Genomic DNA, 57671 nt, shown 5'->3' with positions numbered 1-57671 from the left:
TTTATAATTGCTGGAGAAAGTGCTCTTGCTCCATTTTCATTTGAAAATGAAGCTGGTGAGCTGACAGGGATCAATATTGATTTAATGGAGGAAATAGCAAAATATAATGGCGTAGATTTCAAATATATTTCGATGGGGATGCAAGAAGCGGAAAAAGCCTTAAGTAATGGAACAATTGATGCAATTGTTGGAAGCACCTATAATACCGAAAAAGATAACCAACTTGATTTCACTCAATCCTATTTTACAATGTCCCAATCAATAATCATTCCTAGTAAAAGGAAACAGGATATTCATACGTTAACGGATTTACGTGATTCACATGTTGTCCTTGACTATAACACTCCAGTAATCAGTACATTTCTCAATATGAGGAATACAAATTTAACGACCGTTTCGAATCAATACTCGGGTATTTTAACATTATTGAACAACCGTGCAGATGTATTCATCGGAAACAAATGGACTGCAGGCTTCTATTTGAAAAAGTTCCGCCAAGAAAAGAATTACATCATTCTCGATGAAGTCATTGAACCCGCGGATTATACGATAGCAGTGAAAAAAGGGAATCAATCGCTTCTTTTCATGATGGACAATACACTCACAGAACTTAAAGCAAACCGAAATATCAACGGGATAATCGATAAATGGGTCATGCCACAGTCCAATCAAAAAATTGCCAGGCTGGAGCAATTCATATTCTGGTTGATCATAATCTTAACTGCGGTAGCACTTATCCTTCTAATCATTTACATATGGAATCAGAAGCTAAAAAAATCCGTTCATAACCAGACGTTGAAATTACATTTATTAAATAAGGATTTAGAGAAACAACGGCAAAACATCGCAAATGGTAAAGCGTTCAAAGATCAAATCTTAAACAATATCAATACTGGAATCATAACATTCGATCTCGATTTCATGATTACCAGCTGCAATGCAAAGGCTTCGGACATTCTCAACATTTCCAAGGAAATGATTCTGAATCTTATGAATCATTCGCAATTAATGAAGAATTTCGAAGCTTTCAATCAAGAACAGAATGAGGATAATCGTACGGGTACTTTTCGGATCTTGGTATTTAATGAGGAAAATGAACAGAAGGTGATTTCCTATTCGATGCATAAGATGTTCAATTCTGAAGAAATGCAAACCGGATACTTACTTTCCATGAATGATGAGACTGAAAAGAAAACATTGGAGAAAAAATTGGTCACACAAGAAAAGCTGCACGCTCTTGGACAACTAGTTGCAGGTGTCGCACATGAAATCAGGAATCCTTTAACATCTATCAAAACATTCATAGATTTACTTCCGAGTAAATATGATAACTCCCAATTCCGACAAGTGCTAATGGAACACTTGCCTACTGAAGTAAACCGACTGAATGCGATCGTTACCGATTTAATTGAATATGCACGTCCGCGCCCGCCAAATATAACGAATTGCTACGCACATGAACTTATATCATTACTTGCTTTTCATAAGGTGACAATGGAAAAGAAACAAATAAATTTCGAGCAGACGATTGATGATGACCTTATATTTTATATAGATTTACAACAAATTCACCAGGTTCTTTTAAACTTGGTGTTAAATTCGATTCATGCTGTTGAAGAAACCGAGGAAAAGAACATTAAAATCACAATTGATAAAGAGAACGAAAAGACAGGGCGGATTACCATATCCGATACGGGGAAAGGGATGAAACAGGAGGAACTGAACCATATTTTCGAACCTTTTTTCACAAATAAAGAAAAGGGAGTCGGTTTGGGGCTTACGTTATCTTATAGGCTAGTTAAGGAAAATAACGGAGATATCCATGTGAAAAGTTATCCTAATTCAGGAACGAAATTCATCATTTTACTACCTTTATATATCGAATAGAAGCTTGGAAGGAGGAAGAGTAATATGAAAATGCATGTATTGGTGATCGATGATGAACCTGCTATTTGCACCGCTCTTAGCTTTGCCTTGGAAGATTCTTATCAAGTCGTTACAACAACGGACCCGGATGAAGGTCTTCGAAAGATCGACAATCAGCCTTTTGATATTGTTTTACTTGATCTTAGAATAGGAAATAAAAGTGGACTTGATGTCCTACAGAAAATCAAACAAATAGCACCTAACGTGACAATCATCATGATGACTGCCTATTCATCCATAGAAACTTCCATCGAGGCCATAAAAAAAGGGGCCTACTACTATATTGAAAAGCCAATTAATATAGAAGAACTTTCTTTGCTCTTGATGAGGGCAGCCGAATTCAAACAGATGTCCAATCAATTGGAGACTTTACATGAAGAATTAGAGATTCAAAAGAGATTTGGTAATTTTCTTGGTAACAGCAAGGCGATGCAGCGTATTTTTTCAATGATCGAAAGAGTGAAAGATATTGATTCAAGTGTTCTTATCACGGGTGAAAGTGGAACTGGAAAAGAGCTGGTAGCCCGAAACATCCATACACTAGGAAGAAGGAAAAACAACCCCATGCAGATTGTCAATTGTGCAGCAATTCCTGAGATGCTGCTGGAATCTGAATTGTTCGGTTACGAGAAGGGAGCATTTTCCGGTGCAACTCAGAGGAAGGAAGGGAAATTCGTTGCTGCTAATGGAGGCATCCTTTTTCTGGATGAGATTAGTGAAATGCCACTTCCTCTTCAAGCCAAATTATTACGGGTATTACAGGAACGGGAAGTGACGCCTCTGGGATCCAATACAAAAATCTCACTGGATGTCCGTATTATAAGTGCAGCCAATAAAAACCTGGAACAAATGGTGATGGAAGGGGAATTTAGGGAGGATTTGTATTTCAGGCTAAATGTCATTCCCATCTCCATGCCGCCTTTAAGAGATAGAAAAGAAGATTTACCGATCCTTATGGATTATTTTATAAAAAAGCACGCTAGGGATATGAATCGTGAAGATAAGACGTTCTCGGCAACCGCACGTCGAATTTTACTGGATTATCATTACCCTGGGAATGTCCGTGAGCTTGGTAACATTATAGAATATGCTGTTGCCCTATCAAACTCGAAAAGCATGGAGGATACCGATTTGCCGCAATATGTTCAAGAACAGAAGTTCATTCTCCAGCCGGATGGCAATGACGATGATTTTAACAGTTTCAGGATTCCTATTGGCATATCCATGAAAGAAATAGAGGGAAAAGTTATAACGGCCACTCTTCAATACTGTAAAAATCATCGGCAAAAAACAGCTCAAATTCTAAAAATTTCAGAAAGAAGCCTTCGGGATAAAATTAAGCTCATTTCAAAAGAAGAATAAAAGACTTATAGTGGGAACCGGCATTTTTTTCTGGGTAACCGGCAAAAATTGCCGGTTTAAACGGGTATTCCAAACAATAAATCGGCAGGATTTGCGTTTTAAAGCAGAAAATCGACTTGGCATGATATTTGCATCTAAGTACATTAAGAAAGGAGGGCTACGATGAAAAATGGAGCACTCTTTATAAAAGTCGCTTTGTTATTTTGTTTCATGACAGGATGTTCTTTTATGAATGAGCAGCAGGAAATATCCAAACCTGCTACTACCTTGATTCAGAGTCAATTAACTTCTGAAGGACAGGATTTAAATAATAGGCTGCTAATCATTGCAACCGGAGATATGACAGGTGTTTATTTTTCATTAGGAAAAAGATTGTCAAACATGTATGAAAAATATAATGGAGCTGTTTCAGGAACCCAGGTAACCCATGCTTCTATCGAAAATACTGAATTGGTTAGCCGCCATCGGGCAGAAATTGGTTTTACCACAGTGGATGTACTTGATTTGCCTGAAACGGATAAATCCAAGTTAAGAGCTTTAACGGCCCTATATTCCAATTATGTTCAAATTGTTACTACTAAACAAAATGATATTGATTCCTTAGAAGATTTAGTTGGTAAACGCATTAGTGTGGGTACGACAGGAAGCGGTACAAGGCTTATTGCAGAACGGATACTGTTAGAATCTGATTTGCCGACCGATCAATTGAATTTATCCTATCTTTCTTTTTCTCAATCAGCAGAAGCATTACGAAATGGTACCATTGATGCAGCTTTCTTTTCTTCGGGACTTCCGAATAATGAAATCGCTTTCATATCCAATCAGACGGAGCTGACTTTCATACCAATACCGGGGGAGGTCATTGAACGTCTTCAAAAACAATATGGAGTTTATACTCATAATGAAATTCCCAGAGATACATACAAGGGAATGAAAAAAAATGTCCAAACGATATCAATTAAAAATGTCCTGGTAACCTACAAGGAAATGTCTGACCCGCATGCTTACAATCTTGTGAAAACATTATATGAACATCTGCCTGAACTGCAGCAAACACATCCGGCGGCTTCTGATATTTCAATAGAGGAAGCAACCAAACAAGTTCCAATGGATTTTCATTCAGGGGCCATGAATTATTTTACTGAACAAGGAATGATTGAAAATCAATGAAAAACGGGAGGTAATGACTTTGAAAAAACTAATATGTCTTTTATCGATAATCGCATTGATCGCACTTGCGGGGTGTGGTAATCCTACTCCGCAAAAGCCGGGGGAATCTGTTCAAACGAGTACAGGTGAAAAAGGGGAGAAGAAAATAACGATAGCCGGTAATGGCGGGGTCATCGAAAGCGCCATCCGAGATGTGATCGCTCCAAAGTTCAAAGAAGAAACGGGAATCACTGTTAATTATATTTCCGGTTTATCAGGTGAAATCCTTTCTAAAGTGGAATTACAGAAGAACGCTCCGCAAATAGATGTTGCCCTTTTTGTACCGGTTGATGTAATACGCGCTAAGGAGAAGGAACTGATCGTACCAATTGATGAGTCCAATGTTCCCAATATGAAATCGGTGGATCCCCGATTCATTCCGATTGAAAATGCTGCCGCGCCAGCATTCGGCTTAGTCATTGCACCAGCTTATAATACGGAAACCTTTAAAAAGAAAGGGTTAAAATCAATCGAATCATGGAATGATCTTGTCTCCCCGGATTACGAGGGTAAAACGGCATTTTCAGATATTACGAATGACTGGGGTTTCAATACCCTTAATGGTCTGGCGATTGCAAACGGCGGCAGCACGGAAGACATGGAACCAGGTCTTGAAAAGGCAAAAGATCTTGCAGGATACTCCAATACATTTTATAAAAACTCAACGCAAATGATGCCAGCTATCCAACAGGGAGCTGCTGACGTAACGGTCATGGGTAGTTATTCCATAGGTGAACTAGCCGTTTCAGGAATTCCTATTAAGATGGCGGTGCCTAAAGAAGGTGTGCCGCTTCAAGCTTTCAGCGCTGGTCTAGTGAAGAATACGCCTAATAGCAAAGAAGCCCTAGAATTCATCAACTATGTAGTCAGTGAAGAAGCACAAGCACTAATTTCCGAAAAAGGATTTTATCCGACGGTGGAAGGCATGAAAATCCCAGAGAAATATGAAGAGTCAATCGGCCTTAAAGCAAGTGATAAAACATTCAAACCTGATTTCGCCAAGTTTGCAGAAATCCGTGCTGAGGTGTCAGACAGATGGGCGAAAGAGGTTACTCCTGAATTAGGGAAAAAACTCAAATAATAAGGAGCGTGTTGATCACATGGAAGTATTAAAAAAAGATATGGAAATTAATAGACAACACCTGGAGGCAGTTCAGGGGGTTGGGTCAAATAAAAATGATGTAGAGATAAAAGGAGCGTTTAAACAATTTGGCTCGAATGTGGTCCTGAATGGTATTGATCTGGAGGTGAAACAAGGAGAGTTACTCACTCTTCTTGGGCCTTCAGGGTGCGGAAAGTCCACAACCTTGAACCTCATTGCAGGATTCCTCGATGCAGACCGGGGAGAGGTCCATATTAAAGGAAATAATGTTACGAAGGTTCCTCCTTATAAGAGAGATTTAGGCATGGTTTTTCAAACGTATTCACTTTTTCCCCATATGACAGTCTATGAAAATTTAAGCTTTGGCTTGAAGCTGCGCAAGATCGGTAAAGCTGAACAAAAAAAGAAGATAAGTAAAGCGCTTGAATTAGTGAAAATGTCAGGATTGGAGAATCGTTATCCAAGAGAATTATCAGGAGGTCAGCGTCAGCGTGTTGCGATTTCCAGGGCACTTGTAGTTGAACCGGAGCTCCTTTTGCTGGACGAACCCCTTTCAAACCTTGATGCAAAACTGCGCCATGAACTTAGGGCCGAGATAAAGCGATTACAAAAGGAAATTGGCGTAACGACCATTTTTGTGACCCATGATCAAGAAGAAGCACTTTCCATGTCTGATCGAGTCGTGGTGATGAATGCAGGGAAAATTGAACAAATCAGTACTCCGACTGATATTTACAATCATCCCAAGACAGAATTCGTCTTTCAATTCATCGGTAAATCGAATTGTTTTGAAGGGAATGTCTCTGCTGTGGACAAGCGGAAAGTGTCAGTCAAGATAGGTTCTGATATCACACATGTAGACGCAGATAATATCATGGGAAATGATAATGATTTGAAAACCGGAGATGAGGTGAAGCTTTATATTAGACCAGAAAAACTGCAAATTTTTTCTGCGGATGACACCTCCTTATCACATTTGGATTTCCATCGTGCCAAGATTAGCCAAATTAACTATCTTGGTACCTCATGGGAAATCAATGTTCTATTACAGAGTAAAAGTATACAAGTATTGACTTCCGCTTTTGATTCATCATGGCAAAATGGAAGTGAGGTGTTGATAGGATGGAGCCCATCAGAAGTTATGCTAGTCAAGAAATAGAACGGGAAAAGAATCCGATTGAGCCGCAAAAGGAACCTAAAATCAAGAAAAGGAAGGTCTGGGTGCCGGGATTACTCCTTTTAACGCCGATTCTACTTTTCATATTTGGTTTCTTCGTCATACCGATGTTATACATTTTATATTTAAGCTTCATCTCCACTGATAATCTTGGAGGAGCGGATGCCGTTTATAGCCTAAAAAACTATACACAATTATTTTCAGATAGCTATTACTTATCATCTTTGTGGCTGACAGTGAAAATCAGCTTATATTCGGTCTTGGTTGCTTTATTTCTTGGATATCCGGTAGCTTTGACGATGGCCAAAAGTTCAGCGCGGATCAGAGGGTATATCACTCTCTTGATCGTGTCACCACTCCTTGTAAGTATAGTGGTCCGTAATTTTGGCTGGTACCTCTTGCTATTACCTAATGGAACGATTAATCAAACCCTGATGGCCCTTGGCATAATAGATGCACCATTGAAGCTATTGTTTTCGGAAATCGGAGTTGTAATTGGACTATCCAATGCATATCTACCTTTCATGATCTTATCCATCGTTGCCAGCTTATATAATATTGATCCTTCCCTGGATAAGGCAGGAGCCATACTTGGGGCAAGCCCATTCAGAAGGTTCTTTTCCATTACATTGCCGCTAAGTATCCCTGGTATAGTATCTGGTTGCATTCTTGTATTCAGTTTGTCAATGAGTGCTTATGTTACGCCTGCACTTATGGGGGGAGCCAATGTGCCCGTGATGCCTGTTGTCATCTATGATCAAATAAATAACCTGCTGCATTGGACATTCGGATCTGCTCTTTCTTATATTCTATTAGCCACCACCGTCATATCAGTAGCCGTCTTTACCAGAGTGTTTGAAAAAGGGAAATTCAAGGAGGTATTCCGATGATGAAAACGTTTGGCGGCCTTCGGATTGCCGTAGCCGTGTTGGCGATTATTTATATCTTGATCCCGCTCATTGTCGTTATTCCCGCTTCTTTTACAAGTGCCAATTATCCAAGTTTTCCGGCAGATGGTTTCTCACTGCAATGGTATGGCAAGATCTTGGAGCGTCCAGAATTTTTGGAAGCATTTTTGAATAGTGCGAAATTTGCAGCATTAGCTGCCCTATTCTCCGTCATATTCGGAACTTTGGGGGCCCTTGGCATCGCAAAGTATGATATACCGGGAAAATCATATATTACGGCCCTTTTAACTTCTCCATTAAGTGTACCGCAATTAGTCTTAGGGATTGCACTGTTAATGTACTTTACACCAATGATGCTAGCCGGTACTTCTGCCGGATTCTTGATTGCCCATATCGTCATTTGCATACCATATGTAATGCGCCTGGTATTAACCGGTCTTAGTGGATTTGATTATAATCTTGAACGGGCTGCGGCCATACTTGGAGCCAATCCATTAACAGTATTCATGAAAGTGACACTGCCGCTGATTGGGTCCGCGGCAATCTCTGGGGGATTATTCGCATTTTTGACATCATTTGATAATGTAACCGTCTCACTCTTTATGGTATCACCTGAAATGAGAACGTTGCCGATCGAGATTTTCTCGCAAATGCAGGATGCCTACAATCCGATTGTTGCTTCCGTGTCAAGCGTGGTTATATTCATATCAGTTCTTCTAATCGTCATACTTGAAAAAATTCAAGGTGTCGGAAAAGTTTTTGGTGGTTCCCATCATACAAACGGATAAAAGGATATAAGGATATGACAATGGATCATGCTGCCTAAGCTCGGTTTTTGATTTCATCTAAACGTTCCATTTAAGTGATCCAAACATCTTTTAGCAGACAATAGTGGGGCCGTTAGGATAGGGACAGAAGGATTAATTTGCTTTGCAACATGCTCCATACTATATTGTGAAAGCAAAATCACTTCTGTCTTTCCATCTAATTGTTTCACCATCTTTTTAACCCGATCGTCATGCTCCTTTCTTCTTCCTTGAGACAATAAATGGATGATTCCGGGATCCACCAAAGATACGATCTTACAGTCCGGATTCTTATCTAATAAATAATTTTGAAGGGCGATGGGTGTTTCTTTTACGGTTGAAATCAGGCCGATGGTAGAATAGCGAAGTGCTTCATCAAGCATGGCCTCATCTGAACGAAATAACTTTACAGGGTAAAGAGGTTGTAAAATTGAAGTGATTCCATTAAAAGCAGAGCAAGTAAGTTGGATGCATGAAACGCGAGAATCATAGGCTAAATTCACTAATGCAGAAAAGCGGCGAATGATTTCCGGAGTTAACTTGCCGCTCTTTTCCATCAAGGCGAGAAGTCCCGTGTCCATGAAATGAAGGAGTTCAATGTTTGGAGCAACTGTCTGAAAGGCCCTTTCTATTGGTTTTAGTGCAGTTGTGGTTGCGTGAATCAATGCGATTTTCAATAAAAACCCTCCTTTATTCTTCATCATTATATCTAGCTGAATCATAAAATTCCATTATATTACATGCAAATGATGCTTTTCCCATTTACTATAATCATGAACGGAAGTGAGAAGCATGGAGAAAGAAGCCTTACATGACCTTAGTCAGGTAATTCCAGGTGATAGAATGTTCCTTGATTTAGCAGAAAGGTATTGTTATAGCTATGACGCTTCTTTTGGAGAATTTTTACCTGAAGTCGTGATACAGCCCAAAAACGCCGAAGAAATCAGTGAAGTGGTTAAATTGGCTAATATACACAAAATACCTGTTTACCCTAGAGGATCTGGTACTTCGCTAAGTGGCGGCCCTTTACCAGTTAAAGGGGGTATGGTTCTTGATATGACCCTTTTACGAGATAAATTGATCATCGATCGGGAAAATATGCTTGCCATTGTCTCTCCGGGTGTGATTACGGCAAATATCCATAAAAAGGCGGAAGAAGCCGGCTTGTTCTATCCTCCAGATCCAAGCAGTTCAAATGTTGCCACAATAGGCGGGAATCTATTGGAAAACTCCAGCGGTCCAAAGGGATTGAAATACGGAACGACCAAAGAATATGTGATAGGCCTTGAGGTGGTCACCCCAACGGGAGAAATCATCCGTACTGGCGGAAAGACCGTGAAAAATGTAACAGGGTATGATTTAACCCGATTGATCGTAGGATCGGAAGGTACCTTGGGCATCGTTACAGAGGCAATCATTCGTTTAATCCCAAAACCGCAAGCTAAACAAACCTTTGTTGCCCACTTCAATCATTTGATTGACTCCGGCCATGCCATTACCAGCATATTATCGTCAGGAATTCTACCATCAGCCCTGGAATTGATGGATAATGCGTGTATCCGTGCTGTTGAAAGCTATCGACCTTCTGGCTTGCCTCTTCAAGCAGAAGCCATCCTTATCATAGAAATAGATGGTCACCCTTTGGCGATTGAGGAAGAAATAATTAAATGCGCCGATTTATGCAGGGCAAAGGGTGCTTCCTACGTCAAGATAGCGGAGACAGAGGAAGAACGCCAAACTATTTGGAGTGCGCGTAAATTGGTTTCCCCGGCCATTACACAAATGGGTCCTACAAAGATTTCTGAAGACGCGACTGTTCCACGCAGTCAAATTCCGGCGATGATGGAGAGATTAAACCGAATCCGGGAGAAATACGGGTTGAACTTGGTTGTTTTTGGTCATGCAGGAGATGGGAATTTGCATCCGAACATCATTACTGATAAACGAAATATTACGGAAATGAAAAAAGTGGAGCTTGCAGTCAGTGAAATTTTTGAAGCCGCAATTGAACTAGGCGGAACACTTTCCGGTGAACATGGAATCGGTACATTAAAGTCACCATATATGGAAATGGAATTAGGTATAACAGGGGTGAATATGATGAAAAAAATTAAAGAAGCATGGGATCCCAATAATATCCTTAATCCAGGAAAGATTTTTCCTGATAAGGGCCAGACAAGGGTCGTGTTGGTTACATGAACCTACCCGTCAAAGTGAACGAGACAAATGCAGCGGTCCAAAATTTATATTCAGATGCCTATGATTGGACAAACCAATGCGTAAAATGCGGTTACTGTTTACCAGCATGTCCTACATACGAATCAATGGGTGTAGAATCAGCCTCTCCACGCGGTCGAATCAATCTAGTGAAAATGGCGGCCGAAGGGAAAATAGATTTCCAAAAAGATTTATCTGAACCGATCGACCTATGCTTAGGCTGTCGTGCTTGTGAAACCGCATGTCCTGTTGGTGTGCCATACGGACATATACTGGAAGCGGCAAAAGAAGCCATTGAAAACTCCGCGCCAACAAACCAAAAAACTAAAATGACGAAGATCAAAAAACTGGCATTGGTTCATCTTTTCCCATATCCAAAACGAATGAATAGGATTGGGAGTGCAGTCTTTCTTTATCAAAAAACAGGGTTATCCAAACTTATCCGGACATCCAATGTACTGCATAAAGTTTCACCTGCCCTTGGACATTTAGAACAAGCACTCCCTGCTATCGAGTCGTCCTCCAAACGAATCCGGACAGGTACGATAATACCCGCAAAAGGGGAAACGAAATTAAGGGTGGCATTTTTTGCAGGGTGTATCATGGATTCCATGATGTCACGAATCAACCGTCTAACCATCGAGCTGCTCACCTTGGTGGGATGTGAGGTCATCCTCCCTGAAAATCAGAATTGCTGCGGTGCCCTGCATTCCCATCAAGGCGAAACAATACAAGCGCAAGCATTAGCGAAGAGGAATATCCTTGCTTTCATGGAGGCAGATGCTGATGTAATTGTAAATAACGCAGGAGGCTGCGGTGCTTCGCTTCTTGAATATGGACATCTATTGGCAGATGATCACGAATGGGCTGGAACAGCAAGGGAATTCTCAAAAAAATCAAAAGATATCAGTCAAATCCTTTATCAATTGGGTCCACTTCCCTATACTGAAGAATGGCAAGGCATCGTTTCTTATCAAGATTCCTGTCATTTACGCAATGTTCAAAAGGTCCAAAAGGAACCTCGATTATTATTGCAATCCATACCAGGAATTTCCTATGTGGAAATGGAAGGGTTTGACCGCTGCTGTGCATCTGGAGGTATATACAATCTTCTCCACTTTGATGAATCCATGAAAATTCTTGATGAAAAAATGAAGAACCTAAAAGAAACGAAAGCCACTACCGTAGTGACCGTCAACCCTGGCTGTCAAATGCAAATGAGCATTGGCATTCAAAGGGAGGGAGCAACAAACCAAATGAAAAGTATGCACCTTGTTGAAATACTCGCCAAGGCATGCGGCCTGGATTGATAAAAAGAATACAGAAACTTCTTTGGACATTAAACGTCAGTATTTCCTGCTCTTATGCGAAAATACAGACGTTTTTATTTTTCAATTAATAGTGACCATGTTAGTAACTTGATCTTACTCCATTAAAGATGTAGGTGGAAAAAGCCTTGGGAGAGCAATGATGCAGTGCAATATGTACGGATGAAAGATTGATTAACATTATTGACTAAAATGATTAAGGCAGATTTTTCTTTATCCTTATCGGGGCAGGTTAGTAAACAGTATGTTAGTTGCACGTTAGATACATATGAAAAAAAAACCGTTCAATTTATTGAACGGATAGAATCAAATTAGATTTGTTAGTAAATGAACTTAAATTCCTGTCTTTATGCCAAAACCTATTAAAATTAAGCCAGTTGATTTTTGGAATGCTTTCTGGAATTTGGAGTTGTTCATCCATTTTTTTGCGTAATCAATTAGATAAACAAGAAATAGAAACCACAATACCGCGAGTAAGGTTAAGATGAAGGCTAAGATAATCAATTGCTGGTTTACATTTCCGGTCAAATTGATAAATTGCGGCATGATTGTTATATAAACTAAAACGGTCTTTGGATTAAGAATATTATTAAGTAATGCTTGCATAAAGGAATCTTTATTATGCCGATTTGAATACTTTGTAGGTGTATTTGCCTGTGCTCGAATTTCTTTTAAAGAAAAAACGCTTTTAGCAAAAAAACTTTTTATCCCTAAATAAATTAAGTAGGCAGCTCCCAAATATTTGATTGTACTGAAAAGAATCACAGACTTTGCAATGACAACAGATAATCCAAGAATAGCAATAAGCGTCCAAAAAGAAAGTCCCGTTGCCATTCCGAGAACAGTATAACGTCCCGCTTTTGGACCATAGCTAAGCGTATTTTTCACTAAGAGCATAGTATCTGCTCCTGGTATAATAACCATCATTGCAACTATTGATATGTATGTAAGTAAGCTATCCATACTATTTCTCCCTCCTCTTTTTATAGTGACTACTTAAGTAACTACTTATGTAAGTATATTAGATGATTATGGAAAACGTCAACAGATTTTGCTAAAATATCAGTTACAAAGGTAGCAACTAAGGTTGTGTTGGAGGGTTTATGAAAGAAAACATTTTAGAAACATTAAAAAACCTAAATTTTACCGAATATGAAGCGAAAGCATATCTTACCTTATTGGAAGAATCGCCATTAACAGGATATGCAGTAGCAAAATACTCTGGTGTTCCACGTTCAAGAGTATATGAAATTCTGGACAGTCTCGCAATAAGAGGGGATATTCTGGTTAGTCCTGGAAATACACCACAGTATACTCCTGTTCCTGCAAAGGAGCTAATAAAAAACCGTCGAATGAAAGCAGAAGAGAATTTTGAACTGGCAGAAAAATCATTGGCGGAGTTTGAACGTTCTGCAAATGACCGTGAAAATATCTGGAATATCATGGGACGCAACGAAATACTCGATAAGGTAAAAGCCTGTATATTATCTGCTAAAAAAAGAATACTCTTAGAGATTTGGGAAGACGAATTCGAAGTATTAGAATCTGAACTAAGACAGGCAGCAAATAGAGGGGTCAATGTAACAATTATTGCCTATGGGGAGATCGTCTGTGATTTTGCTAATGTTTACCTCCATTATATGGGTTATGAAATTACAGAAGAGTATGGTGGGCGATGGCTTGTTATTAGTGGAGATGACTCAGAAGTAGTAGCAGGTATTGTCTCGCTTGGTAAAGATAGCCGTGCAGCGTGGACAATGCATGTAGGTTTAGTAATGCCCATTACAGAAGTCATGATTCATGATTTGTATCTCATGGAAATCATGGAAAAACATAGAGAACTTTTAGAAGAAAGTTTTGGTGAAAACCTCGCCAATTTACGTAAAAAATTTTCTATCCATCCAGATTACAAAAAACATTATGTGGACTAGATTTCCGCTATTTTTGTCTGTTTTTTACAACAAAAGAAAAGATACTTCACAGTCAACTATAGGGGCATGAATCCAGGCGGGATTTATGCCTTTTAATGCTGAAATTACTTATTGAGCCATAGGGTGCAGGTAAGTTGAAGAAGAAAAGCATGTGCCCCCAGCACCCGACTATTGAAGATATAGCAGCTGTGTAAGAAATTTAACTATATTAAGATATGGAAAAGGGTATAATAAGTAATGTAATAAACCATTCTTGTAATGGGATTATTGTAGTATCGGATTTACATTTATGAATTTCCGGATATATACATAAAGACAGAAGGAGAAATGATTCGTTTGAATAACAAAGAAACAAAAGGTATCGAGTTACCTGCCAACTATGAGGAATTAAAAAAATCTGCCAATCGCAAATCTAATTGGAGAGAACGTTTAGATGCGATCGAAGAGTTAGGCCAGTCAAAAAATAAACAAGTAATCGATATTCTCACACATATTATGGATAGTGATTCTGTATATAAAGTTCAAGAGGCCGCCTACCGTCAATTGAAAAGATTAGGCGAAGATGTTCAATTGCCTGCAAGGAAAAAGGGCGAATTGGTTAAGGGATTAACCAAAATTTTGGTAAGGATCAAGAAGAGTTTACCAGAAAATCACACATATACTGAATTCAAAGAGAAGCTTCAGAAGATGAGAATGGATATATATGATACCTATGAGGGTGAAAAAGGAGCAGACTTTGATAAGTGGCTTGAAAACACTTGGTCAACTTTATCAAAAAGATAAAACTCCATACCAAAAATGAAAACAAGTAATATTGGATCTAGGAGCAAAATTTTTGCTCCTTTTTCTTATGTGTAAAAACTAAAATTGTAGCTGGGGTATGATAATATGTTTAAAAGAGGAAGCATTTGGCTATTTGACTAACATTTGTGACCACGGTGGACAACGATAAATACATACGAATTTAGGGGAGAAATGATGACTGATTATATAGAAGTTTGGAAAGAAGCCATGGTAGATCATACCGGAAAAATACCTAACAGGCTTAAAGATGATGCAGCAGAAGAAGCCTTTTGGTCTTCCAGGGTTGAAGGGAAAAAACATCATAAAGCGGACCCTTATGCAAAACTTGTGCAACAAGAGTTACTGGCTTTATTAAATTCAGATGATCATATATTGGAAATCGGCCCTGGCTGGGGCAATTATACATTTGATATTGCAAAAGAAGTCAGAAAGATGACTTGTATTGATAGTTCAAAAAGCATTATCAGTTTTTTGAAATCTCAGGCGAACGAAAAAGGTTTCGAAAACATAGATTTGATCCATGATAAGTGGGAAAGTGAAACGAAAAGGGACAAATATGATGTGGTATTTGGTTTTAATTGTTATTACCGTATGCAAGAAATCGGTCATACCTTATTAAAAATGAATGAGTCAGCAACCCGTTTAGTTATAGTCGGTATGACAACAGGACCAGAAAAACCTCATTATATGGAATTGAAGGAACGAGGATATAACATCAACTTAAGAAAGCGGGATTACATACACATCTTGAATGTATTGTATCAACTTGGAATATTGGCGGACTGTAAGATCGTGAAATTGAAAAGTAAAAAAATATATTCAACATATGAAGAAATGATTCGCGATAACACTACAAAAATTCTCGATGAACAATATTCCCATGATGAAGTAAAAACCATCCTTAATAAATATGTGGTGGAAAAAGAAGGAGTTTTCGAATACGAATATCCGTTTCATGCAGCTTTGATGTATTGGAATCCAAGGTGAAATTACATACTCTAGTACCTTTTTTCCTGAATTCTTTTTGAGGTCCTTCAGGAAAAAAGGTATTTTTCTGTTGGATATTCGCAAAATATACTGAACACGCGACTAAAAACCAATAGGAAAACGGAGAGTGAATAAAAAATGAAAGAAATATCCGAAAAGAGATTTTGTGAAAATTGTAAAAAGGAAACAGTTCATACAGTAACGGAAGATGCATTAGAAATAGAATATTCCTGTAATGAGTGCAGTCGTCACCAAGAGGTTTTCAAGACATTTTTTTAGAAAGTATTCGAGTTGGAAAGGAATGTTCTTTAAGTGGAAAGGTTTGAATTCAGGGAAACAATTCCACTTATTAGATTTTTTAAATTTCAGGGAAGTTTCAGGAGTTGCTTACTATAAATGACGTAAGACTTAGTCTAGAAGGGTTCAAGGGGACTTTCGAAATAAAACAAAGCAATAGGCATTCCTACATATTACGGATATAAAAAAGAGAAAATCGAGCTTAATTTATACAGGGGAACTGTTGAAATCATGAGATTTCCGACGAATCGGGATTAAAGTCGAAATGCTATTTCTATAAGAAGGGGGTCTTTTTTATCATGCGAAAATGATCTTTGCTTATGTTTAGCTTGGGACTCCAATGTTAATAAAGACAATCATTTAAAAATATAATGAACAGATTATATTTTTTGAAACTTTATTTCAACGGCATGCAATATGTGATATATTGCATATTAGATATTGGTATTTTGAGGAGGACAAAGCCGTTGATACATTCGGATTCAACACAAAAAATCAAGCGTACTTCTGTACGTGAAGAAGCTTACATAATCTTGCGGGATTGGATTGTCCAAGGGATACTCACGCCAGGTCGACAATTACGAGACAAAGAATTAGCCGAACAATTAGGAGTAAGCCGTACCCCTATTAGAGAAGCACTATTAAGGCTAGAGGATGAGGGTTTTGTAGAGACCAAGCCGAGCCGTTCAACTATTGTTTCCCCCATTCGATTCGATGGGGTATTAAATGTATATTCCATTGTTTGGACACTGGAAAAATTAGCTATGAAACAGGCTTTTGAAAACTTTGAAGATAAACACTTAATGGAGATGGAAGCCATCAATCATGAAGTGAAAAAAGCAATTGACGAGGGAAATCAAATAGTAGCCGTCCAGAAAGATAATGACTTTCACTCCATTTACATCAATCTTACTACAAATGATGAATTAAAGCGGATTCTATCGGGATTAAAACAAAAACTTATACGGATAGAACTGTATTATTTCGATCAGGTAAGTGATGTTCATCATTCCATTGATGAGCATAATCAGATCATTCAGGCTTTAAGGCAAAAAAATCTCACCAAGGTGCTTGAAGTGATAGAAAAGAATTGGAAAGAAAGCTTTTTAAGAATTCAAGCCCATACGGAATGTGTAAAAAGCGAGGAAGAAAAAAATGAGTAATGATGGTTTAGTTGAGGTATCACCTTCAAGAAAAAGAGGGATTTCCCTGGTACTTACCGGCGCTGCGTTATGGGGAATATCTGGAACGGCAGCTCAATATCTATTTCAACGGCAAGGGTTCAGTCCTGAGTGGCTCACGGTGGTACGCTTATTGCTTTCAGGCTTAATCCTGTTGGGGGTCGCTTATAATAAAGATAGACAGAAGGTTTTTGGAATCTGGAAAACGAAAAACGATGCGCTTCAAATTATCCTTTTTGCTATTCTGGGAATGCTCGCTGTTCAATACACCTATTTTGCAGCAATTGAACATGGCAATGCAGCGACTGCCACTGTCCTACAATACTTAGCGCCGGCCCTGATCACTTGTTATTTAGCCATTCGTTCCAAACGTTTTCCCACCATTACTGTGAGTGTAGCAGTAATCATAGCGATTTTAGGCACTTTTTTGCTTGTGACGGGAGGAAGCATACGTACCCTCTCCATTTCCGGGTGGGCAGTATTTTGGGGAGTAACATCAGCATTTGCACTGGCTTTCTATACATTGCAACCTTATAAACTCCTTTCAAGATGGGGTTCAATGATTGTTGTGGGATGGGGCATGTTGATTGGAGGTATTTGTTTTAGTATGATCCATCCTCCGTGGGCAGTTGAAGGCAATTGGACTTTATCTTCTTTTTCAGCGATTTTGTTCATCATCATTTTCGGTACGATCATTGCCTTTTACTTTTATTTGGAAAGTACAAAATACATCACGGCTTCAGAGGTAAGTTTATTTGCTTCTGTTGAGCCATTATCCGCAACCTTAATATCCGTGATCTGGCTGAATGTAACATTCGGTTTTGCCGAGTGGTTTGGCACGTTTTGCATTATAAGCACCATTACGATTTTATCGATAGTAAAAAACAAGTAGTGCCAGTTGTAAAACGGGCAAAATAATTCAACCTATCTGTAGTTATTTAATACTAGACTAATAAACTACCATGTAGGTGAATGGAGCAAAAACATTCACGAAATGCTTAACCGGTTTTGGGGGTTTTAGGTAATAGCAGGTTTTTGAAAAAGCAATTACACAACATGTGAATTGCTTTTTTTGTATTTTACGAGTGAGCGCAGGGCATTTAGACCACGCCATTCAAATCGATAGTTAGCTTTTTCAACAATCCAGCAGGATCATCTCCCTAATAACTATGTATTCAAAGTAATAAAAGGAGAAATGACATAGGAATCGAAATATAGATAAAAGTATGGAAAATGAAAATGAGACTTTGGTCGTTAACTGACACTCAAAAGGAGATTTTATATGTTTACTAGAGAAGCCATTGCATCTTTTAATGAATTGGAATGCTCGTTGTATGGTTATATTACCAAAAACGCAGAAAAGGTCACATATATGAGGATAAGGGAACTTGCAGATGAGACACATGTTTCTACCTCCACCATCCTTCGTTTTTGCAGGAAGGTTGATTGCGCTGGTTACTCGGAATTTAAAGTGAAGCTTAAGATGTATATAAGCGAGAAACAGCATGTCAAGCTAAAGAGTACCCAGCATTCTCTGTCGGAATTTGTAGAGAGGACGCTAAAGGGAAGCTTCGAATCCTATATCCAAGAAACGGCGAGGTTGATTTCCAAAGCGGATAGTGTCATTTTTCTTGGAATTGGGAGCTCGGGTATTATGGCTGAATATGGATCGCGCTATGTTTCCAGTCTTGGGAAATCCTCCTTATACATAAAGGATCCTTTCTTTCCAATCCATTCGAAGTATTCAAGTAACAGTGTAACCATTGCTTTGAGCGTATCTGGAGAAACGTCCGAGATCATTGAGCTTATCAAATGTTTAAAAGAAGAGGGCAGTACCATTGTCAGCATAACAAATAATAAAGTCAGTACGATTGCAAGGATTTCCGATTTGAATATATCCTATTTCGTAACAGAGGAATACAGCGGTAAATCTAATATAACGACTCAAATTCCGGTCGTTTATCTTTTAGAGGCGATTGCAAAGGAAATATACAAAATATAGAGTAACATCCTGTTTCTTTTATGTAACAGATGACAACTGACGTCACAAAAAACAGAAAGGGTGAATCGTATTTACCACGCTGTTGAAAGCGGATACAATTTCTTTAGAAAGAGGTGAAATAATGATTCATCAAAAGAGTGAACGCTTCCCAGATGGCTTTTTATGGGGCTCCGCATCAGCAGCATACCAAGTGGAGGGAGCGTGGAATGAGGATGGTAAAGGTCTTTCCGTCTGGGATATTTACGCGAAATTGACTGGAACGACTTATGACGGGACGAACGGTGATGTGGCGGTTGACCATTATCATCGATACAAGGAAGACATTGCCTTGATGGCTGAAATGGGATTGAAGGCTTATCGCTTTTCTGTGGCCTGGAGCCGGATTTATCCTGAAGGGAAAGGGGAAATCAACGAAGCGGGACTGAGATTTTACGATGAACTTATTGATGGACTGCTAGAACACGGCATTGAACCCATTTTAACGGTCTACCACTGGGATGTTCCCCAAGCATTAATGGAGGAATATGGTGCCTGGGAATCAAGGGAGATCATCAATGACTTCAACGAATATTGCATAACACTGTTCAAACGCTTTGGGTCCCGTGTTAAGTATTGGGTCACATTGAATGAGCAGAATGTTTTTATCGGATTGGGGTACCGTACAGGGCTGCACCCGCCGGGGGTGAAAGATTCAAAAAGGATGTATGAAGCCAATCATATTGCAAACTTGGCAAATGCTAAAGCCATTCAATCATTCAGAAGGTTCGTACCTGATGGCAAGATCGGGCCCAGTTTTGCTTTTGGACCGACATATCCATTTACTTGTGCTCCAGATAATATCCTTGCATATGAAAATGCCGAGGATCTCAATAACCATTGGTGGCTGGATGTGTATTGCTGGGGGACTTACCCTAAGATAAGCATGAAGTATTTACAGAGAAATGATCTGGCTCCGACCATCATAGATGGGGACATGGAACTTCTTGCCTTTGGAAGGCCTGACTTCATCGGAGTCAATTACTACCGAACGGGAACAGTCGAAATAAACCCGCTCGACGGAATTGAACTGGGAGCCATGAATACGACCGGAAAGAAAGGGACATCAGAGGAAAGCGGAGTTCCTGGGCTATTCAAGTCGAAGAGAAATCCTCACTTGGATGCAACGAATTGGGATTGGGAAATCGACCCGACTGGCCTTCGCATCGGCCTCCGCAGATTGACCAGCAGATACAGGCTTCCAATCCTCATTACTGAAAATGGTTTAGGTGAATATGATTCGCTCCTGGAAGGGGATGTTGTGAATGATGAGTACCGTATTCAGTATTTGAAAAGTCACGTAGCAGCCTGCCAGGACGCCATCAGTGACGGTGTGGACCTAATTGGATATTGCACTTGGTCATTCACGGATATACTAAGCTGGCTGAATGGCTATAAGAAACGCTACGGCTTTGTTTATGTAAACAGGGATGAACATAGTGAAAAAGATCTGAGGCGTATAAAGAAAAAAAGTTTCTATTGGTATAAAGAATTGATAGAAACGAATGGTGATAGTTTACAGAATATTTAATCTATTATACAAAAGGAGGAATAATGAATGAAAAAAATCCTATTGGTATGCGCAGCTGGAATGTCCACCAGCTTGCTGGTTAATAAAATGAATGACGCTGCAAAGGCTAGGGGCATAGCCATCGATATTGTTGCCTTGCCCATTTCGGAATGCAGCAAAGCCGCGGAGGAAGTGGACGTCGTGTTATTGGGTCCTCAGGTCAGGTATCAAAAAGCACAGGTGGACTCCATTGTAGACGGAAGGGTTCCTGTAGAAATCATAGAAATGAGAGCATATGGAACAATGAACGGAAGTGCAATCCTCGATCGGGCTTTAGAGCTTATTGACCAAAATCAATAAAACAAAAAAAACAATAGATTTAGGGGGTATATTATGGGATTCATGGCTAGTTTTGAGCGTGTAATGGAAAAAGCCCTTGTTCCTGTAGCGGCTAAACTGAACTCTCAAAGGCATATTGTCGCTATTCGTGATGCGTTTATTTTAGCATTTCCCATCACATTGGCGGGATCATTGATCGTTCTATTGAATTTTGCTGTGCTGGCTCCGGATGGCTTTATTGCAAGGTTGCTGTTCTTGAATAAGCTATTTCCTAATTTAGCGGATTTCCAGCAGGTATTTGCACCAGTATTGAATGGTTCAACCAGTATTTTATCCATTTTCATTGTCTTTCTAATTGCCAGGAATATAGCCTTAGCCATGAAGGCGGATGACCTTCTATGCGGATTAACTGCCCTTTCCACTTTCTTCATTGTATATCCCGCTTATACGGTGGTTGAAGGGACGAATTTCCTTTCCACTCAATGGGTGGGGGCACAAGGCCTCTTCGTAGCCATGATCATTGGTTTGCTCGTGGGCGAAATCTTCAGCCGATTGTCCAAATCGAAACGCCTTCAAATCACGATGCCTGCGTCCGTACCGCCAGCCATCTCGAGAACATTCAAGGTTCTTTTTCCAATCGTCATCATTACAGTATTATTCTCAGTTGGTAATGCAATCATTCTAGCTATCTACCCAAATGGGATCCATGAATTGATTTATGCAGTGATCCAGACCCCATTGAAAAACTTGGGAACCAATATATTCTCGTTAATTATCCTGGCCATAGTATCGAACCTCCTCTGGGTCTTCGGGATTCATGGTCCTAATACAGTTGCCGCAATCAGGGAAGGGATGTTTGCGGAGGCAACGCTTGAGAACCTGAACTATGTCGCTGCACATGGATCGGCATGGGGAGCTCCATACCCTGTTACGTGGGCTATCAATGATGCTTTCGCCAATTACGGTGGATCAGGCATGACCCTGGGATTGATCATTGCCATTTTCATCGCATCAAGAAGAAAGGATTATCGCGATATCGGAAAGCTTTCCATTGCACCAGGCATCTTCAATATCAATGAACCGATCATTTTTGGATTGCCGGTCGTACTTAATCCAATTTTGATCTTCCCATTCATCCTGGTGCCGGCAGTAAACATCTTGATCGGGTATATCGCGATCACAACAGAGCTGATACCGCCGATAGCCTATACTGTGCCGTGGACGACGCCTGGTCCACTTATTGCATTCTTCGGTACTGGCGGAAACTGGATGGCCCTGATTCTCGGGTTCGTCTGTCTGGCTGTTTCAACCGTTGTCTATCTTCCGTTTGTGCTCGCTTCGAATAAGGCTGCAGCCATACAGCAATCAACGGATGCCGGCAATAACGATTTACCTGCTTAGAAAGGAGAATGCATGAGTACTTATCAAATTCAAATGAATTCCGGACAGATATCATATCTTTGTGATTTCTTCTCGGAATATAAAGACGAACGCATAAAAACAACCCTTCTATCCTCAAATCGGGTTCAGGCTGTATTTGAAGCAATGACTGCCCTCCCGGGGGAGGAAGCGGTGAAGCACCTTAAACAGGTCTTTCAGCAATCCAAGTTCGGCCCTGGTCTATATTATTCGATTAAAAAAATTCAGTAGAGGGAGACAGTATATCATGTCCAACTACCTAGCCTTTGACATAGGGGGAACAGAAATAAAATACGGATTACTGACCGAATCAGGAGATATTTTGGAAAAAGGAAGATTTCCAACGGTCCGTAACAACGGGGGGGCCATCCTTCAAGCGATCTTAACTAAAGTCTCCATTTTTCCTAGTTTAAGAGGAATCGCCATCAGTGCTCCAGGCTTTGTAAATAACCAGACTGGTTTTATTGAAATGGGAGGAGCCATCAAGGATTTTGATGGTTTCAACATTAAAACATATATGGAAGAACTGACGAATCTCCCTGTCACTGTGGAGAATGATGTGAATTGTGTGGCTCTCGCCGAGAAATGGAAGGGTAACGCACAGGATATTGAACACTTTATCTGCATGACGGTCGGTACAGGGGTTGGCGGAGCGGTTTTCCTTAATAATCAATTATATCGAGGCATTTCCTTTGGTGCCGGTGAATTTGGATTCATGATTACCCATGGTACTAAAAATGACTCAGCTTTTAAAAATACATTGAGCTGGAATGGATCCATATCAGGCATGAGGGAACGGTATGCCAAATATAAAGGGATAGTGACTGCAGATGTAACGGGCGAGGATGTTTTTCAAGCTTATGAAACTCGTGACCCTATAGCTTTGGAAGAAGTTGAACGCTTCTATGATAGCCTTGCAATCGGCATCCATAATCTGTATTTCATGTTCAATCCTAGCAAGATCTTGATTGGCGGGGCTGTAAGTGCAAGGGAAGGATTGATACCAGAGCTCAGAAGAAGAGTTGAATCATTAAATCGTTATATAAATGGATCGTGTATTGAATCATGCCATTTGAACAACGATGCAGGCATGATTGGTGCCCTGTTTCATCATCTGCAAACATATGTACAACAAGGAAGAAGGGAATAGACATGGAAGGAATGGAAGCTGTAGCATTTCAAATTATCAGCAATGTAGGAACCGCAAAGAGCTTGATCATGGAAGCTTTGTATGAGGCAAGAGATGGAAGGTATGAATCGGCCGAGAAAAAACTGAAAGAATCCCGGACTCATATGCTTGAAGGCCACCATGCCCATGCAGGGCTTATCCAGCAGGAGGCATCAGGTCAAAAGGTGGAAATCTCCCTTCTTCTTATGCATGCAGAGGATCAAATGATGAGTGCCGAGACGATAAGTGACCTAGTAGCGGAAATGATCAGAATGTATCGGGAAATGAGACAAAATAAGAATGGTGGGGTGTCATTTTGAAGAATGGTATAAAAATCGTGACAATAGGCGGGGGTTCCAGCTACACGCCGGAACTGATTGAAGGTTTTATCAAACGGTATGACGAACTTCCCGTTAGTGAAATCTGGCTCGTTGACATTAACAAGGGAAATGAAAAACTGGAAATCGTAGGGAATCTTGCAAGAAGAATGGTTGAAAAGGCAGGTCTGCCAATCGATATCCACTTAACGCTTAACAGGCGCGAAGCATTGAAGGATGCAGATTTTGTAACGACCCAATTCCGGGTCGGATTACTTGACGCAAGAGCTAAGGATGAAAGGATTCCGTTAAAATATGATGTAATCGGACAGGAGACAAATGGGCCAGGAGGTCTCTTCAAAGGACTTAGGACCATACCAGTCATACTTGAAATCTGCAGGGATATGGAGGAGCTTTGTCCGGATGCCTGGCTTGTGAACTTCACCAATCCAGCTGGAATGGTTACGGAGGCAGTCTTAAGATATAGCAATATCAAAAAGGTTGTGGGTTTATGCAACGTTCCCATCGGGATGAAAATGGGTATAGCAAAAGCTCTGAATGTAGAGCCAGACAGGGTCCAAGTAGATTTTGCCGGATTGAATCATATGGTATTCGGATTAGATGTATATGTGGACGGAAAAAGCCTGAAGGATAAAGTAATAACGGCTCTTGGGAATCCGGAAAATGGAATGACGATGAAAAACATTGCGGGCTTTGCCTGGGATCGTGATTTCATTAAAGGGATGGGCATTATTCCTTGCGGATACCATCGTTATTATTACAAGACCGATGAAATGCTCGCCGAAGAAAAGGAATCTTCAGCAACAAATGGAACGCGGGCAGAGGTCGTTCAACAACTGGAAAAAGAACTTTTCGAGTTGTATAAGGATCCTGAACTTAATGTTAAACCACCTCAACTGGAAAAACGCGGTGGAGCGTATTACAGCGAAGCTGCCTGCAGCCTCATCAATTCGATTTATAATGATAAACGGGATATACAGCCAGTCAATACACGCAATAACGGAGCGATAGCGAGTATTCCAGATGAATCGGCCATTGAGATTAACTGTGTGATCACCAAAGAGGGGCCAAGACCGATTGCCATCGGCGACCTGCCAGTGGCAGTCCGGGGATTGGTCCAGCAAATTAAATCTTTTGAAAGAATGGCTGCTGAAGCGGCTGTCACAGGAGATTATCATACAGCTTTGGTGGCGATGACCATAAATCCTTTGGTACCATCAGATACCATCGCCAAAAAAATATTGGATGAAATGCTCGAAGCGCACAAGGAAGACCTGCCACAATTTTTTAATGAAGTGAAATCTTGAATTGAATCAATGGGATGTTTTTACAGGTAATCTTTACAGAGGATGATTCTGAAAAGTTTTTTAGCAGGAAAGGATGACCTCGGAATTACAAGTTATTACATTCTAAATTAATAATTCAAAATAGATGACTTCCTGTTCGATTCTGATCAGGAAGTCATCTATTTTTTTAGAACAAATAACCTTCTGTGGTTTGATTCTTTGCTTGTTCTGTTTTATGTACAATGGATAACCAGATTAACAGCAGTAATATCTGTTTACTAAATGACTACAGTTTCCTTGAAAATGATGGCGTACTTGTTTGTCAATCCAATTCACCGGACGATGCCCCGCTCATTTATTGGAGTATAGGACGGACTATCGGGAGTGTTGGGTTCGAAGTCATGAGTTACCACACAATCATTCCTTCTTTTGGTGACAAGGCTTTCATATGGCAGCAAAGTAATTCAAGGCAAAACGCATGGAAAAACTATCGTTATTAATTATATAGAAAACCTTTTTTATTTAACAGGAAGCTGAACATGAAAGGTAGTTCCTTTTCCAACTACACTTTGAACTGAGATATTTCCTCCATGTTTGTGTATCGTTGTAAATACTTGAGTTAGACCTAAACCTGTTCCTTCGCTTTTGGTGGAAAAGAAAGGTGTTCCTAGCATCTTTAATTTATCTTCAGATATCCCTACTCCTGTATCACTCACTTTTATATGAATTTGTCCATTTTTATAATAATGTTCAATTCTTATTTTCCGCTTGCCTTGAATCTCATCCATTGCCTCAATTGCATTCTTCAACAGGTTAAAAAAGGCTTTTAGAAATAAATTTCTCTTTCCAACAACTTTTCTCTCTGTATCCCTTAAAGCCCATTCTATTTCCACCTTATAAAGTTGTTCTTGGAATAAAAACAAAATAGAAGCTAACTCCTTACATAAATCAATGGGAACAATAGGTTCCTCATGTAAATCTGGTTTAGAAACTTGTAATAAATTCTGCAGAGTTTCTAACGCTTTTTCTAATTCAGTTTCAATCGTATCAATATAAGGATGAGGCTGGGATTCTTTTAATAGCTGTAAAAATCCCTTTACTGTTGTAAGAGGGTTTTTAACTTCATGAACAATCCCTGCGGCTATTTGACCGATTGATGCTAATTTCACTCTTTCTTTCAAAAGAATCTCTGCTCTTTCTGCTCTTTTACGATCTGTAATGTTTCGAATAATGACTTGAGCCAAGGCCATGTCTTTTAAATAAAAAGGGGCAGCTGTAACTTCAATATTGATGATCTCTCCATCACCACAAATCATTTTTTGTTCTGCCAGTTCAACTATTTCTTGATTTTCGAGAACCCTATTTAATCGTTCTTTACAACCAGCATGGATTTCTGGTGGAAGAAAAGCGTACAAGTCTTTATATAAAATGTCCTCAGGAGAATCTAACTTTAGCAATTCCAAACAAGCTCTATTACAGAATAAGATTTTCCCTTCTTCTCCAACAATCCAAATTGAATTTAGGGAGTATTCTATCAATTGGTGGAAGTCTATGTCATGTGATCCAATTTTTAATTCCAAGTAAATCACTCCGTTTTCTTATTCCCAATAGTATATCAGGAAACATCCCTAACTGAAATACAAATTTTTTGAGCTGTTTTTTAATTATTTTGTTACATTTATTCAAGAATGTAAATCATTCCTCAATGTTGAAGAAGGCAAGAATTTATTAAAAGCACAAGTTGTTAGAATTGTCATAAGAAACCACAGGGAATTATGACATAAGAAAAAACTTTAAAAATTATTTAAAACACGAAAAGTCGAGACTTCAATATAATGAAGTCTCGACTTTTTGTGTGCCAGGCATGAACATTTGCTTGGTGATAAAATGCTATAGAGATGGGATGAGGAACCATTAGTCAAAGATAAGGGGGTACGCGGTGACACGGAATCTGAAGGAAGCCTTAGATCAATGGTCATTAATCCTGGATATATCGAGAAAGTGATGAATTGATGAAAAGTAATTGAGAAGAGTTTACCGAATTTCAATATAATGTTGTAGAACCCTTGACGGGAAGAATTTGAGGGGCAGTGGTCTTAAGGATACAATAATGGCAGGGGGCATTGTAAAATCTCGTTGGGCTTGTTTTAAACAGTTGTACATAGCTTTACCGCCAACTGAATTGGCTGAGTGAATGGTAATGCGCTTAGCAAATAGTTTTTCTTTAACCATCTTTTGAACAAGCATAAAACCATTTCTAGTTTTATTTAATAAATCATGGTCCAAAGAGAGATGTTCAATATCAAAGTTATGCAATAGCTCTATACATTCATCAATGGTCTCGACTAACACATAACCATCGGGTGCTTTCCGATAGTCATCCAGAAAAACGCTGATTTTCTCCATTTCTTATACACTCCTTCCCTTATAAGGGTGACTAAAAAAAGTAAAATAACCCCAATATAAATATGGTTTTATATATCAAGTCTAACACAACAATGTAAGAAGGTGGCATATTCGACGTTAAAGGATAATATATGACAACATTTCGTAATGAATATTCTTTTTCAACTATCGAGTGCTTACTTCAATAAGAATATTGCTGAGAAAATCAGTGAGCGGATAGACCAGTCGTTCAAAAATCACCTTAAATAAAAAGAGTTTCTTTATAGTTTGAAATAACGGCAAGACAATGCAATGAAGGGGGGAGGAGGCGTTCACTTTTCCCTTTTCTCGAACTAAAACCATTTGATTTTATACATTTACTTGCTCCCGTTTTAACTTACTAATTCTTGGCGTCTCATTCCTGATATTGCGAGTAATTTAAACATTATCTCATTACTATTTCTTTGAGGTCGCGGATCATGTTTAGGTAAATAGTTTGTTAAGCCTCCTGTATGGTTATCTAATTAGGTGAATTGATATTGGCTTAAGTCTTTGAATACCTGGTTTGAATTCAGACGTTATTTCCACTAACTGGTTTTTATCAGTCCGCTTAAACGCCTTTTGAAATATTGAAGTAGGTCATAAGATATGTACGACATAGAAATTATAATGAGTGTCTCAAATAGTTTTAAGAATAAATTGTCAGATATATGATCCATTTTTAATGCCGATAAAATCAAATCAAAAATACTGATGAAGACAACATGAACAATGTATATACCTAGGGCTCTTCCTCCTACTTTAGTAATGAACAAATCCTGCCCCAATGTAGTATTATTTAATGCAAATAAAAAAAGAAATGTAGTTAAAAAGATAGTAGATATAAAATATTCTCCATGACTTCCAGATAATACCTTTTCTGATAAGTATCCTTCTAACACTTGGACAGTAAAGAAGATAAAAATTAATAATAGGTAGGTTTTGGCTGTTATTGCTCTTGACTTTTTAAAGAAATTATCATTCGCAAAGAAGAAGCCCAATGTTGTATAAAAAAGACCAATGAATAAAGCATCCCGTGTACTTATAGGAAAATCGTAGAACACCGAATACGATTGTCCGAAAAGACCTAATAAGTTTAATATTAAGCTGATGATTAAAAGAAGCCTTACTTTTTTAAACTTAAAAAAACTGAATAGAATGATAATACTCCAAATTAATGCGGTTAAAAACCACAATTGGTATCCGCTAGTCCCAGTTCCATAATATATAAGGTCAAGAAATGTAAAATGATTAATGTATTGCTCAAATTCCTTTGGTGCATCTGTAGCAACTTTATAAAGAATAAGAACATCATACATCATATAAAAGAAGAGCCAGCATACATACAGTTTTAAGATTTTTATAATATACCTTTTAAAATAATCTATGGAATCCCTTGTATGCATGATCTTTTTACCGAACAAATAACCAGATGCAGTAAAGAAGAATGGTACTGCAAACCTTGAGAAGTTATCGAGAATAAATAGACCAATCTGGCTATCCCTTGGGAATACATGAATGACTACAACGGAAAAAATTGCAAAAAATTTAATAAAGTCAATCGCGTTATTTCTTTCCATTTGTTCACCCTTTCATAACACTTTTACTACCATTGGTTATCCCCTATATTATGTACACCCAAGAGATTTTTATTTTCTCTTTCTGAATCCAATTACAAGATGCTGTAATAGACTTAAAGGAGGGTGGTTTGTTCATCAAGTAGTAGTGCATCACCTTACGGATAGACATATGTATGCCAAATAGGCAGTCAACTTCTTGTTCGAAGTAATAGCTACCAGGCGTATCATAACAACTTAGGATATTAAACGTGAAGCTTTAACCATTCAGTAGAAAAGGGGGATGCTCTAACTAAGAATAATAAGTGGGATTAACTACTAATGATTTCTTACAGCAAGGTTGACTGAATAAAAACTCTTCAAAAAGAAACTGGGGGGGAAAATGGAAAATGTTATAAATAGGATAAATAATTAGATAGGTTTTATACCAGTTCAACCAGATTTTAGATTTCATCGTCAACATGTAAACGTCCAATGGGCGTTTTTTTATATTTTCATTTTTTCTTTTCATTAGACAAGGCAGGGCATGAATAGAAATGATGGAGGGGTGTTGTTGATGAAAAGCCTGTTTAGAGGAGGCTTGTTAATTTTTCTCTTGGTGGGATGCGGGAACCCGATGAAGGAGGAATTGTTGAGTTATATAAACGAGGATTTGCCACCACTTGCAGAAAAGGAAAGCGAAGTGATTGCACGGTATGAAAGTGTCACGGGCGATAATTATACGAACGATGAAGTAATGTATGCCGCACTCGTCGATGAAGTCCAGCCGAAATACCAATCTTTCATCACTGATTTAGAAGCTGTTGAAATTGAAGAAAAAGAAATAAAAACGATTCATGAAGATTTTATAGAAGCGGCGAACCTTCAGCACAGCGCATTCCTGACGGTCATTTCTGCAATCGAAGAACAAGATCGTGAAAAGATAGACGAAGCGAATCAAAAATTATCAAAAGCGCGTAAAATGATGAGGCAGTATCAAGTGGATCTCAAAACATTGGCGGAAGAAAACGAAATCGAATGGGAAAAGGAAAAATAAATAGAAACGGTTTAATTCTATTCTAGATGAACAAAAATCGTAAATAAACGAAAGATATGTATGGAGGATGTTAGTGAATCAGATGCTCAGTGCAATGGAGTCGGATTTTCCAATGGTAGTAACGAATTAAGTAGCCAAACGAAAACGAGTAAAATGAGCTGGTTAGGGAAATTTATCCATTTTGTGCTTTACTTAAATAAGGGAGGTTGCTTAGGCAATCTTTTTCTTAAAACGTTCACAGGATTGGATTAAAGTAATCAACTATAAGTACACTGATGTCCTGACGTTTTTCAAATAAACTGTATTAATAATGAAGTGATCTTGGGACGTATATGGGATGAAGATAAAGTAATAAAAATCTAATAAAATACATTATTTTAATGAACTAACAGGTGCTTTCTTAAATATTAGGAGCTGATCAGCAGCTCCTTTTCTTATGGCACTAACGTGGCAGGTTAGTAGAAGAGGGAATTAAAACAAAATCATACTTAGATTCTGTTTTTGAAAAAAATTGAGATCGGACTGGAAGGGCTTTTGTAATCTTTCAGAATTACCAATAATATTCTGGATTGTTTGGCGGCAAAAAGGAAAGAGGAAAACTTATTTTTTCACAACTTTATGGGGATATATGAATATACAAAAAGGTACACTTTAAACTAAGTGCACCTTTTTGTTTTATGAATTATATATTTCTCTGTTCATATTCACAATATCTTTACTTGAGAGGGGTTTGAAGTTAGAAGCTGTTAACTTCTCTATTACCTTATCCCGTAGGAATGGGGCTTGTTCTTTATTTGCTTTTTCCAATGCTTTTGTTAGTTCTTCTTTTGTTAGTTCTGTGCAGTATGCAGGAGTTCCTGGCTGTTGTCTCCACGAATCACTTAAAGAACCACTATCTACTGTGTCGAAGCCTAGCTGGTTTACTACGTCCATGATAATTTGTTTTTGTGATACGTCATTACCAGCAATCGCCATGGCAATGCGTCTACTAGTACCTTCGGGTGTTCCTTCATTTTCTAAAGTATAGGCTAACAAGTTGTTGAAAGCTTTGATGATAGGTTTACCTAATTGATTGGAAACCCAAACACTTTCGACCATTGCGTTCTCAATTTCTGCAATTTTATGGTCTCTACTAGGATAATAATTTGAAGTATCTACGACGATTACTTCCTCCCCAACTTGCTCGATAATGTTCCGAATGCTTGGCAGTGCTGTTAAAGGGAGAGATATTATAAGAACTTCAATATTTGTAATTACATCTTCTACAAGCACAGGTGTTCCAGCAAACTCTTTTCCTTCTAAATGTTCAATTCCTCGTGCATCTGCAATTTTGACATCATGTCTAATCTTAACTAATTTTTTAGAAATAATTGACCCGATTGTTCCTGCACCTATAATTCCAAATCTCATTATTGCTCCTCCTAAAGAATTTGTATATCAAAGAATTATTCTACTTAAAGTTAACAATGATATTCTTATCTGAATCAATATCACCTCTTTATCAATCCGTAAACATATCTCATTAGATATAAAAATATTGAGTGTTTTTGTTACATATACTAGAATATAACCAATTCTCATTTTTTTGAAGAAGGCAATAAAAATTGCCATAGTACATTTTTTTGTACGTAACAGTAGAAAGCAGGTGAATAGGTGTCTAGAATATGTAAGGATGGATTTAGGAAAAAATGTATAAAGGAACAGAGAGAAGTATATGGCATTGCCTATACCCAAAACATACTCTCAGGACGTTGGAAATATCTCATTCTTTGGTTTATAAAGTCCACAGAGCGCCGTTATAGTGAAATCAAAGCTTTTTTAGGGGATATTTCACAAGGTTCTCTTACAAAGCAACTTCGAGAACTAGAAACAGCTGGTTTAATTAATCGCAAAATTTATCCAGAGGTTCCTCCTCGTGTTGAGTATTCATTAACCTCAAAAGGGGAAGAACTCATTCCTATTATTGATTTAATGGAAGAATTCGGGAAGAAGTTTGGGGAGCAGGTAGACTAACCAAAGCTAGCACATCCATCGTTAACCTCAGAATTCAATAACTAATTGGTAGATAAAGTAAAAGTTATGGGGGAGAAATCGTTCTAACGGCAGCTTTTTCTTTTACGATAAAAATTTGTAAAGAAATGTACTTAAAGTAACGGGTGCTTTACTTCATTATCAAGAGCTGATCAGCAGCTCTTTTTCTTATGGAACTAAAGGGGGAGGATAGGGAAGGAAACAATTAGCATCAGGGAGAATAATATTTTGAGGTGACTTTAGATTGAAAAAATATGGTGTAGCAATTCTTTATCTATTAGAATGATGCAAAGAAAATCGGTGAGCGGGTAAACCAGCTCGTTCTAAAATCTCTTTAAATATTTTATGCAATCCCCGAGGATTTAATGGCTTATTTTTTTGATTATAAAAGATCGGTTCACTATAATGTTTTTGCTGCTCTAAAAGAGTTTCTTTATAGTCATGAAATATCGGTAAGACAATGGGATGAAGGGGGAGGAGGCGTTCTTTTTTCCCTTTTCCTCGAACTAAAATGGTTTGATTTTCTAAATTAACTTGCTCCCATGTTAAATCCACTAATTCTTGACGTCTCATTCCTGTTGTTGCGAGTAGTTTAAACATTAATTCATTTCTAATTCTTTGGGGGCGCAGATCATGTTCTAAACAGGTAAATAATTTGTGTAGCTCCTGTAAGGTCATATATTTAGGTAAATACTTATCGGCTTTAGGTGCTTGAATACCTGCCTGAAGTCAGACTTCATGTAATTTTCTTTTAAACAATATTTACTAAATGATTTTAAGCACGAAATGCGACGTTGTAGCGTTCTTGACTTAATACTATGATTAATGACCTGATCTTGCACAAAACGCCGCACACTGGACAATGTGAGTTCATCTAAGTCCAATGATCGGTTGTTAGCCGTTAAAAACTCACCGTAGAGCTAAGATGTTCAAGGAGTAATTTTTCTCAACTTCTAAGTACATGAGATAATCATCCGAAGATTGAACGTAATTCATAATTATCAGACCCCCTGGGAATTATTCGGTCCAACCCAAGGAATTATGTTCGAAACCATTTATTATGAGAACTAACCGACTTATAGGAAGAACCCAGACAGTTATCGGAAGCAGCAATGAATACTATAGTCAAACTCGAACCAAGTAAGGGGTAATAATGAATCTTATGGGAACTTGAAGCTGTGACCATTTGGTACTATTATATTTTATTCTAGTTTACATAATATATATTATAGGAAGTGATAATTTTTATGTTAATTTTGTCTCATATCTTAAGAATACTTAACTTAGTGAGACAAGACGCAAATTTTTATATTTAATCATTGCTATTATTTTTATCTATAATCTTTTTATCTAATTACAAATTAATACTTTAAAACTTTTAGTAAGTATCAATACAGACAGTTTAGTGAAAAAATGATTAATCTTCATATTTTATAGTAAAGATAAACATTGGCATACAGATTTCCAGGATATAAGTTAATTACAATCAGTAATGTCTAATGTCATTTAATTTCCTGTTTTTTATGAACCTTAATTCTCTGTTAATTGCTAACATATTCTGTTTTACGCCAATTTTAGTTATGTGTGCCATTATTTAATTAATACACTTTAGTTCATTTATTATTTACGATACTTAGTCATTTTACTCTCAGGATCTCTAATTGACTTGTTGTAGTAATTAAATCTATTGTATTATTACCCTTCTTGTAAAAAACCGAAGCTCCTTCACTTTCCCCCTTTTTCCATCCATCCGCTTTAAGGGCTAATTCATATCGATATGGAATGCCGTTTTCTTCTGTTGCTCTTGACCAATTATACCTTTTCCCTTGTTCATTTATATGAACCAATTCAGCATTTCTAGGTACAGGAAATCCGTATAAATCTTCAGTAGTATTGTATTGTGACATAGTTATGAAGTAATAAATGATTCCCCCAATATCAATAACACTGCTATGGCGAGTGCCCAATTAATCTTTTTCTTCAATTTGCAGAATCCTTCCTTAAGACATATTTTTAGACGAGACTATAAGAATCGTTATCTACAAATTCTATATTGATCTAAATTAACCTCTCCAACAGACCTAATCTGCCTATTTTATTATTCTGATATATAAATTAAATGGTAAAATGAGAAATATCACGGGTTAACACTTATAAAAAGTTATATAAATATAGTTTGTTCTAATGACGACTCAATAGCTTTTTTACTTTAAATTCCGCTTTATTACTGAAAGTGATGATGGGATCCTCTATTTAGCCACAATATCCCCTAAAAGACTTCTTAATTTAACTTATAGCTATAGCACGAATTAATACCATTTATAAATGATTAAAAACCTTAATTCAATGATGATCAATCTGCTCTGTTGTGAAATCTATTTTTTAAAAAAAAATGGAAAGTATTGCGATATTAAGGACAAAAACAAGTTTTGACAGCTTTCATAAGTCCAACATGCAATGGATCAATAGGAACTGCCATGTGTTATAAGGTAAACCTTCAAATCGTTGTTTTGAAACACTATCCACTTTTAGCAAATAAGTTCTCTGGTATCTTGAGTAGAATTCAATTATATATAAATCGTAAAGATTAACTTCGCTTTTTACATTTTATAAAAAATGATTCAAAGTGAAGCAAAGTTCAGGAATCAAAGCAGCTTATAGGCACATGCCAGATGTCATAAGAATTGTCTAAAGCACTAAGGTATAGTCAGATTAAAGGGAGTAAAATACTTCTTTTATGAGTCCTACGGATTGACCACACGACCAGATGCCTCCGTCTAAATTTCCTTCAAAGTATACTTTTTTGCTTCTTTGTCCCGTAATTAGAGGAATTAATTCCTCTATAGTGGCCCCTTCACTTTCAAGTTTGTCCACTTCTTTACTGACGGCATTTAATGCTACACGCGATGGGCTCCCTATATTCCGTTGGATGACAACCGTATCCATTTCATTGGCTGATACCATCCAGTTCTTCACGTTATCATGAATGGGCGCTTCTTTGGTTGCCATGAAGCGAGTCCCCATGACGATACCTTCAGCACCGAGTGACAATGCACTAATGAGGCCTCTGCCATCTGAAAATCCCCCGCCTGCTATCACAGGTATAGTAACAGAGTCAACGACTCTAGGGAGCATGACAAGCGTACCTACATCCCCCATGCCAGGATGCCCGCCTGTTTCATTCCCTACAATAATAATGGCATCGACACCTAATTTCTCTGCCGATATTGCGTTTTTGACGTTCGCTACCTTATGTATCACGGTAAAGCCGTGCTCTTTAAGTTTGGGCATTAAACTCTCTGGGCTTCGGCCACTCGTTTCAACAATTTTTACATCTTCGTCAATCAAAATATCGATGAACTGATCATTCGGGGTTGCCGTTTGACTTGGAAACAGGTTCAGGTTGACAGCAAAGGGTTTCTTGGTCAAAGTTTTCACTTTACGTATTTCATCACGAAGACCTTCCGGTGTCACCTGTGTTTTCGAAGTGATGATGCCTAGTCCCCCCGCTTCTGAAACAGCGGCTGCGAGCGGGGCTCGTCCAACTTGAAACATCCCGCCGCAAATAATCGGATATTCAATCCTTTATAATTCAGTAATTCTCGTTTTCAATTGTCATACCCCTTTCGATTTTCCTGGATTTCTATTAATCATTCGTTTTTAGATAATGTACGTTGCCCGGACTATAAACCATACTTATGGAGCCGCTTGTAAAATGTACTTCTTGGTATATCCATCAACTTTGCTGCAGCAGTGACATTTCCTCTTGATTTTTGTAATGCCTCTAACATTAGATCCCGTTGAATTTTTTCACGGATCGTCAGTTCATTTTCCTTGAATCCTTTTTTATTGCCTTCCTCAAATGGAGGGGAATCCTCATGCCGGGTAACGGGCTGTGAAGGCATGGAGTTCAATACATTAACATAATCCAGAGGTCCTTCTGCAAGTAAGATGGTCAATCGCTGAAGTACATTTTGCAGTTCTCTTATATTGCCTGGCCAATTATAATCCTTTAAATGATTAAATAATTCTTCCGTTAATGGAATATTCCATTTATTCTTCGAACACAAGTAGTTCACTATATAAGGAATGTCTTCAATCCTATCCCTTAAGGGAGGTACATGAATGGGGTAAACGTTCAACCTATAGTATAAATCTTTACGAAAGGACCCTTCATTGACAAGCTCTTCAAGATTACGGTGCGTTGCAGTGATGATGCGAATATCCAATGAAATGCTTTTTGTGCCACCGATTGGAACGATTTTTCTTTCCTGAAGTACACGCAGTAAGGCAACTTGCATCGCTAGAGGGATTTCACCGATTTCATCGAGAAAAATGGTCCCTCCATTTGCCTGCTCGAACTTCCCTTTGTGCCCTTGCCGTTTAGCCCCTGTAAAAGCGCCATCAACATACCCGAATAATTCACTCTCCATTAAATCTCTAGGGATGGCTCCGCAATTTATCGTGACGAACGGACTATTTTTACGAGAGCCATTTTCATGGATAGCCATGGCAATTAGCTCTTTTCCGACCCCGGTTTCACCATGTATATATACATTAGCTTCTGCCGGTGCAACAAGCTTCACTTTATGTAATGTGTTTTGAAAGGATTCACTAATCCCTCTTTCCCCTTTGAAGTCAAACACTTCTGATCGGAATGAAGCAGGAAAAATGGTTTTATGACCATGATTCTCTGACAAGAATATACACTTACCGGAAATCCTATTATCTACTTTAGAGGGAAGCGGGTTTTCCTTAACGATTCGATATCCATGATTTAATAGTTCGGCCAATGCCATGCCAAGGGATTGAGGAATTTTTTTGCGAACCTGTTTGCTGGCTGATATGATCATTTCTTTTTGATTACAAACGATAAAAGGCAGATCTGGATAGGTTTCTGCAAGTTCTATCGAGTGCTGGGTCAGTGCGAGCTCCTTTTTATAGGAACGCACTCCCATTTCCTGTTCGATCGTATAAGCCAAATTGGCTACCATACCCAGCATGGATGGATGGAAATATTCCACTGGACAAGATATATCCAAAACGCCCAATATCTTACCGTCTTCATTTAAAATGGGCTTAGCAGAGCAACTCCATTTATGTGAGGCAATGGAATAGTGTTCAGTACCTTGGATCATAACGGCTTCACCCGTTTTCAAAGCTGTTCCAATTGCGTTCGTTCCGACCTCACCCTCCGTCCATCGTACGCCTTCCACAAAATTTATTTTGCCTGCCTCATTTAGGATTTTCTCGTTTCCGGAAAGTGATAGGACATATCCATCGGGATCGACTAACAAAGCCATCATTCCCGATTCTTTTATCGATTTATCCATCCTTGATAATTGGGGTGATGCCACTTCCAACAGGAATGAGTTTTTTTCTCTTTGAATTTCCAATGATTCATTCGTCAAAATGTGCTTCCCTTTATTAAGGTACGGGTTGACTTGATCTTTTTTGCAGCGATACCAAGATTCCATGATTCGCTTGTTCAGGCGATTTGAATCGAGAACCCCTTCACTGACAAAGCGTTCCCATGTACGAAGATAACAACTAGTGGATAGCATATAATCCTCCTCTAATCATTTGGTTTGAACCTTCAAAAGTGAAAATATATCTAGTCAATCTACAGGGAAAATACCAAGGAGTAATATAAAAGGATTTTAATCGAGGTCCATTTAATTATAGTAGATTATGTATCCGCTTACAATATATAGATTGAGTTTACCAAAAAAGCTTCATGTGTATAATCACATGAAGCTTCTCTATCAATATATATTGGCTGGTTTATGAAAAAAGTTAGTATATATCCAATAATAGTTTTAAGAATGGACAGCTTGACCTACAACGTTTAGTAGTGCCTCATGTATGGATTCCGACAAGGTTGGATGCGCCGCTACTAACTCTTCCATCATATCTACCGTTATTTCTGCATGCAGCATGACCGTTCCTTGACCGATCAATTCTGTTGCATGTTGGCCGACAATGGAAAAACCTAGAATTTCATTATATTGTGGGTTCACTAGGACTTTGACCTTTCCTACCGGTTTATTGGAAAGGATAGCTTTCCCATTTGCCGAAAAAGAGAATTCACCAACTTTAATTTCCCCATATTTTTTACGCGCTTCTTTTTCAGTCAAGCCTACACTAGCAATCTCTGGGGAGGTATAAATGCAGCGGGGGATTGCCTGGTAATTCACTTGTGCAAATTGACCACAGGCATTCAGAGCCGCCACTCGCCCTTCATGAAAAGCAACATGGGCAAGTTGTATGCCCCCTATCACATCACCACAGGCATAAATGGATGGATTGCCTGTTTGCATTCGATCATCCACCGAGATGCCATATCGGGAAAAATCAATACCGTTTCCCTCTAGTCCCATCCCGTTCACTCTTGGTTTTCTCCCTATTGACACCAGTATGTAATCAGCTTGAAGTTCTTCCGATTTGCCATCGCTTTTCTCCAAAAATACCGTCCTACTGGTAAAATTGATATTCTTTACAGATGTAGAGGTATGGACTGTTACGCCCTGGCTTTTCAATTCTTTATGCAGGAAGCCCGAGATATCATCATCTTCGCCTGGAAGTAGCTTTTCCCCCATCTCGATAACGGTTACCTTGGTACCCATCCTACTGTAAATACTGGCAAATTCACATCCGATGACGCCGCCTCCGATAATTAGCAGTGAATCGGGGAGGGCTGGAAGTGCCATGGCCTGTCCACTGTGGATGATCCATTGACCATCAAACGGGGCAAAAGGCAATGGAATCGGTTCAGACCCAGTTGAAATGATGACCTTACTAGCATCAATCTCTTGATGTTCATTTCCGTTCTTGATCTGTAATCGATTGCTCGTTAGGAAAGACGCTCTTCCCTGAATGACTTTTATTTTATTCTTACTCATTAAATATTGAATGCCGTTCACTAGTTTAGAAATGACATCATTCTTTCGTTCCTGAACGGCTTCCCAATCGACTTCAATTGAATTGGAAGGTATGCGAATTCCCATTTGACCAGCACTTTTCACCAATTCATACGTATCCGCACTTTCTAATAATGACTTCGTTGGCATGCACCCTTCGTTTAAACAGGTTCCCCCCAATGGACCGTCGACTATCAATATGACCTCCTTATCCTGCTGGGCAGCAGTGATTGCCGCTACATACCCAGCAGGACCTCCACCTATAATGGCTATACGATTCAAGTGTTTTTCCTCCCATTCTATAAAATCACGGTGATCGGCTCTTCTAAATACCGTTTTAGTGTCTGTAAAAAGGCAGAAGCGGGAGCTCCGTCGAGTACACGGTGATCAAAAGTTAAACTGAGCGGCAAGATCGTTCTCCTTTCCAATTCATCGCCAATATAGAGGGGGGTATCATAAGCAGATCCAATTCCAAGTATCCCTGTTTCCGGTGTATTCAGAATCGGTGTAAAGTGCTCAACTCCGTATGCCCCCAGGTTACTGATGGTAAAAGTCGACCCTTGCATGTCTTCACTAGGCAATTGACCGTCACGTGCCTGCCTAGCCAGTTCCTTACCCTTTTTCGATAACTGCCTTATTGTACAACTTTCGGCATTTCTTATGACTGGAACAACGAGCCCTTTCTCCAAGGCCACTGCTAATCCAAGATGTACATGCTCATACAAATGGATGTTATCTTCAATATAAGCACTATTCATTTTAGGATGTTCTTTTAGTGAAAGTACGACAGCTTTGGCAACAAAGTCTGTTATCGTAAGTTTAGTTGATTCATGTTTTTGTAGTACACCAGCAGCTTGTTTTTGCAATATGACTAAATCGGTGACATCAACTTTCATCGTGAGAGTTAATTGGGCACTGCTTTGCAAGCTCTCCATCATACGTTTGGCAATGATATTCCTCATTCCGGTCACAGGAACCCGCTGGGGACTATCTAAAGGATGTTGGGGATCCGTTATTCTTTCTTCGCTATTTACAGACTTGGCATCCCTTTTCTCAATTACTTTCTGTACATCTTCTTTAGTAATTCTCCCGCCTGGTCCTGTGCCTTGGACCTTCTCAATGTCAAGATTGGCTGCCTGTGCCATTTTTCGCGCAACCGGGGTGATCATCAATCGATCTCCCATTGGCAAAATGGGTGACTCTTTGGTATTCGGCGTTACTTGTTCATGAATTTCCGGCTCGGTTTCTTCAGTAACAGGTTCATTGCTAATAATTTTTTCATTCGGATTTCCGATATGACAGATAACGGTTCCTGGGGGTACACCTTGTCCTTCTTGAACAGCTATGTTCAGGATGGTACCATCCGCTGGAGATTCAATATCCATTTCTATTTTCTCCGAATTGATGCTGGCTATTGCTTCACCTTTTTCGACCGGATCGCCAACCTCCTTACTCCATAACGAAACAGTGCCTTCTTTCATTGCCATGCCCAATTTCGGCATTACCACTTCGACCGCCATATCAATTTCCTCCCTTCAGAATTTGTTTTCTGTGGTCATTTTTTGTTTTTGCTTGCACCAACTTTTGCGGACAGATACGAAAAAGCTGGAGTATCATACTGATTTAATTACACCCCAAGAATGGATGGTTCCCCCAATAATTCCGAAACGACTTTTATCACTTTTTCTGATGTTGGAAGGTAAATATCTTCTAGGGGAGGTGAAAAAGGTACTGGTGTATGTGGAGCAGTAATCCTTTTTATTGGCGCATCGAGAGTGTCAAATCCCTTATCCGCAACCAATGCGGCAATATCCGTTGCCATGCTGCATCTTGGATTCGCTTCATCTATCACGATTAAACGATTTGTTTTTGCCACAGAGGAGAGAATTGATTCCTCATCCAGTGGTGACAAGCTCCTTGGATCTACAATCTCAATTTCAATGCCCTTCACTGCAAGTTTTTCAGCTGCCTCCATTGCTGTGTGAACTTGCTTACCGATGGCAACGACCGTCAAATCCGAGCCATTCCTTTTAATTTCGGCTTTGCCAATCGGAATTGTATAGTAGTCTTCCGGGACCTCTCCTACCATGTTATATAGCGTTTTATCTTCAAAAAAGATGACTGGGTCATTATCTTCAATGGCTGAAAGTAATAGCCCTTTTGCATCGTACGGGGAAGAAGGGACGACCACCTTCAATCCAGGAATGCTTGTAAATAAGGCATAAAGGCTTTGTGAATGCTGAGCTGCCGCCCTGAATCCTGCACCATGCATCGTACGGATCGTCACGGGAACTTGTGCTTTCCCCCCAAACATATAGCGGAACTTCGCACCTTGATTCAATACTTCATCCAAACAGCTGCCAATGAAATCATTGAACATTAACTCGGCAATCGGTCGTAAACCTGTCGAAGCGGCTGCCATGGCCGCTCCCATATATCCTGCTTCAGCAATGGGTGTATCAAGGATCCTGTCCCGGCCAAACTCTTGAACCAATCCTTTTGTGACACCTAAAACACCACCCCATGCTTCGTCATCCTGCAAATGATCAACCTCTGCACCGCCGGCTACATCTTCTCCCATAAGGATGACATTTTCATCTTTTCTCATTGCCATGGCCATTGCTTCATTTATTGCTTGTGACATACTGATTTTTCTACTCATCTCAATTCCTCCTATTATGGTTTAATAAGATACATAAACATCGTTTAATAAATCAGATGCCTCTGGATACGGGCTTTCTTCACTGAACTTTACTGCCTGTTTAATAGATTCCTCCACGGCACTCTCTAGAGAAACCAGATCTTTTTCTCCCAGCAGATTCTGATTCAGTAAGTAATTCCTAAACAGAACAATCGCATCTTTCTCTTGTTTATGCTCCTTTTTGTCTTGTTCTTTTTTATATTTCTGTGCATCTCCCTCGAAGTGTCCATAATTACGATAAGTAACGCATTCTATTAATGAAGGGCCTTCTCCCCTGCGAGCTCTCTGAACGGCTTCTTCAGCAGCCTTATACACAGCCATAACATCTTTCCCATCCACCCGGACACCCGGAATATTGTAGCTAATCGCACGATCGGCTATCGTTTTACAACTAGAAGCATAGTTGAATGGCGTGGCTTCCCCATACCCATTATTTTCAGCAATGAATATAACGGGTAGCTTCCAGATTGCCGCCAGATTTATCCCTTCATGGAAGGTCCCATGATTATTGGCACCATCACCAAAAAAACAAACACTAACATGATCCGTCTTTTTATATTTGGCAGTTAAAGCTGCACCGCATGCGAGCGGAAAGCCTCCACCGACTATCCCGTTCGCACCTAACATCCCTTTATCCAGATCGGCAATATGCATGGAACCGCCTTTTCCTTTACAAAGCCCTGTCACTTTTCCATATATTTCAGCCATCATCCCATTTAGATCGCATTCTTTTGCAATACAGTGGCCATGCCCCCGGTGAGTGCTGGTAATGCTGTCTTTATCGGATAAGTGGGCACATACTCCGACAGCCACCGCTTCTTCCCCAGCATACAAATGGACAAACCCTGGTAAAATCCCCTTTGCAAATGATTCATGAACTTGGTCTTCGAATTTTCTGATCTCCAGCATTTTTTTGTACATCCAATAAGCCTTCTCCTGTGATAACTTAATTTCATTAGGTTGAACCGTTTCCATATTTCATCCCCCAATCATTAATAATGAGTCAATGATTTATATTGCAAATATTGTGCCAAAATGGAAGGTTGGCAAATTAGGACTTTTTCTATTTTCAATCGAAACAAAACGAGACAAAATGAGATTGTTGTCTCGTTTTGTCTCGCTTTTCAAAAAATATACTATCTCATTATGGGATAGAACCTGCATTTCGCGGATATTATATGACATTTTTGTGGTTAAAAAACAAGGGGAGTTGAGGTTCTGGACAGTATCAATCCAGCTTAACGTAATTTTTTTAATGCACTGCTCCATGCGATCGTTTGATCTAACATTGCGTGGACATTACCAAGGTGTAAATCAGCTGGTTTAAATGTCTTGTAGTTTTCAAAGTCTGTAAATAGTGAAAATGTTGGATTTACTCGAACGTCCGCAACAAGTAATTCACCTAAGATGCCACGCAAATGTTCAGCTGCACGAGCTCCGCCTGTTGAACCATAGCTCACAATGCCCGCCGCCTTGTTGTTCCATTCATCGCGTGCGGAATCAAGCGCATTTTTTAATGCTCCTGTAATACTGTGATTGTATTCCTGTACGATAAAAACAAATCCATCTAAGCTGGAAAGTTTTTCTGCCCAAGCTGTTAACCCCGGTTCTTTACCAGTGCCTTCACCCAAAAAAGGCAATTTAAAGTCTGCAATATCTACGATTTCATAATTTGCATCTCCGCGTTTATCAGCTATTTCTTTTACCCAATTTCCTACTTGTGGACTTACGCGTCCTTGACGTGTGCTTCCTAAGATAATTCCAATGTTTAATTTCCCCAATGGTTTTTCCTCCTCGTTAAGGTTTGTTTAAAATAAAGAAGTTATAATTTTAATTGATTTACATGTTTTCAATGACTTCCACTAATGTGTAGTACCCACCTTCTGCATCTTCAATGAGATGTTTTATCTTGTTAAGGTGTTCAGTAAATTCACTTTTTTCTAACCAATTTTTATGATGATCAACACTTTCAAAGGTAGTTATCATAATAGCCTTATTTTTATCAACAGAACGATGCCAACGACTATTAATCCAACCAGGAACACCTTGAGATCCCCTCTTAAAATTGAGAAGTTCTTCAGACTGTATCGCAACTAATTCATCTAGTTTGCCAGGTTTAGCTGTAAATACATTAATCCATACTATTGATTTACTTGAATTCATATACATAATCTCCTGTCATTTAAATTTATTTTTCTCAATGCATAATAAATCTGCACTTTCTTTTTCATTATTGGGTGTCAGTACTAACTGTCATGATATTTCAGGAAAAACTAGGGAGTTAATGCCCTAGTGAATGTTTGCACACTTTCCATTATAAATGCCTCAAGGGACACGGTCGGATAGTTCTCATCGGCATCCAGGTTGTTCATAAAGGCACCAAAATTCATCATCATGAACGACCACGCTTGCAGCTCTGAATCTGTGTGAATAAGTTTTCCTTTTTCATACATCGTGTTAAAATAGTTTGTCAAAATTTCCAGTAACTTCCGAGGATGCTTTTGTGTTCTTTCTCGAAATCCAGGTAAATTGCCTTCTTCCTTGATACTTATCATAATCATTTTCCGGTTACGATTCATGATTTCATGATATGTTCGACTTATCAGTTGTAAGTCTGAATGTAAATCCCAAACGATTTGCCTTTCATTTAAAAGTTTTGTCATTTCTTCGGCATTGTGATATCGGTCAAATGCCGTTTCTAAAAGATTTTGCTTACTTCTGAAGCGACGAAACAGTGTCTTTTCACTCAAACCTGCCGCACCAGCGATTTCCAGAGTAGTAACACCATTGTAGCCTTTCTCTGCTATTAGATCGATCGCAGCCAAAAGTAGCTTATCATCGTTACTTAGATTATGACTGTTACTTAGATTATGACTGTTACTCATACTCTCAACTCTTCCTTCCAGACTGTCAGTACTTACTGTCTTTTGATTTTATTCTATTCATCAGTTTTAAATTTGCCAACAAAAATTCCATCATAAGGTAAGTTTGTCATTATACTGAGTAGATGTTTAAGGTGCTGGATGAAGTAATTCATCTTGTTATGCACATATTGAAGATAAATGAGGAAGTGATCCCTCTTTATATTTTCCCGTTCCTTTCCTTATCGTAGAAAATCAGGGTTATTTATTAAAAAATATTTGAACGTGCAATCTTGGTTTTACTGGCAGAATTCTTTTAAGAAGAAAAAAAGACGGAGCTTTTTTTGCTCCGCCTGTTTGCTAGAATATTTTTTTCTCATTCAATTCAATGGCTAATTCTTTAAAGAACTGAAGCGAATCAGGATTTCCCATGGAGTCTGGATTCACGACTTTATCAAACTCGAAACCTAACAACACTTTACGTATCGGGACTTCCATTTTCTTTCCGTTCAAAGTTTTAGGTATTTGTTCAACGACATGGATTTGGTCAGGAATAAAGCGAGGGGACACATGTCCTCTGATTTGTTCCTTGATTTTTGCTGTCAATGCTGCATCCAGGCTATTACCGGGCTTAAGGACAACGAACAGGAGCAAGGAAGAACCGCGGCCAAGCACTTCCCTATCAATGACAAGGCTTTCCATAACCTCGTCGATCGCTTCGACGACCCGGTAGATATCGCTGGTTCCCATCCGTACACCAGAACGGTTGATGGTCGAGTCGGAACGACCATAAATGATACAACTGCCCTTGTCGTCGATTTTTATCCAATCACCATGTTTCCAAATGCCGGGATACGTATCGAAATAACTCTCGTAGTATCTTGTCCCGTCTTGATCATTCCAGAAATAAAGCGGCATGGACGGCATGGGTTTGGTAATGACCAATTCACCGACTTCATTAATCAATGTTCGGCCTTGTTCATCAAAGGCCTCTGCACGAACACCTAATGCCCTTCCTTGTATCTCCCCGATTCTTACAGGTAATGTGGGAACGCCACCTACAAATCCGGCACAAACATCGGTTCCGCCACTGGATGAACTAAGCCAGATATCCTTCTTGACATTCTCATACACCCATTTGTACCCGTCACCCGACAAAGGTGCTCCAGTGGAAAAAAGGGCCTTCAATTTCGATAAATCATATTTTCCCATTGGCTTGATTCCTAACTTCATGGAATTCGTAAGGAATGGTGCACTTGTTCCAAAGAAAGTCATGCCTGTATCTTCAGCCAATTGCCAAAGGGCATCCATATCCGGGAAAGAAGGACTGCCGTCATAAAGAACGATCGTCCCTTCATTAAGCAAACCACCCATTAGAAGATTCCACATCATCCACCCTGTCGTCGTAAACCAGAATACCGTATCCTCGGAAGTCATGCCTTGATGCATTCTTGTTGATTTAAAATGCTCCAATAATATTCCGCCATGGCCTTGTACAATCGGTTTTGGCATTCCGGTTGTACCTGATGAATAGAGAATCCAAAGCGGATGATCAAACGGAACACTTTCAAAAGATAATTCGGCTTTTTCTTTTACTAGATCATCCCATGGAATCGTATCTGCCAGATTCTCTTCCAAAATCTTCTTTTCTATGTAAGGAACCATTACAGTATGCTTGACAGTAACCAATTCCTGTTTAAGCTGTGCAACAACGGATGTTTTATCATATGCTTTTCCATTGTACTGGTACCCATCAACCGCAAGTAATACAACCGGTTCAATCTGTTTGAAACGATCAATGACGCTTCTTGCCCCAAAGTCAGGTGAACAGCTGGACCAGATGGCACCTATACTTACTGTCGCCAAGAAAGCTATGACCGCTTCAGGGATATTTGGCATATAAGCTACAACACGATCACCGGATTTCACACCAAGTCCCCTTAACGAATGGGCAACAGAAGCTACTTTTTCTTTCAGCTCTTTCCAGCTTACCTCTTGCTGCCTGATATGTTCGGAACGAAAAAAGATCGCCGTTTTATCTTCTTGATCATTCAATAATGCATTTTCAGCATAATTAAGCCTTGCCCCTTCGAACCATTTCGCCCCTGGCATTGAATGCTCCGCTAAAACCCTGTCATATTTCCTGTCAGCTTTTACATCACAATAATCCCAAACCGAAGCCCAAAAATCCTCCAGTTCAGCAACCGACCATTTCCATAATTCATGATAATCTTGAAATGATAAACCTTTCTTTTCGTTTAACCATTTCATATATTGAGTCAATACCGTTTGCTCGATTTGTTCGTTTGTAGGTTCCCAAATGATTTGTCCATCTGTAAGCGATTTCATTTAATCATCTCCATTAGGTATCGAATTCATCATTAAATCATTTCATAATAATTGGTAGTTAACTTAAATTGTAATATATGAGAATAAAACCGTCAATTTACACTAAATTCAAATTGGCTCTTTTCTATGAATGGGCAGGTTAATAGAGAAGCATGTACCTTTCCCTTGTACACTTGACACATGTATCGATCCATCCATGCTTTTTATAACGCTATATGAAACCATCATGCCTAATCCCGTTCCTTTATTTTTTGTCGTAAAGTATGGTTCACCTAAACGGTATATTTGTTCCTGTGTCATTCCACTTCCTTGATCTTGAATCTTAATTTGGATGGTGGGGGCAGCATGAATTAAATGTATGTATATTTCGCCATCATCTTGCATCGATTCTATGCCATTCTTTAAGATATTGAACAAGCACTGTTGGAATTTCTTCCTTTCCCCCATGATATAATAAGCTTCATCTTCGAATAGGGATAATTTCAATTCGATTCCATTATCGTTTGCCAAGGGATTTATACTGTTCACGACATGCTGAATTTCCTCGGATACCATTAATCGCTCTTTATTTTCAGGGCTTATGGCAGCAAACGTCAAATAATCATTTATGACATCCGTAGCCCGATCTAATTCCTTCAACGCAATATTTGCATACTTAACCTTTGTATTGGGAGAAACGTCTTCGCTTAACATTTGAATATATCCCCTAGTAACTGTAAGGGGATTTCTGACTTCATGAGAGATGCTTGCAGCCAGATGACTAACGATTTGCAATTTTTCCGCTTTCACTAATTTTTCGAGAACCTGAAAATTAGTTAGAATGACCTCCCATAGTAATATTACAACAACAATTCCTATGACTTGGATCGTGAAGTATTGTTTCCATATACTTATGCCTATAGTAAGTTCAAATACTTCTGTTGAAATAAACTGTGTGAGACTGTGAACAATAAAGATTAATGAAATACCGATGAAGATTTTTTTACTGACTGACATTTTTAGATAGTATTTCGATATAAAAAACAGGGAAACACCAATTAGCGGAAAAGTGATGCATGATATATAAAGTCCATTTTCCCCCCCTGTTAAATAGCGAATAAGTAGAGTGATGACAATTAATATGATTCCTAACCGGTACCCTCCATATAAACCGCCTAATAGAAATGGAATCCATCGAAGATCCCAAACAAAATCCTTTTCTGTGACAACGGGGAATAGCATGCATAGAACAAGTGAGAGAATAGGGAAAATGGATAAGAACGATCCTTTTAATGCATCTAAACGGTATACGTACTTTACCAGATAGCTCATTTGCAATAAAAAAATCGGAAAAAGGATAATTAAAAAGTTAATCAGTAAATCTTTTGTCATAAGATTCATTTTTACACCGAACTTTCGATATTTTTCGAAGATTTAGACAGTTATATAAATCATAACAAGATAGAGAATGATTAGCTAGTAAAATTATATTGTTGGAATTAAAATGAGGCAGCTGAAGCATAGAGGTAGCAACAATGAAAACGGATGAATAGGGGGTAGAGAATGAACAGGAAAAAGCACTGAAACGACGAGGTCATTTCAGTGCCATCAAATAATTTCCGAATACGCACTTAATAAAGAGCTGATTTTGCTAGCATGGTGATTGTCGCATCATCCATCGGAGGATTATGAAGTCCTGCGCGTACATCCCTATAATACCGTTGCAGGGGATTTGTCCGTTGTAAACTTTTGGCTCCGACGACTCTCATCGCTTTATCGACAATCGAAATCGATTTATTGACGACCGATAACTTAACAGCACCCAATTGTTTCGATAGTTCATCATGATCTTCAGGGTGCTGCTCCCATTTTTCTGCGACAGAGTAGAGAAAATGGTGTGCCTCGCTCAATTCCAGTTCCATCTCCCCAATTGTCCGTTGAACATTCGGAAGATCCCTGATTGGTCCTGGTAAGCTATTGGGAGAATAGGTTTTCGCAAATTCAACTGCATAATTTCTGGCAGCCACTGCAATTCCCAAGTAGCAAGCCGGTATATGTAAGAGCCACGCTTCGGGTTTCCTGTTTCCACCAGGATTGCTTTTCATGACTAAATGCTTTTTAGGCAGGCTGACGTCATTTAACACCAAATCATGACTTCCTGTTCCCTGCATGGAAATCATATCCCAAGTTTCTTCTATACTTACACCGATTACATCACGATGGACTAAAAATGTGCCTAAACACTCATCCTCGGGTACCCATGCCGTTACAAGAAAAATATCAAGGACGGGTGAGAGTGTAGTAAAAGTCTTTCTTCCATTCAAATTCCATCGTTCACCCTTTTTGATAGCGATCGTTTCCGGACGGCCGCCACGCGTCGGGCTTCCTGTTCCAGCCTCAGATGCTGCCGTGTTGATGAGGGCGCCTTTCGACACTTCAGAAAACAATTCATTCATGGCCCCTTTTTCCCAGGGTCTTTTCTCGGTTAAAGATAGGACCGTTCCGACATGCCAGCCTATTCCTAAAGCTGTTGGACCACAATACTGAGCTATTTTTTCTTGGCATAGGAGAAAATCATATAAGGAACCGCCATTTCCCCCATCTTCTTTGGCTAAGGTCAATTTAGGATATCCGAATTCCTTTAACTCCTGAATGTTTTCAAAAGGAAAACCCTTTGTATCATCAAGAACTTCAGATCGGGCGGAAAAGGACTGAATCGCTTCCTCTAATTTTTGTATATATTCTTTTTGCTCCTGTGACTGAAAAAACGACATGAAGATCATTCCTCCTATAATAAACAAATTCCTGAACCATCCAGCAGCAGAAACAGCAACTGCGAACACCACTTTATCTTATCACCTTAGTGTAGTTTATGGTTTGAATCTGCCATTTAAGAGTCAAGGTCTTCATTTTTATATTCTTTGTTAGCATTCTTATAAGCTTTCTTCGCCTGATCAATATCTTTGTTTTCGATAAAGTAAGCTATCGCGGCTTGCCCGATTCCATACGTAACAGCACCCGCTACCGCACCGGAAACGGCTAGACCAGCCCCTGGTATGAAACGAACTGCAGCCCTGACACCCTCCCTGACAAGGAGACCGATTCCAACATTGATGCCTAATGCTGTTATGAATTCACCTGCCGTTTTTGTATTGATTTCCTTATCCGCGATAAAACCAATCACTACAATCATCAACCCTTGAATGCCGGTCAAAATGGGAAAATCGGCAAAAGGTATTGGCTCTGCACCGATTAAACCGGCAATTGCGGTAAATGTTCCCACGATCGTCCTCGCGAATTTCTTCTTAACGATTTGGCTTTGCATGGCTTTGGCCGTCTTCAGCTTCGCTTCACTGGGTAAGGCCTCGATCAAGTAATCAGAAAGCAAATCGATGTTCCAACGCATATCATATTCAATATTTCCGCTTTCATCGAAATCAATATACGAACAAATCGGAATGATGTTCAATAGTGGGATTTCACTTTCGTTAAATCGCTTAGCCATCAAAGCAATCGCTTCATCAATATTTTGTTTTTTCTTTGGATTGGCATCAAAAGGTGCTTGTTTATAATGTGGAGGATCTAACTCATCCACCTGAGTGACCACACAGATGACGGGTACATCATAATGGTGATTCTCTTTAACGATCTTGCGCAGCTTGTTCAACTCTTTCAAATCCTCTTCAACCCGTGAATCCGTTTCTTTAGCTTTAATCAAGAAAAGAAACACATCAGGCTGTTCTTCGGTTACCGCTTTTATCAATTCATCCATTGGTGTTTCTTCTTCAAATTCTTCCGTGGGAGTTTCACTCTCACCCAACCCGCGGGAGTCAAGCAAACGAATTTTGGGCTCAGCATCACTTGGGTACCAAAGCCATTTTCCCTTACCCGTTCCAGATTTAACGGAACTGACATATTGCTTTTCCTGACCAAACATCGCGTTGATCAGTGATGATTTTCCAGACCCACGCCTTCCGACAAGAGCAATTCGCGGTTCCCTTGCATCAACCGTCATCGTTTTGAGCTTCAATAGCTGGTCGAGCATTTTGTTCTTTTTCGATTGTGAAATGGGCAGCTTATCTACCTGGCCTTTAATGAAACTGAATATGCTTCCCATTTCATCGTGTCTTTCCACCATCACGCATTCCCCCTTGTTAAGAAGTGTTTTAAGTAACATTTACCCTTTAACGATTCAATTTAAGCATGTAACTCGAATCTCCTTACAAACTTAAGGGGCTCCATTTCTAATAATTTATTTAAGTTTTTTCTTTTAAGAACATAACGACACTTGCCATGTATTTTTGAATTTCCTGTACTTGAAAAGCGGCAGAATCCGCAATCTGTTTATAATGATGCTGTCCTTCATCGGTGATTCGTAAATATCGTTTTGTTCGCTTTTCACTTTCCCATCTGCCGACAAGAAGCCCGTTCTCTTCCATTTCATGAGATAAATCGTATAAATAGCCGTTAGACGCGATCCAACCGAACTGATTTTTAAGCAGGTCGCCAATTTCACCCATGTAAATAGGCTTCTTAGTGAAAGCGGTTTTTAAAGTAACATAACGGACAAGGTCCTTCACGGATATTATTTTTGAGAAATACGACCTGTATTCTTCAGGAAGTTCATTAAAAACCGGGGGGTTTTCACCAGATCCCCTTAAATCGAACATGAACCGATCAATGACCTTCTTCACTTCGGAAAACCGTTCCAGGAAATTCTCTTGGTACCATATGTAAAGCTCTTTTCCTTTTTCAGTTATCTGATAATAATTTCTTCCTTTATTCGTATATAATGATAAATGGTTGGATTCGACAAGCATATTGGATATTTTACATAAATAGTCATAGCTATGCACTTTTCCAGTAAACGTATTTTTTAGGTCCTGATGGATCGCCCTTGGATAATTCGCTTTTAATTTCAAAGAATGCAGTAAGAAAATCGTTAAAAATTCCCGCTGGCTCAACCCAACCGATTCAACCGTTGTAGACAGTTTTTCCCCTTTCTTCACTGTCAACCCCCCCTTTATATCCTTTTTATAAAACTCATCAATTAAATATTTCTTCCTTATCCCTTATTATCCTGTGCTGCCACATAATAGTAAAGTTTTTATTACCTAAGTACTTAGTACTGATTTTTCGTATTTAATCTATTGAGGGATGAGAGGATTCAGAATATTCTGTCGAGGTTTATTGTAAAATAGTTTAAAACAAAAAAAGAAGAAACGGTCCGCGATTAGGCCATTTCTTCTTTTTGTTTATTGTTCCGTTAAAATGATTGGATTTTCTTTTGTAATAACGAGAGTATGTTCATATTGGGCAGAAATCTTTCCATCTGCCGTTCTCGCCGTCCATCCGTCTTGGTCCATTTTCATATGCCATGTTCCTGCATTCAACATAGGCTCAATCGTGATGACCATACCTTCTTTAAGACGGGCACCTTTACCTGGTTTACCATAATGTAAAACGGTCGGGTCTTCGTGCATGGTTTTTCCGATTCCGTGTCCTGTAAAATCGCGGACAACTGAAAACTTTTCACCTTCTGCATATGACTGGATTGCATGCCCTATGTCCCCGAGACGATTACCTGCACGTGCAACTTCGATGCCTCTATATAGAGCATTCTTAGTTACATCCATTAAACGCTGAGCTTCATCTGAAACTTCACCGACTGCATATGTCCAAGCTGAATCCGCCAAACCGCCGTTTAGGTTCACCACCATATCAATCGTTACGATGTCTCCCTCTTTCAGGGCTTTCTTTTGCGGGAAGCCGTGGCAAATTACATCATTCACCGATGCGCACGTTGCATATTTGTAGCCGTTATAACCCTTTTGTTCAGGTGTAGCACCGTGCTCTGCCAAGTATTTATCGACAAACTCTTCGATTTCCCAAGTCGTAATGCCCGGTTTTATCATTTTAGCGATTTCTCTATGCGTCGCAGCAAGAAGTTTGCCAGCTTCATGCATCAAATGTATTTCTCGTTCACTTTTAATAGTTATCATTTAAAAATCCTCTTTCGTTTTATATCTTTACTGATTTAATCTCCTTAGTTATCATATGCCTTTTTTTATATAAAAAGCAACCAAAAACCCGGTAAAAATTCACCGGGTTACCTGTAATACTGAGAAAAATATGCATTTGAATTACGAAAGTGCTAACAATGGAGGCTAGCGTTTACGTTTTTACACAAATGAATATTACAGGAGTGAATTACCTAGAACATTATAATCACCCTGGGACTTAATTCTCAAAAATTCTATATCGGCCCATGTGCATTAATTGGGTACAGATTCCCATTTAACGCAAATGAAACTCTTCCTGTTTCCTCTGATACTACCAATACAAGGGCATCACTTCGTTCAGATAAACCTAATGCTGAGCGGTGGCGTGTTCCAAGTTTTTTTCCCCCTGTTGATCTGTCTGAAAGCGGGAGGACATTTGCTGCGGAAACAATCTGATTTTGACTAACCAAAACGGCACCATCATGTAGCGGATTTCCAGGAAAAAAAATTGATTCCAATAAAGAATGGGTTAACTCCGCTCCTATTGAAATACCGGGTTGAATCAATGAATCAAGAGGATCTCCCCGTTGAATCACAATCAACCCGCCATGTCTCAAATTCGACAAATTTTGTACGCAAATTGATAATTCGGGATATTTGTCCGTAAACGGTGACAAATAACAGTTCAAATAAAACGTTGCTGCTTTCATATCGATGTATATGAATTTATCCTTTATTTTCTCGAAATTTCCAAGAAGACAATAACTTTCGTCACCCATTGCGTCTAGGTTATCCTGTAATGCTGATATTACTTGACGTAAATCCTCTTTTAACATTTGTTTCATTGGTGAAAAATCACAATTGCCATTATTCACAGGCATGCACCTCCCTCCTTTTATTATTTCACTTTCTTTTTTTCAATAAATCTCAATGGGCCTCTAAAAGACAATTCTATTTTCCCTAGCTCTATTTATGCCTTGTTAAATTTATTATTTTGAATGTACTTAAAGTTTGTCTTCTCGATAATTAATTATTCATCTTTACTATGACTTCACATTTTTTTATGTCATATGGACAAGGTAAGAGAATAGATATGTTAATGACCTGTTGAAAGATATCCTATAATAAGAGGTGGTATTAGATGCCTTATGTATCAGTATTTGATCAAGGAACGTTTGAAGTTGAAATGGGAAAAAAGTTAGTATTGGCATTGGAAGACAACGGTATAAATATTCTCCACCGATGCGGAGGGAAGGCTAAATGCACAACTTGCAGAGTTGAAATATTGGCAGGTGATTTTTTGGAGGACACACATAAAGAAAAAAAGAGCTTTGAAGAAAAAGGAATGGAAGATCATTTGCGTTTATCTTGTCAAATTTACGTGAATGGAGACATAACCATTCGGCCGATCAAGACGGTAGAAAACTCTGGAATTCCTGCTGGGCCAAGGCCTGCTGACTAAATAGTTTCATAAGTGCCGTAGTTTAATCAAAAAACATCAAAACGACTAAAAATAGTTTTTCTAGTCGTTTTGATAGCCAAAAGAGTTACTTCTTTTCCATGACCGCAAAGTAATTATCTTCATTATCAGCAAAATTGAAGACTCTTCCAGATGGCATATTTACAAGTTCTCCCACTTTGATATTCTTCTCCGAAAAGTCTTTATATAATTCATCAAGATTATCCGAGTAAAACATTAATGAAGGTGTATTAAGATTTAATTCAGGCTGCATTTTAGCAATGAATTCCTTATTATGCAGGATGATGCTCGTTTGTGCTTCCTTTGTTGGGGCTATTTCAATCCATCTTAGTCCTTGGCCGTTATCTTCTTCAGAAATTACGCTAAAACCGAATTTTTCCGTCCAAAATTTCAATGACTCGTCTTGGTTATTTACATATAACATAATTTGACCGACTTTATTAATCATTTGCTTCTCTCCCTTTCTGCTGGTTCCGTTATTAAAGATATCATTTACGTATAAGCATGATGTAGGTTGGAAATATATAACTGATTAAATCGTATTATAAATGCAAGATTTAATCAATATTTACCAAAATTCAATTTCCCGTCTTTTGGGTAGTCAAATAAATCAACATTTTTTGAATCTCGACAATTGCTTAAAAAAGCAGATATCTCTTACGAATTTTGCTTTATTATTTCTTCTACATATTCCAAGAAATCTGTATGTGTCGAATTCCCTTCCAGAAATTGCGCTACCACAGTTAATGGTACTATAACTCTATCTCTCTTTTTGGAATAAAGAACCGTCTCTGATTTAATGCCCCTATGCACCCCATCAAGTGTAGAAGAAAAATGATGTACAGAATCATATTCATACCATTTATAATCTTGATTTATATGCCTTCTTATAACTTCACCGATATAGGCACCTATCCTTTTTACAAAATTATCAAAATGAAACTTTAAAAGTTCACTACCCATTTGAGTAGTACTTAATCTTTCCGTATAAGCATCTATATAGCGAATGCTTTCAATAGTGAAATCTAAATTTCTCTTTGTTAGGTTCTCTTGATCCCAAGTATCTTCTGACACATCCTGATACATTAATTTCGCAATGCCTTTTAAATCATTTTTTATTAATTTTGTTCTATTTAAGGAACCGAACATATGTCATTTCCCCTTTATTAATTATCTAAGTGTTAATTATAAGTCTCCCCCGATAGTTAAGAAAGGCTATGCAATCTTTATATACAGAATTTTGCAGGACTTTTCGATTTTTCCCAGAACTTCTATACAGAGTATTTCTAAAGGAGAGTGAAATGGTGGTTCTATCAAAAGAGGGTTTGTTAAATATATTGGAAGGCAACAGGAGATTGACGTTGCGGGTGGTGGAAGCCTTTCCTGAAGAGGAATTATTTCACTATACACCGGCCGGGAAGCTTCGCCCTTTCGCAGAGATGGTTAAAGAAATCATGAACATTGAGACTGGATATATTCGTGGAATTGCACTTGGTAAATGGGAGTATCCAGATTCGTTTGCTGAAATTACTACAAAAGAGGCACTGTTATCAGCATGCGAAGCAGTAAGGGATGATACTAGGAAACTATGGGAGGAAATGACCGAGGAAACACTTGGAGTGGTGGAAAAGGATCCCTTTTTCGGTCCCTCACAAAGCCACTTTGATAGACTTCAATATGCCTTGGAAAATGAGATCCATCATAGGGGACAGGGTTATATCTATCTTAGAACGCTCGGTATTGAACCACCGGAATTTTTCGTCAGGTAATAATGAAACATTATGTCTTAAACTTGTAGCAACGAAAAAGAAATAAAAAAATAGGAGTGAGATAAATATCAGTTGATGCATATCTTAATTTTAATGGAAATTGTCGAGAAGCTGTAGAGTTTTACGCAGAGGTTTTTGGAACGGAACAACCAAATATCATGACCTTTGGGGAAACTCCGCCTAATCCGGAATTTACTCTTCCAGAAGAAGCGAAAGATTTAGTCATGCATACAAGGCTAAATATTAATGGAAGCAATATCATGTTTTCAGATACTTTTCCTGGTATGCCTTTTGTTGAAGGAAACAATATCAGCCTGGCATATGTCGGTAATGATTTGGATGAAATTAAATCGATCTTTAACAAACTAAGTGAAGGCGGCACGGTTGGTCTAGAGCTCCAAGAAACATTCTGGAGTAGAATTTACGGTCAGTTAACCGATAAATTCGGAATCAAATGGCAATTCAACTTCGAGGGCTGAGAAATGAAATTTGGATATAGGACTTTTCAATGGTGAAAAGTTTCTATATCCTTTTGTATTTCCATCACCAGGAGGCAAAGATATTGTAACTAGCATAGGGAAATAATTTTTCGTCAATCCTTAGAGATGGGGCTCTATATATTTAGGTCATTAAAATTAAGGGAAATAGTTAAATGATAGGGAAAAATGAATACACAAAACGGCTTTTGACTTCACCCTAACCCTAACATGATTTTTTTGGGTCATAATAAATGGTGTATAGTAATGGGGTACCTTCAAAATATTTAATCTTATCGAATAAATTCGCATTTCCCTGATAATATGTATCGAAAACCGGCTAAACATGAAGACAATAAAGGAGAAAAAATCATGAAAAATAAAATTCAAAAAATCACAACCAACTTGTGGTTTGATAGACAAGCTGAAGAGGCGGCGAAGTTCTACACTTCCATCTTCGAAAATTCTAAGATTGGAAGAATCACCCGCTATGGAAATGAAGGAAATCAAATCCACGGGATGCTAGAGGGATCAGTGATGACCGTGGAATTTGAACTGGAAGGACAAACATTCGTAGCATTAAATGGCGGTCCGCAATACAAATTCACCGAGGCGATATCATTTATCATCAATTGCGATGATCAAGAAGAGGTGGATTATTATTGGGAAAAACTTTCCGAAGGCGGAGACAAAAAGGCACAAGTGTGCGGTTGGCTGAAAGATCGATTTGGTG

The 57671-nt window shown here is 38.8% G+C and carries 54 protein-coding genes and 2 pseudogenes (2 of these 56 cut by a window edge); 29 read left to right on the top strand and 27 right to left on the bottom strand.

The features are described 5' to 3' along the window. The 7 genes from QUF78_RS14035 to QUF78_RS14005 form a co-directional block, all read left to right on the top strand. Positions 1-1887, top strand: partial view of a transporter substrate-binding domain-containing protein gene (locus QUF78_RS14035; protein ID WP_289325132.1) — the 3' portion only. 123 nt of this gene lie to the left of the window's left edge; 1887 of the gene's 2010 nt are visible here — the last part of the coding sequence; its start codon lies beyond the left edge, outside the window; its stop codon occupies positions 1885-1887. A 24-nt stretch (positions 1888-1911) separates the two neighbouring features. Further along, positions 1912-3288: a sigma-54-dependent transcriptional regulator gene (locus QUF78_RS14030; protein WP_289325131.1), complete on the top strand. Its 1377-nt coding sequence runs from the start codon at positions 1912-1914 to the stop codon at positions 3286-3288. 162 nt (positions 3289-3450) lie between these two features. Continuing rightward, entirely contained in the window at positions 3451-4458 is a 1008-nt protein-coding gene (locus tag QUF78_RS14025; RefSeq protein WP_289325130.1) for a TAXI family TRAP transporter solute-binding subunit, read from the top strand. A gap of 13 nt (positions 4459-4471) precedes the next feature. After that, positions 4472-5578, top strand: coding sequence for an ABC transporter substrate-binding protein (locus QUF78_RS14020; protein ID WP_289325129.1), 1107 nt, complete (start codon positions 4472-4474; stop codon positions 5576-5578). Between the two features lie 40 nt (positions 5579-5618). After that, complete coding sequence (locus QUF78_RS14015) at positions 5619-6758, top strand: ABC transporter ATP-binding protein (RefSeq protein ID WP_483313888.1); 1140 nt, start codon at positions 5619-5621, stop codon at positions 6756-6758. Continuing rightward, on the top strand, positions 6722-7666 hold the full coding sequence (locus QUF78_RS14010) for an ABC transporter permease (RefSeq protein WP_289316363.1): 945 nt from the start codon (positions 6722-6724) through the stop codon (positions 7664-7666). The genes QUF78_RS14015 and QUF78_RS14010 overlap by 37 nt, the downstream gene beginning before the upstream one ends. Next, positions 7666-8472, top strand: a complete 807-nt coding sequence (locus QUF78_RS14005) for an ABC transporter permease (RefSeq protein WP_289327317.1) — start codon at positions 7666-7668, stop codon at positions 8470-8472. The genes QUF78_RS14010 and QUF78_RS14005 overlap by 1 nt, the downstream gene beginning before the upstream one ends. Positions 8473-8525: 53 nt before the next feature. Here the strand turns inward: QUF78_RS14005 and QUF78_RS14000 are convergent, their stop codons facing one another. Further along, complete coding sequence (locus QUF78_RS14000; RefSeq protein WP_289325127.1) at positions 8526-9167, bottom strand: hypothetical protein; 642 nt, start codon at positions 9165-9167, stop codon at positions 8526-8528. A gap of 115 nt (positions 9168-9282) precedes the next feature. Between QUF78_RS14000 and QUF78_RS13995 the strand changes: the two genes are divergently transcribed. Continuing rightward, positions 9283-10689, top strand: coding sequence for an FAD-binding oxidoreductase (locus QUF78_RS13995; RefSeq protein WP_289316365.1), 1407 nt, complete (start codon positions 9283-9285; stop codon positions 10687-10689). A 14-nt stretch (positions 10690-10703) separates the two neighbouring features. Then, positions 10704-12017: a (Fe-S)-binding protein gene (locus tag QUF78_RS13990; protein ID WP_289325126.1), complete on the top strand. Its 1314-nt coding sequence runs from the start codon at positions 10704-10706 to the stop codon at positions 12015-12017. Positions 12018-12368: 351 nt separating this feature from the next. Here QUF78_RS13990 and QUF78_RS13985 read toward each other — a convergent pair whose 3' ends face one another. After that, the gene (locus tag QUF78_RS13985; RefSeq protein ID WP_289325125.1) at positions 12369-12998 is read right to left on the bottom strand and encodes a homoserine/threonine efflux transporter; all 630 of its coding nucleotides are present in this window, start codon (positions 12996-12998) and stop codon (positions 12369-12371) included. A 140-nt stretch (positions 12999-13138) separates the two neighbouring features. On the opposite strand from QUF78_RS13985, the gene QUF78_RS13980 reads away from it, so the two are divergent. The 14 genes and pseudogenes from QUF78_RS13980 to QUF78_RS13915 form a co-directional block, all read left to right on the top strand. Beyond that, positions 13139-13966, top strand: coding sequence for a TrmB family transcriptional regulator (locus QUF78_RS13980; protein WP_289325124.1), 828 nt, complete (start codon positions 13139-13141; stop codon positions 13964-13966). A gap of 327 nt (positions 13967-14293) precedes the next feature. Next, complete coding sequence (locus QUF78_RS13975; RefSeq protein WP_375088921.1) at positions 14294-14749, top strand: HEAT repeat domain-containing protein; 456 nt, start codon at positions 14294-14296, stop codon at positions 14747-14749. A 195-nt stretch (positions 14750-14944) separates the two neighbouring features. Further along, positions 14945-15757 (top strand): methyltransferase domain-containing protein, encoded by an 813-nt coding sequence (locus QUF78_RS13970; RefSeq protein ID WP_289325122.1) that lies wholly within the window; start codon positions 14945-14947, stop codon positions 15755-15757. A gap of 764 nt (positions 15758-16521) precedes the next feature. After that, positions 16522-17217, top strand: coding sequence for a GntR family transcriptional regulator (locus QUF78_RS13965; RefSeq protein ID WP_289325121.1), 696 nt, complete (start codon positions 16522-16524; stop codon positions 17215-17217). Next, positions 17210-18127 (top strand): DMT family transporter, encoded by a 918-nt coding sequence (locus QUF78_RS13960; RefSeq protein ID WP_289325120.1) that lies wholly within the window; start codon positions 17210-17212, stop codon positions 18125-18127. Before QUF78_RS13965 ends, QUF78_RS13960 begins: the two co-directional genes overlap by 8 nt. A gap of 390 nt (positions 18128-18517) precedes the next feature. Then, positions 18518-19237, top strand: coding sequence for a MurR/RpiR family transcriptional regulator (locus tag QUF78_RS13955; protein ID WP_289325119.1), 720 nt, complete (start codon positions 18518-18520; stop codon positions 19235-19237). Positions 19238-19358: 121 nt separating this feature from the next. Further along, on the top strand, positions 19359-20804 hold the full coding sequence (locus QUF78_RS13950; protein ID WP_289325118.1) for a glycoside hydrolase family 1 protein: 1446 nt from the start codon (positions 19359-19361) through the stop codon (positions 20802-20804). A 27-nt stretch (positions 20805-20831) separates the two neighbouring features. After that, positions 20832-21143: a PTS sugar transporter subunit IIB gene (locus QUF78_RS13945; RefSeq protein WP_289325117.1), complete on the top strand. Its 312-nt coding sequence runs from the start codon at positions 20832-20834 to the stop codon at positions 21141-21143. A gap of 33 nt (positions 21144-21176) precedes the next feature. Next, positions 21177-22523 carry a PTS sugar transporter subunit IIC gene (locus tag QUF78_RS13940; RefSeq protein ID WP_289325116.1) on the top strand — a complete coding sequence of 449 codons (1347 nt, stop codon included), beginning with the start codon at positions 21177-21179 and terminating at the stop codon, positions 22521-22523. A gap of 12 nt (positions 22524-22535) precedes the next feature. Further along, complete coding sequence (locus QUF78_RS13935) at positions 22536-22772, top strand: hypothetical protein (protein WP_289325115.1); 237 nt, start codon at positions 22536-22538, stop codon at positions 22770-22772. Between the two features lie 16 nt (positions 22773-22788). Continuing rightward, complete coding sequence (locus QUF78_RS13930) at positions 22789-23691, top strand: ROK family protein (RefSeq protein WP_289325114.1); 903 nt, start codon at positions 22789-22791, stop codon at positions 23689-23691. A 2-nt stretch (positions 23692-23693) separates the two neighbouring features. Then, positions 23694-24029 (top strand): PTS sugar transporter subunit IIA, encoded by a 336-nt coding sequence (locus QUF78_RS13925; protein WP_289325113.1) that lies wholly within the window; start codon positions 23694-23696, stop codon positions 24027-24029. Next, on the top strand, positions 24026-25354 hold the full coding sequence (locus QUF78_RS13920) for a 6-phospho-beta-glucosidase (protein WP_289325112.1): 1329 nt from the start codon (positions 24026-24028) through the stop codon (positions 25352-25354). Before QUF78_RS13925 ends, QUF78_RS13920 begins: the two co-directional genes overlap by 4 nt. A gap of 269 nt (positions 25355-25623) precedes the next feature. Next, positions 25624-25767, top strand: a pseudogene (locus QUF78_RS13915) (spermidine synthase); the annotation flags it as partial. An 84-nt stretch (positions 25768-25851) separates the two neighbouring features. On the opposite strand, the gene QUF78_RS13910 reads toward QUF78_RS13915, so the two are convergent. The 3 genes from QUF78_RS13910 to QUF78_RS13900 form a co-directional block, all read right to left on the bottom strand. Continuing rightward, complete coding sequence (locus QUF78_RS13910; RefSeq protein WP_483313847.1) at positions 25852-26913, bottom strand: two-component system sensor histidine kinase NtrB; 1062 nt, start codon at positions 26911-26913, stop codon at positions 25852-25854. Between the two features lie 454 nt (positions 26914-27367). After that, complete coding sequence (locus QUF78_RS13905; RefSeq protein ID WP_289325110.1) at positions 27368-27739, bottom strand: cyclic-phosphate processing receiver domain-containing protein; 372 nt, start codon at positions 27737-27739, stop codon at positions 27368-27370. A gap of 566 nt (positions 27740-28305) precedes the next feature. Further along, entirely contained in the window at positions 28306-29337 is a 1032-nt protein-coding gene (locus QUF78_RS13900; RefSeq protein WP_289325109.1) for an acyltransferase family protein, read from the bottom strand. Between the two features lie 553 nt (positions 29338-29890). Here QUF78_RS13900 and QUF78_RS13895 point away from each other — a divergent pair. Beyond that, entirely contained in the window at positions 29891-30370 is a 480-nt protein-coding gene (locus tag QUF78_RS13895; protein WP_289325108.1) for a hypothetical protein, read from the top strand. A 675-nt stretch (positions 30371-31045) separates the two neighbouring features. Here QUF78_RS13895 and QUF78_RS13890 read toward each other — a convergent pair. Then, entirely contained in the window at positions 31046-31780 is a 735-nt protein-coding gene (locus tag QUF78_RS13890; RefSeq protein ID WP_289325107.1) for an NADPH-dependent F420 reductase, read from the bottom strand. A gap of 243 nt (positions 31781-32023) precedes the next feature. Here QUF78_RS13890 and QUF78_RS13885 point away from each other — a divergent pair, with 243 nt between their 5' ends. After that, positions 32024-32383: a winged helix-turn-helix transcriptional regulator gene (locus QUF78_RS13885; RefSeq protein WP_289325106.1), complete on the top strand. Its 360-nt coding sequence runs from the start codon at positions 32024-32026 to the stop codon at positions 32381-32383. Between the two features lie 288 nt (positions 32384-32671). Here QUF78_RS13885 and QUF78_RS13880 read toward each other — a convergent pair whose 3' ends face one another. From QUF78_RS13880 to cdaS, 19 genes and pseudogenes are all read right to left on the bottom strand, one after another. After that, positions 32672-33079: a tyrosine-type recombinase/integrase gene (locus tag QUF78_RS13880; protein WP_289325105.1), complete on the bottom strand. Its 408-nt coding sequence runs from the start codon at positions 33077-33079 to the stop codon at positions 32672-32674. Then, a pseudogene (locus QUF78_RS27855) lies at positions 33076-33300 on the bottom strand (hypothetical protein); the annotation flags it as partial. The gene QUF78_RS13880 and the pseudogene QUF78_RS27855, both read right to left, overlap by 4 nt. 738 nt (positions 33301-34038) lie before the next feature. Continuing rightward, positions 34039-34368, bottom strand: a complete 330-nt coding sequence (locus QUF78_RS13875) for a hypothetical protein (RefSeq protein ID WP_289325104.1) — start codon at positions 34366-34368, stop codon at positions 34039-34041. 745 nt (positions 34369-35113) lie between these two features. Next, entirely contained in the window at positions 35114-35971 is an 858-nt protein-coding gene (locus QUF78_RS13870) for an NAD(P)H-dependent flavin oxidoreductase (protein ID WP_289327316.1), read from the bottom strand. A gap of 113 nt (positions 35972-36084) precedes the next feature. Continuing rightward, a complete protein-coding gene (locus tag QUF78_RS13865; RefSeq protein WP_289325103.1) occupies positions 36085-37965 on the bottom strand; it encodes a sigma-54-dependent Fis family transcriptional regulator in 1881 nt (626 codons plus the stop codon). Between the two features lie 255 nt (positions 37966-38220). Next, the gene (lpdA, locus tag QUF78_RS13860) at positions 38221-39603 is read right to left on the bottom strand and encodes a dihydrolipoyl dehydrogenase (protein ID WP_289325102.1); all 1383 of its coding nucleotides are present in this window, start codon (positions 39601-39603) and stop codon (positions 38221-38223) included. Positions 39604-39620: 17 nt separating this feature from the next. Beyond that, positions 39621-40841 (bottom strand): dihydrolipoamide acetyltransferase family protein, encoded by a 1221-nt coding sequence (locus QUF78_RS13855; protein ID WP_289325101.1) that lies wholly within the window; start codon positions 40839-40841, stop codon positions 39621-39623. Between the two features lie 107 nt (positions 40842-40948). Then, complete coding sequence (locus QUF78_RS13850) at positions 40949-41983, bottom strand: alpha-ketoacid dehydrogenase subunit beta (protein WP_289325100.1); 1035 nt, start codon at positions 41981-41983, stop codon at positions 40949-40951. A gap of 21 nt (positions 41984-42004) precedes the next feature. After that, the gene (locus QUF78_RS13845) at positions 42005-42997 is read right to left on the bottom strand and encodes a thiamine pyrophosphate-dependent dehydrogenase E1 component subunit alpha (RefSeq protein WP_289325099.1); all 993 of its coding nucleotides are present in this window, start codon (positions 42995-42997) and stop codon (positions 42005-42007) included. A gap of 263 nt (positions 42998-43260) precedes the next feature. Beyond that, positions 43261-43803: an NADPH-dependent FMN reductase gene (locus QUF78_RS13840; RefSeq protein WP_289325098.1), complete on the bottom strand. Its 543-nt coding sequence runs from the start codon at positions 43801-43803 to the stop codon at positions 43261-43263. 58 nt (positions 43804-43861) lie between these two features. Beyond that, the gene (locus QUF78_RS13835; RefSeq protein WP_289325097.1) at positions 43862-44185 is read right to left on the bottom strand and encodes a putative quinol monooxygenase; all 324 of its coding nucleotides are present in this window, start codon (positions 44183-44185) and stop codon (positions 43862-43864) included. 110 nt (positions 44186-44295) lie between these two features. Continuing rightward, complete coding sequence (locus QUF78_RS13830; protein ID WP_289325096.1) at positions 44296-44907, bottom strand: TetR/AcrR family transcriptional regulator; 612 nt, start codon at positions 44905-44907, stop codon at positions 44296-44298. A gap of 336 nt (positions 44908-45243) precedes the next feature. Continuing rightward, a complete protein-coding gene (locus QUF78_RS13825; RefSeq protein WP_289325095.1) occupies positions 45244-47232 on the bottom strand; it encodes an acetoacetate--CoA ligase in 1989 nt (662 codons plus the stop codon). Between the two features lie 108 nt (positions 47233-47340). Beyond that, positions 47341-48612 (bottom strand): sensor histidine kinase, encoded by a 1272-nt coding sequence (locus QUF78_RS13820; RefSeq protein WP_289325094.1) that lies wholly within the window; start codon positions 48610-48612, stop codon positions 47341-47343. Positions 48613-48842: 230 nt separating this feature from the next. Further along, a complete protein-coding gene (locus tag QUF78_RS13815) occupies positions 48843-49985 on the bottom strand; it encodes an acyl-CoA dehydrogenase family protein (RefSeq protein ID WP_289325093.1) in 1143 nt (380 codons plus the stop codon). Between the two features lie 116 nt (positions 49986-50101). Further along, entirely contained in the window at positions 50102-51349 is a 1248-nt protein-coding gene (locus tag QUF78_RS13810) for a GTPase (RefSeq protein ID WP_289325092.1), read from the bottom strand. A 118-nt stretch (positions 51350-51467) separates the two neighbouring features. Continuing rightward, entirely contained in the window at positions 51468-52220 is a 753-nt protein-coding gene (locus QUF78_RS13805; protein WP_289325091.1) for a PadR family transcriptional regulator, read from the bottom strand. Positions 52221-52466: 246 nt separating this feature from the next. Then, on the bottom strand, positions 52467-53213 hold the full coding sequence (map, locus tag QUF78_RS13800; protein ID WP_289316415.1) for a type I methionyl aminopeptidase: 747 nt from the start codon (positions 53211-53213) through the stop codon (positions 52467-52469). Positions 53214-53467: 254 nt separating this feature from the next. Then, positions 53468-54088, bottom strand: coding sequence for a sporulation-specific diadenylate cyclase CdaS (gene cdaS, locus QUF78_RS13795; protein ID WP_289327315.1), 621 nt, complete (start codon positions 54086-54088; stop codon positions 53468-53470). A gap of 266 nt (positions 54089-54354) precedes the next feature. Between cdaS and QUF78_RS13790 the strand changes: the two genes are divergently transcribed. Then, positions 54355-54675: a 2Fe-2S iron-sulfur cluster-binding protein gene (locus tag QUF78_RS13790; RefSeq protein ID WP_289325090.1), complete on the top strand. Its 321-nt coding sequence runs from the start codon at positions 54355-54357 to the stop codon at positions 54673-54675. An 85-nt stretch (positions 54676-54760) separates the two neighbouring features. On the opposite strand, the gene QUF78_RS13785 is transcribed toward QUF78_RS13790, so the two are convergent. Both QUF78_RS13785 and QUF78_RS13780 read right to left on the bottom strand, forming a co-directional pair. Further along, positions 54761-55141: a VOC family protein gene (locus QUF78_RS13785; protein ID WP_063233829.1), complete on the bottom strand. Its 381-nt coding sequence runs from the start codon at positions 55139-55141 to the stop codon at positions 54761-54763. A 209-nt stretch (positions 55142-55350) separates the two neighbouring features. Continuing rightward, complete coding sequence (locus tag QUF78_RS13780) at positions 55351-55842, bottom strand: hypothetical protein (RefSeq protein WP_289325089.1); 492 nt, start codon at positions 55840-55842, stop codon at positions 55351-55353. Between the two features lie 152 nt (positions 55843-55994). On the opposite strand from QUF78_RS13780, the gene QUF78_RS13775 reads away from it, so the two are divergent. The 3 genes from QUF78_RS13775 to QUF78_RS13765 all read left to right on the top strand — a co-directional run. Continuing rightward, a complete protein-coding gene (locus tag QUF78_RS13775; RefSeq protein ID WP_289325088.1) occupies positions 55995-56462 on the top strand; it encodes a DinB family protein in 468 nt (155 codons plus the stop codon). 65 nt (positions 56463-56527) lie between these two features. Beyond that, positions 56528-56941: a VOC family protein gene (locus QUF78_RS13770; protein ID WP_289327314.1), complete on the top strand. Its 414-nt coding sequence runs from the start codon at positions 56528-56530 to the stop codon at positions 56939-56941. A gap of 369 nt (positions 56942-57310) precedes the next feature. Then, positions 57311-57671, top strand: the 5' portion of a protein-coding gene (locus tag QUF78_RS13765; protein WP_289325087.1) for a VOC family protein. The gene runs 137 nt beyond the window's last position; the window shows 361 of its 498 coding nt (coding positions 1-361); the start codon lies at positions 57311-57313; its stop codon lies off the right edge, out of view.

Origin of the sequence: Peribacillus sp. ACCC06369, from assembly GCF_030348945.1 — a bacterium.
In the GTDB taxonomy this organism is placed as follows: Bacteria; Bacillota; Bacilli; order Bacillales; family DSM-1321; genus Peribacillus.
Note: the sequence above shows the minus strand (reverse complement) of the source record. Positions and strands in the feature narration are given on the sequence as shown.

Bases quoted from the DNA above. Each gene is read 5' to 3' on its own strand.
- QUF78_RS14030 (WP_289325131.1), top strand. From the start codon at position 1,912: ATGAAAATGCATGTATTGGTGATCGATGATGAACCTGCTATTTGCACC.
- QUF78_RS14025 (WP_289325130.1), top strand. From the start codon at position 3,451: ATGAAAAATGGAGCACTCTTTATAAAAGTCGCTTTGTTATTTTGTTTC.
- QUF78_RS14020 (WP_289325129.1), top strand. From the start codon at position 4,472: ATGACTTTGAAAAAACTAATATGTCTTTTATCGATAATCGCATTGATC.
- QUF78_RS14015 (WP_483313888.1), top strand. From the start codon at position 5,619: ATGGAAATTAATAGACAACACCTGGAGGCAGTTCAGGGGGTTGGGTCA.
- QUF78_RS14010 (WP_289316363.1), top strand. From the start codon at position 6,722: ATGGAGCCCATCAGAAGTTATGCTAGTCAAGAAATAGAACGGGAAAAG.
- QUF78_RS14005 (WP_289327317.1), top strand. From the start codon at position 7,666: ATGAAAACGTTTGGCGGCCTTCGGATTGCCGTAGCCGTGTTGGCGATT.
- QUF78_RS13995 (WP_289316365.1), top strand. From the start codon at position 9,283: ATGGAGAAAGAAGCCTTACATGACCTTAGTCAGGTAATTCCAGGTGAT.
- QUF78_RS13985 (WP_289325125.1), bottom strand. From the start codon at position 12,998: ATGGATAGCTTACTTACATACATATCAATAGTTGCAATGATGGTTATT.
- QUF78_RS13980 (WP_289325124.1), top strand. From the start codon at position 13,139: ATGAAAGAAAACATTTTAGAAACATTAAAAAACCTAAATTTTACCGAA.
- QUF78_RS13975 (WP_375088921.1), top strand. From the start codon at position 14,294: ATGATTCGTTTGAATAACAAAGAAACAAAAGGTATCGAGTTACCTGCC.
- QUF78_RS13970 (WP_289325122.1), top strand. From the start codon at position 14,945: ATGACTGATTATATAGAAGTTTGGAAAGAAGCCATGGTAGATCATACC.
- QUF78_RS13960 (WP_289325120.1), top strand. From the start codon at position 17,210: ATGAGTAATGATGGTTTAGTTGAGGTATCACCTTCAAGAAAAAGAGGG.
- QUF78_RS13955 (WP_289325119.1), top strand. From the start codon at position 18,518: ATGTTTACTAGAGAAGCCATTGCATCTTTTAATGAATTGGAATGCTCG.
- QUF78_RS13950 (WP_289325118.1), top strand. From the start codon at position 19,359: ATGATTCATCAAAAGAGTGAACGCTTCCCAGATGGCTTTTTATGGGGC.
- QUF78_RS13945 (WP_289325117.1), top strand. From the start codon at position 20,832: ATGAAAAAAATCCTATTGGTATGCGCAGCTGGAATGTCCACCAGCTTG.
- QUF78_RS13940 (WP_289325116.1), top strand. From the start codon at position 21,177: ATGGGATTCATGGCTAGTTTTGAGCGTGTAATGGAAAAAGCCCTTGTT.
- QUF78_RS13935 (WP_289325115.1), top strand. From the start codon at position 22,536: ATGAGTACTTATCAAATTCAAATGAATTCCGGACAGATATCATATCTT.
- QUF78_RS13930 (WP_289325114.1), top strand. From the start codon at position 22,789: ATGTCCAACTACCTAGCCTTTGACATAGGGGGAACAGAAATAAAATAC.
- QUF78_RS13925 (WP_289325113.1), top strand. From the start codon at position 23,694: ATGGAAGGAATGGAAGCTGTAGCATTTCAAATTATCAGCAATGTAGGA.
- QUF78_RS13905 (WP_289325110.1), bottom strand. From the start codon at position 27,739: ATGGAGAAAATCAGCGTTTTTCTGGATGACTATCGGAAAGCACCCGAT.
- QUF78_RS13900 (WP_289325109.1), bottom strand. From the start codon at position 29,337: ATGGAAAGAAATAACGCGATTGACTTTATTAAATTTTTTGCAATTTTT.
- QUF78_RS13895 (WP_289325108.1), top strand. From the start codon at position 29,891: ATGAAAAGCCTGTTTAGAGGAGGCTTGTTAATTTTTCTCTTGGTGGGA.
- QUF78_RS13890 (WP_289325107.1), bottom strand. From the start codon at position 31,780: ATGAGATTTGGAATTATAGGTGCAGGAACAATCGGGTCAATTATTTCT.
- QUF78_RS13880 (WP_289325105.1), bottom strand. From the start codon at position 33,079: ATGACCTTACAGGAGCTACACAAATTATTTACCTGTTTAGAACATGAT.
- QUF78_RS13865 (WP_289325103.1), bottom strand. From the start codon at position 37,965: ATGCTATCCACTAGTTGTTATCTTCGTACATGGGAACGCTTTGTCAGT.
- QUF78_RS13855 (WP_289325101.1), bottom strand. From the start codon at position 40,841: ATGGCGGTCGAAGTGGTAATGCCGAAATTGGGCATGGCAATGAAAGAA.
- QUF78_RS13850 (WP_289325100.1), bottom strand. From the start codon at position 41,983: ATGAGTAGAAAAATCAGTATGTCACAAGCAATAAATGAAGCAATGGCC.
- QUF78_RS13845 (WP_289325099.1), bottom strand. From the start codon at position 42,997: ATGGAAACGGTTCAACCTAATGAAATTAAGTTATCACAGGAGAAGGCT.
- QUF78_RS13835 (WP_289325097.1), bottom strand. From the start codon at position 44,185: ATGAATTCAAGTAAATCAATAGTATGGATTAATGTATTTACAGCTAAA.
- QUF78_RS13830 (WP_289325096.1), bottom strand. From the start codon at position 44,907: ATGAGTAACAGTCATAATCTAAGTAACAGTCATAATCTAAGTAACGAT.
- QUF78_RS13825 (WP_289325095.1), bottom strand. From the start codon at position 47,232: ATGAAATCGCTTACAGATGGACAAATCATTTGGGAACCTACAAACGAA.
- QUF78_RS13820 (WP_289325094.1), bottom strand. From the start codon at position 48,612: ATGAATCTTATGACAAAAGATTTACTGATTAACTTTTTAATTATCCTT.
- QUF78_RS13815 (WP_289325093.1), bottom strand. From the start codon at position 49,985: ATGTCGTTTTTTCAGTCACAGGAGCAAAAAGAATATATACAAAAATTA.
- QUF78_RS13810 (WP_289325092.1), bottom strand. From the start codon at position 51,349: ATGGTGGAAAGACACGATGAAATGGGAAGCATATTCAGTTTCATTAAA.
- map (WP_289316415.1), bottom strand. From the start codon at position 53,213: ATGATAACTATTAAAAGTGAACGAGAAATACATTTGATGCATGAAGCT.
- QUF78_RS13790 (WP_289325090.1), top strand. From the start codon at position 54,355: ATGCCTTATGTATCAGTATTTGATCAAGGAACGTTTGAAGTTGAAATG.
- QUF78_RS13785 (WP_063233829.1), bottom strand. From the start codon at position 55,141: ATGATTAATAAAGTCGGTCAAATTATGTTATATGTAAATAACCAAGAC.
- QUF78_RS13780 (WP_289325089.1), bottom strand. From the start codon at position 55,842: ATGTTCGGTTCCTTAAATAGAACAAAATTAATAAAAAATGATTTAAAA.
- QUF78_RS13775 (WP_289325088.1), top strand. From the start codon at position 55,995: ATGGTGGTTCTATCAAAAGAGGGTTTGTTAAATATATTGGAAGGCAAC.